General features: G+C 58.2%; 42 protein-coding genes and 1 tRNA gene. 32 read left to right on the plus strand and 11 right to left on the minus strand.

What is annotated here, in order from left to right; translation table 11 throughout:
• Positions 1-343: 343 nt before the first annotated feature.
• A complete protein-coding gene (locus VEH04_14675; protein HYG24022.1) occupies positions 344-643 on the plus strand; it encodes a hypothetical protein in 300 nt (99 codons plus the stop codon).
• A 324-nt stretch (positions 644-967) separates the two neighbouring features.
• Here VEH04_14675 and VEH04_14680 read toward each other — a convergent pair whose 3' ends face one another.
• From VEH04_14680 to VEH04_14690, 3 genes are all read right to left on the minus strand, one after another.
• Positions 968-1,258, minus strand: coding sequence for a hypothetical protein (locus VEH04_14680; GenBank protein ID HYG24023.1), 291 nt, complete (start codon positions 1,256-1,258; stop codon positions 968-970).
• Positions 1,259-1,267: 9 nt separating this feature from the next.
• A complete protein-coding gene (locus tag VEH04_14685; GenBank protein HYG24024.1) occupies positions 1,268-2,323 on the minus strand; it encodes a tyrosine-type recombinase/integrase in 1,056 nt (351 codons plus the stop codon).
• Between the two features lie 153 nt (positions 2,324-2,476).
• Positions 2,477-2,551 (minus strand) — tRNA-Cys (locus VEH04_14690).
• A 455-nt stretch (positions 2,552-3,006) separates the two neighbouring features.
• Here VEH04_14690 and VEH04_14695 point away from each other — a divergent pair.
• On the plus strand, positions 3,007-3,645 hold the full coding sequence (locus tag VEH04_14695; protein HYG24025.1) for a hypothetical protein: 639 nt from the start codon (positions 3,007-3,009) through the stop codon (positions 3,643-3,645).
• Between the two features lie 139 nt (positions 3,646-3,784).
• Here VEH04_14695 and VEH04_14700 read toward each other — a convergent pair whose 3' ends face one another.
• Entirely contained in the window at positions 3,785-4,696 is a 912-nt protein-coding gene (locus VEH04_14700; protein HYG24026.1) for an endonuclease/exonuclease/phosphatase family protein, read from the minus strand.
• A 250-nt stretch (positions 4,697-4,946) separates the two neighbouring features.
• On the opposite strand from VEH04_14700, the gene VEH04_14705 reads away from it, so the two are divergent.
• The 11 genes from VEH04_14705 (at position 4,947) to VEH04_14755 (ending at position 22,664) form a co-directional block, all read left to right on the plus strand.
• A complete protein-coding gene (locus tag VEH04_14705; GenBank protein ID HYG24027.1) occupies positions 4,947-6,719 on the plus strand; it encodes a hypothetical protein in 1,773 nt (590 codons plus the stop codon).
• A gap of 23 nt (positions 6,720-6,742) precedes the next feature.
• A complete protein-coding gene (locus VEH04_14710) occupies positions 6,743-7,345 on the plus strand; it encodes a hypothetical protein (protein ID HYG24028.1) in 603 nt (200 codons plus the stop codon).
• A gap of 67 nt (positions 7,346-7,412) precedes the next feature.
• Positions 7,413-8,438 carry a tail fiber domain-containing protein gene (locus tag VEH04_14715; protein HYG24029.1) on the plus strand — a complete coding sequence of 342 codons (1,026 nt, stop codon included), beginning with the start codon at positions 7,413-7,415 and terminating at the stop codon, positions 8,436-8,438.
• A gap of 133 nt (positions 8,439-8,571) precedes the next feature.
• Entirely contained in the window at positions 8,572-16,473 is a 7,902-nt protein-coding gene (locus tag VEH04_14720) for a hypothetical protein (GenBank protein ID HYG24030.1), read from the plus strand.
• A gap of 15 nt (positions 16,474-16,488) precedes the next feature.
• A complete protein-coding gene (locus tag VEH04_14725; protein HYG24031.1) occupies positions 16,489-17,346 on the plus strand; it encodes a hypothetical protein in 858 nt (285 codons plus the stop codon).
• Complete coding sequence (locus tag VEH04_14730) at positions 17,336-17,938, plus strand: toxin-antitoxin system YwqK family antitoxin (protein ID HYG24032.1); 603 nt, start codon at positions 17,336-17,338, stop codon at positions 17,936-17,938. Before VEH04_14725 ends, VEH04_14730 begins: the two co-directional genes overlap by 11 nt.
• Before the next feature lie 96 nt (positions 17,939-18,034).
• The gene (locus VEH04_14735) at positions 18,035-18,340 is read left to right on the plus strand and encodes a hypothetical protein (protein ID HYG24033.1); all 306 of its coding nucleotides are present in this window, start codon (positions 18,035-18,037) and stop codon (positions 18,338-18,340) included.
• 119 nt (positions 18,341-18,459) lie between these two features.
• Positions 18,460-19,491, plus strand: coding sequence for a thiamine pyrophosphate-dependent dehydrogenase E1 component subunit alpha (locus VEH04_14740; GenBank protein ID HYG24034.1), 1,032 nt, complete (start codon positions 18,460-18,462; stop codon positions 19,489-19,491).
• Positions 19,492-19,539: 48 nt separating this feature from the next.
• Complete coding sequence (locus VEH04_14745) at positions 19,540-20,505, plus strand: alpha-ketoacid dehydrogenase subunit beta (protein ID HYG24035.1); 966 nt, start codon at positions 19,540-19,542, stop codon at positions 20,503-20,505.
• Positions 20,506-20,527: 22 nt separating this feature from the next.
• Entirely contained in the window at positions 20,528-21,730 is a 1,203-nt protein-coding gene (locus tag VEH04_14750) for a 2-oxo acid dehydrogenase subunit E2 (protein ID HYG24036.1), read from the plus strand.
• A gap of 76 nt (positions 21,731-21,806) precedes the next feature.
• Positions 21,807-22,664 (plus strand): deoxyribonuclease IV, encoded by an 858-nt coding sequence (locus VEH04_14755; GenBank protein HYG24037.1) that lies wholly within the window; start codon positions 21,807-21,809, stop codon positions 22,662-22,664.
• A 235-nt stretch (positions 22,665-22,899) separates the two neighbouring features.
• Here VEH04_14755 and VEH04_14760 read toward each other — a convergent pair whose 3' ends face one another.
• Entirely contained in the window at positions 22,900-23,403 is a 504-nt protein-coding gene (locus VEH04_14760) for a hypothetical protein (protein ID HYG24038.1), read from the minus strand.
• A gap of 35 nt (positions 23,404-23,438) precedes the next feature.
• A complete protein-coding gene (lpxI, locus tag VEH04_14765; GenBank protein ID HYG24039.1) occupies positions 23,439-24,260 on the minus strand; it encodes a UDP-2,3-diacylglucosamine diphosphatase LpxI in 822 nt (273 codons plus the stop codon).
• Between the two features lie 116 nt (positions 24,261-24,376).
• Between lpxI and VEH04_14770 the strand changes: the two genes are divergently transcribed.
• From VEH04_14770 to VEH04_14790, 5 genes are all read left to right on the plus strand, one after another.
• Positions 24,377-24,763 (plus strand): SPW repeat protein, encoded by a 387-nt coding sequence (locus VEH04_14770; protein HYG24040.1) that lies wholly within the window; start codon positions 24,377-24,379, stop codon positions 24,761-24,763.
• Between the two features lie 259 nt (positions 24,764-25,022).
• Positions 25,023-26,333 (plus strand): ABC transporter permease, encoded by a 1,311-nt coding sequence (locus tag VEH04_14775; protein ID HYG24041.1) that lies wholly within the window; start codon positions 25,023-25,025, stop codon positions 26,331-26,333.
• A 16-nt stretch (positions 26,334-26,349) separates the two neighbouring features.
• Positions 26,350-27,126: an ABC transporter ATP-binding protein gene (locus VEH04_14780; GenBank protein ID HYG24042.1), complete on the plus strand. Its 777-nt coding sequence runs from the start codon at positions 26,350-26,352 to the stop codon at positions 27,124-27,126.
• The gene (locus VEH04_14785; protein ID HYG24043.1) at positions 27,123-29,153 is read left to right on the plus strand and encodes an ABC transporter permease subunit; all 2,031 of its coding nucleotides are present in this window, start codon (positions 27,123-27,125) and stop codon (positions 29,151-29,153) included. Before VEH04_14780 ends, VEH04_14785 begins: the two co-directional genes overlap by 4 nt.
• Positions 29,154-29,418: 265 nt before the next feature.
• Complete coding sequence (locus tag VEH04_14790; protein HYG24044.1) at positions 29,419-30,246, plus strand: tRNA threonylcarbamoyladenosine dehydratase; 828 nt, start codon at positions 29,419-29,421, stop codon at positions 30,244-30,246.
• Here VEH04_14790 and VEH04_14795 read toward each other — a convergent pair.
• Complete coding sequence (locus tag VEH04_14795) at positions 30,236-31,060, minus strand: TatD family hydrolase (GenBank protein HYG24045.1); 825 nt, start codon at positions 31,058-31,060, stop codon at positions 30,236-30,238. The genes VEH04_14790 and VEH04_14795 overlap by 11 nt on opposite strands.
• Entirely contained in the window at positions 31,057-31,275 is a 219-nt protein-coding gene (locus VEH04_14800) for a hypothetical protein (GenBank protein HYG24046.1), read from the minus strand. Before VEH04_14800 ends, VEH04_14795 begins: the two co-directional genes overlap by 4 nt.
• 152 nt (positions 31,276-31,427) lie before the next feature.
• On the opposite strand from VEH04_14800, the gene VEH04_14805 reads away from it, so the two are divergent.
• The 7 genes from VEH04_14805 (at position 31,428) to VEH04_14835 (ending at position 42,269) form a co-directional block, all read left to right on the plus strand.
• Positions 31,428-33,824 carry a prolyl oligopeptidase family serine peptidase gene (locus VEH04_14805; GenBank protein HYG24047.1) on the plus strand — a complete coding sequence of 799 codons (2,397 nt, stop codon included), beginning with the start codon at positions 31,428-31,430 and terminating at the stop codon, positions 33,822-33,824.
• A gap of 109 nt (positions 33,825-33,933) precedes the next feature.
• Positions 33,934-34,662: a hypothetical protein gene (locus tag VEH04_14810; protein ID HYG24048.1), complete on the plus strand. Its 729-nt coding sequence runs from the start codon at positions 33,934-33,936 to the stop codon at positions 34,660-34,662.
• Between the two features lie 170 nt (positions 34,663-34,832).
• Positions 34,833-37,427 (plus strand): DPP IV N-terminal domain-containing protein, encoded by a 2,595-nt coding sequence (locus VEH04_14815; GenBank protein HYG24049.1) that lies wholly within the window; start codon positions 34,833-34,835, stop codon positions 37,425-37,427.
• Positions 37,428-37,431: 4 nt separating this feature from the next.
• On the plus strand, positions 37,432-39,246 hold the full coding sequence (locus VEH04_14820) for a DUF885 domain-containing protein (GenBank protein ID HYG24050.1): 1,815 nt from the start codon (positions 37,432-37,434) through the stop codon (positions 39,244-39,246).
• A 91-nt stretch (positions 39,247-39,337) separates the two neighbouring features.
• Positions 39,338-40,837, plus strand: coding sequence for a peptide MFS transporter (locus VEH04_14825; protein ID HYG24051.1), 1,500 nt, complete (start codon positions 39,338-39,340; stop codon positions 40,835-40,837).
• Positions 40,834-41,103 (plus strand): hypothetical protein, encoded by a 270-nt coding sequence (locus VEH04_14830; GenBank protein HYG24052.1) that lies wholly within the window; start codon positions 40,834-40,836, stop codon positions 41,101-41,103. The genes VEH04_14825 and VEH04_14830 overlap by 4 nt, the downstream gene beginning before the upstream one ends.
• A gap of 692 nt (positions 41,104-41,795) precedes the next feature.
• Positions 41,796-42,269: a hypothetical protein gene (locus tag VEH04_14835; protein ID HYG24053.1), complete on the plus strand. Its 474-nt coding sequence runs from the start codon at positions 41,796-41,798 to the stop codon at positions 42,267-42,269.
• Between the two features lie 210 nt (positions 42,270-42,479).
• Here the strand turns inward: VEH04_14835 and VEH04_14840 are convergent, their stop codons facing one another.
• Positions 42,480-42,884, minus strand: a complete 405-nt coding sequence (locus tag VEH04_14840) for a TM2 domain-containing protein (GenBank protein ID HYG24054.1) — start codon at positions 42,882-42,884, stop codon at positions 42,480-42,482.
• Between the two features lie 423 nt (positions 42,885-43,307).
• On the opposite strand from VEH04_14840, the gene VEH04_14845 reads away from it, so the two are divergent.
• The 7 genes from VEH04_14845 to VEH04_14875 all read left to right on the plus strand — a co-directional run bounded on the left by VEH04_14845 (position 43,308) and on the right by VEH04_14875 (position 54,850).
• Positions 43,308-44,024, plus strand: a complete 717-nt coding sequence (locus tag VEH04_14845; GenBank protein ID HYG24055.1) for a nuclease-related domain-containing protein — start codon at positions 43,308-43,310, stop codon at positions 44,022-44,024.
• Positions 44,025-44,718: 694 nt separating this feature from the next.
• Complete coding sequence (locus tag VEH04_14850; GenBank protein HYG24056.1) at positions 44,719-45,327, plus strand: glycoside hydrolase family 11 protein; 609 nt, start codon at positions 44,719-44,721, stop codon at positions 45,325-45,327.
• A 146-nt stretch (positions 45,328-45,473) separates the two neighbouring features.
• Positions 45,474-46,751: a hypothetical protein gene (locus VEH04_14855; protein ID HYG24057.1), complete on the plus strand. Its 1,278-nt coding sequence runs from the start codon at positions 45,474-45,476 to the stop codon at positions 46,749-46,751.
• Between the two features lie 44 nt (positions 46,752-46,795).
• Positions 46,796-48,037 carry a hypothetical protein gene (locus VEH04_14860; protein HYG24058.1) on the plus strand — a complete coding sequence of 414 codons (1,242 nt, stop codon included), beginning with the start codon at positions 46,796-46,798 and terminating at the stop codon, positions 48,035-48,037.
• Positions 48,038-48,251: 214 nt separating this feature from the next.
• Positions 48,252-48,794 carry an AraC family transcriptional regulator gene (locus VEH04_14865; protein ID HYG24059.1) on the plus strand — a complete coding sequence of 181 codons (543 nt, stop codon included), beginning with the start codon at positions 48,252-48,254 and terminating at the stop codon, positions 48,792-48,794.
• A complete protein-coding gene (locus VEH04_14870; protein ID HYG24060.1) occupies positions 48,791-49,732 on the plus strand; it encodes an alpha/beta hydrolase in 942 nt (313 codons plus the stop codon). The genes VEH04_14865 and VEH04_14870 overlap by 4 nt, the downstream gene beginning before the upstream one ends.
• 474 nt (positions 49,733-50,206) lie before the next feature.
• Positions 50,207-54,850 (plus strand): LamG-like jellyroll fold domain-containing protein, encoded by a 4,644-nt coding sequence (locus VEH04_14875; protein HYG24061.1) that lies wholly within the window; start codon positions 50,207-50,209, stop codon positions 54,848-54,850.
• 56 nt (positions 54,851-54,906) lie between these two features.
• Here VEH04_14875 and VEH04_14880 read toward each other — a convergent pair whose 3' ends face one another.
• Together VEH04_14880 and VEH04_14885 are read right to left on the minus strand one after the other, a co-directional pair.
• Positions 54,907-55,794 carry an alpha/beta hydrolase gene (locus VEH04_14880; GenBank protein HYG24062.1) on the minus strand — a complete coding sequence of 296 codons (888 nt, stop codon included), beginning with the start codon at positions 55,792-55,794 and terminating at the stop codon, positions 54,907-54,909.
• A gap of 150 nt (positions 55,795-55,944) precedes the next feature.
• Complete coding sequence (locus VEH04_14885) at positions 55,945-56,682, minus strand: ComF family protein (GenBank protein HYG24063.1); 738 nt, start codon at positions 56,680-56,682, stop codon at positions 55,945-55,947.
• Positions 56,683-57,420 lie beyond the last annotated feature (738 nt).

Raw genomic sequence — 57,420 nt, forward strand, 5'->3', positions numbered from 1 at the left:
CAAGGGTGGTTTTGCTTTAACCGAGGTCAGCATTCATAGGGATGGCCGGGACTTTTCGCAACAGAGATCACACCACATATCTTGCTTTGTTCTCGGCGAAAGTTGTCCCTATAGTGCAACGCCCACGCCTTACCGCTTACGGTCCATCACTCCGCTGTGCTTCGTTTCTTGACCGCAAAAGCCCTGCCACTCAGTTCGCCTCTAGGCTTTTGCAAAGCGAAGCTGTGCTTTGCAAAAACCATTTCAATTCCGATTTTGTTCAGCGCTTGAACAGGGAAATGGAAACCGTCGACTACGATCCCAACATTGGATGATGAAACCGGAGATGAAAGAGTTTCTGAATATGGCACTGAAGCCTGCTCGGCTGACAATGGAACAGGCCGCATGGTTCCTGGGTTTCGGCGAGCATGAGATTTCAATTCTGATTGCGAAGGGATTGCTCAAGCCGCTCGGACATCCGGCGCACAATGGCCAAAAATTCTTTCTCGCATCGACGTTGGAAGATTTGCGGCGAGATGAAAAATGGTTCAGCAAGGCGACCGATGCGGTTGTCGAATACTGGCGGGATAAAAATAGCCGCAAAGGGCATCTTGAATCACAGAAAACCGGGCGAATGCCCGAACTCGCGAATGCGAGCGTTTGATCACCTGGACGGCGCGAGCGGACGGACTGTCCGCGAGCGCCAAAAATTTTTTGGATTCCCCGGCTCGGGGTTGAGCGTGCTAGCCGTTCATCGAGTCCCGCCATGCGCCCGGCGCGAATAATCAAGGCGTGCGGATCGACAAACGCGGAATATTTTCCGATGTCGTGACTGCCGGAAAGACGGCCTACGGCAATTTGATCGCTGAATGTTCACGAGACGGCTGCTTTGACTCGTGACAGGGCGGCTGTGCATTCAGCAGCCAAGTTTGCCGTGAATCACTCACCAAGCGAGCGGGCAGGTCTTTGCCCGCTCGCCCGTTCGTGTTCAATCAAAGTCGTCGTAATCCCGGCAATCCTGCGGCGGGTTGAAGTATGGTCCCCATTCCTCGGGCGGATCGGGCGGCGGCTTGGGTGGATAGATAATGATTCCAACCGAAACGTCGCAATCATCAGAACCGTCGCTGTCCTTCGGACGCAATCCGCCACTGAGCACCCATGCAATCGTGACGAGACACAGGACGGTGAAACCCAAAAACAGGTACAAGCCGTACTCGCTAATAAGCCAGTCAAGAAAGTGAAACACTGGCTCCAGAATTTCATGTGCATAAATTCGCATGGTGCCTCCTTATGTGTTCACAGCTTCGGCAACGGGTTCGAGTTCCGTCACTTTGCCCTGCGCAAACATCGCCCGCCGTTTCTCGTATTCGCTCAAGGTCGGCACCTTGACTTCCGGCAGGTCGGCGTAGCCGAAATGAACGGCTTTGCTGTTCTGCCCGAGTGCATCCTGCGCGAAGCGCACCGGCATTCCGGCTTTACGCGCCCGTTGCGCCCAAGCGTAGCGATAGCAATGCAGTGTTACACCTTTGATGCCCAAGCCCCCGCAACGCTGCTTGAACTCCGTCGCCCGGTCGCCGGCGCGAACGGTTCGCAGATACGAAAAGAGCGGGCCTTCACTCGGAAGGTCTTTCAGGAGTGCCGCCGTTTCGTCATCGAACGATTGGAGCACCAGTGTCCCGGTTTTCTTGCGGTGAAAGGCAACGACACGCTGCTCCCAGTTGATGTCTTTCGCTTCCAGAAAAGCGATGTCCGATTGCGACGCGCCCAACTGCCAAGCGAGTTGGTAAAACGCCTTGCGTTCGGCGTTCGGTTCGCGAGCAATGATCTTCTGATGTTCGTCCAAAGTGATGGCTCGTTTTGCTTTGAACTTGATGGCGGGCCAGCGTTTCTTGGGCAGCACCGCCACGGGAAGCCAGCTCATATCGAGCGCGAAGTTGTGAATTCGCCGCAGGTAAATGTTGGTGGAGATGGAACCCTTCTCCAACACTTTCAGGAAGTGGTCGGCCTTGGTTTCCAGAATGACCAGATTGCGGATGGAATCAAACGCCTTGTCCTTGATGGCGACGAGCCAGCGGCGATGCGTGTCCCCGGTCTTGAACTTGGGGATTTCATTCATCACGTTCTGCCAGGTTCGCTTGGCGGCATCTGGGTCGCCTGCCTGCCAATAGACGCGGGCCAGGTGAAGGCTGAACGCGGGAGCTTCTTCAGTTTCGTTGCGGGCGGCGACAATGCGGTAGGCTTCGTCCTTGTCGCGGGTCTTGAGGGTTTCCTGTTTGCCGGTCTGGAGGTCTTCGCAGTAATAGACTCCCCAGGGGCGGAGGAATACGCGGTAGCGTTGTTTCATGTTCTTTCTCACGTTGTGAACATGAACCACCCCGAACCGACTCCCGTAGCGAGCAGTGACCGAGTTTGGCTCGGGTTGTAGCCGAGTACTTCGGCTACTGAAACTTTCACTGAAACTCCGCTGTTTTTCCTCCGATTTCCCAATGAAATTGGGTGGAGGCGAGGGTCGGAATCGAACCGACGCATAAGGCTTTTGCAGAGCCCTGCCTTACCACTTGGCTACCCCGCCGCTCAGGAATGCCCAAAGATGAGTGAGCTTCATTGCCCGCGCAAGTTCTATCGCATGCTCGCGGAAATTCAAAATCCAACACCGACGGCGCCCACGAAACCGCAAAGGCGATCGCCATAGTCGTGGAACAAACCCGACGCGGTTGCCTCTCATTGGTGAGTTTCCGCGCGTTGTACTGATTTCCGAATCCCCACAAATCCATGCCACCACAGCGCATTGGGGAATGGGATCGATTCTGCCTGAAACCGCTGCGACCGCCACACTGGGTTTCGATGAATTGCTGCGGGCATCGAATGGAAGTGGACGGCGCGATGGACAAGCAGCGTGCGCTACATGCATTTTGACTTTCGGGAAACAGGATCGAGGGGACTGAACGGATTTACTGCGCAGGGGTTTTCGCGACGGTGATTCAGCGGCGGGAACAAATTGGTGCGCGGATTCTCCTATCAGCAATCATGAGCCTGAACAGAGCGATGAAAATTTTCCTGTTTGTGTGCCTGTGCGGCGGAGTTTCGGATGCAGCCGCCCAGGTGACCAATGGAGTGGGCGTGAATGGTTTCAACTACGTGTTTGCGGGCAACCCAACGTTAAACCCGGCTTTGACGCTCGTTCGCGGCGTTACGTACGTTTTCAACCTCAACGCATTCGGCCATCCTTTTTTCATCAAGACAACGATGAGTGACGGAACAGCGAATGCGTACAACCAGGGTGTTGTGAATAACGGGGCGCAGGCGGGAACGTTGACGTTCGCCGTGCCGACGAATGCGCCGAACCAGTTGTATTACAATTGTTCGACGCACAGTGCGTTCGGCATGCGCGGAGCCCTGAACATTATCGATCCGCCTGAATCGACGCCGCCGCCGACAGGCCAAGTGGTATTGATCACGATCACGGCCGCGGGGATCACGATGAAGTCGCTGGGCGCGCAGAATTGGAATGCCGTGCCGGAATATTCCTCGAATCTGACGGCCTGGGCATCTGTGCCGGAATTTACAAACGTATTGGAGAGTGGAACGAACACGACGAGCTTCGGCCGGCTGGATCCAATCTGCGGACCGAACGTGTTCCTGCGCGTTCGCAACGAGCGGCAGTGAGGACGACGCGCCGCAGGAGCGCAGGCTTCAGCCCGGCTTCGGCCTGCTTCAGTGTGGGATGTGCGGTGACCGTGGAACTTGCTGACGCGTGTTGCAGCGCGAGTATTGAAGCGGCCGTGAACGCCGCGCGCCTGCTGGATCAGCGGGCGTCTGCTGCTTCGAATGTCGCCAGGACGGGGCGGTGATCAGATGCGGTTCCCCAATCATTGATTCGCGGAATGTATGACTTCGCCTTCACCCATTCCTTTGCCATCGCAGGATTGAGCAGCAGATAATCGATCCGGCTGTAGGTGTCTTCGATCCCGTAATGATGTGTCCACGTGACGGCTCGCTGCTCCTGTGATGGTTCATTGCCTTCAATCCATTCTGATGGACGCGTATCAACGAGACGCGAGCGGCCGCGGCCGAGAATGGTGCGCAGGGGAGGGGAGTTGCGCGTGTCATTCATGTCACCCAGCACCACGAGGTTCGCGTTCGGATTGGCCGTCATTTTCTTTTCAATGATGCGGCGAAGAATCCTGGCTTCTTCCAATCGCTGCTCGGCTTCGTCGGCAAACCCCACATTGCGTTTTGACTTCAGGTGGGCGGTGATCAGAGTGAACGTGTAACTGGCATTTACGCGGATGTCCACTTCGGCAAACCCGCGGCTCACGTGGAATCGCCGGCCGCTGAGCAGAAAGGTTTCGTTTGTGTGCGGCCGCCGCGCGACGATTGGAAAACGGCTCAACACTGCCACGAAGATGTTTGTGTCGAAACCGCTGACGTGTTCCCAGTGTGGAAATTCAATGCCGTCGCGCTTCAGCGAATCGCGAAGTTCCATCAAGGCGCTGATCCTGCCGATCTCCTGAAGGGCTACGACATCGGGTTTCATCTGCAGAATTGTTTCGCGGATCCTGGCGCGGGACGCGGACGTTTTGGGGTTTGGCCTGGATTCGGTGGCGGTGTCGAGGTAGTTCTCGAGATTGTAGGTGGCGACGCGAAACGTCTCGGCGCCGCTTGTTGTGAACGCGAAAAGAAACCATCCCAAGATCCACCCTGTCATCCATCGCATGCGTAATGTTTGTTGAGCGAGGGAAGAAACGAAAGCGCGAATTGCAAACACCGCCGCCGTTAAACACTTAAGAAGTTTTTTTTCAATTTCGAAACTTTTTCCTCTTGCACCACACACGGTTACGCAGGTTTAATCAACGCATCCAATGCCAGCCCGCACACGAATCGCAGTGCCGCGTTTTGCCCTCATGCGGTAGGTATTCACCCCAATTGATATTATCCAACGGCGCTTTACTTGCCTGCTGATTTTCATGGGGCTCTTGTCCACAGTGTGCCCTGGACGCGCGCAGTGGCAGTCTCAATCGATTGAACTGAAGAGCGGGTGGAACGCGGTGTTCCTGCATGTGAATGCGGATTACACGACGCTCAATGCGCTTGTGGGTGGCGATCCTTCCAATCCGATTGTGGAAATCTGGCGATGGAATCCTCCCTTCACGACGCAGTTCACGGACAGCCCGCAAAATCCGAATCCCGGGAGTGAGTGGTCGAGCTGGGTGCGGACGCGCGACGCGAATTCGCTGCAGCGCCTCGACGGTGACGCGGCTTACCTCGTGCGCGTGGGTGTCAACGTGCCCACCTACACATGGACGCTGAAGGGACGTCCCGTGCCGCCGCGGCATGACTGGACGATCACGGGCTTGAACTTCATTGGATTTCCCACCGTGCCCGTCAACCCGCCGCGATTCGACGCGTTTCTATCGCATTCGCCAGCGCTTCAAGGCGTGGTCCCTGAAATCTTTCATTATCCCGGCGGAGAACTTGGAACGGGAAACCCGGTGCGTCTCATCCCGAATGTATTTCGCGCGGTGAGTGTCAAACGCGGCCAGGCATTCTGGATTCGGGCAGGCGAGGTGTTCAACAACTACTTTGGGCCCTTCGAAGTGAAGTTGAATGGAACGGCGATTGATTTTGGCGACACGGGGAGCGCTGCTTCAGTGCGCCTGCGGAATCTTTCCACGAACACCATCACCGTCACTGTGACCCTTGCCAATTCCGAAGCCGCGCCTGCGGGCCAGGCGGCGATTGGCGGCCTTCCGCCGTTGATCGTGCGAACAGATTTCAATGTGACGAACCTGGTTTACGGCTACGCGAATCTGCCCCTGGGAGGCACGCGTTCCTGGACGCTGGCGCCCGCGAACAAGCCGGGCTCAGAAGTGGAAGCTGTTATCGGGTTGAATCGCCATGCCATGAGCAGTCCCGCGGGCACGACGCTTGCGGGAGTGTTGCGGTTCACCGACAACTTTGGTTTCACGCAAGTGGATGTGGGCGTGGCTGCAACGGCGGCTTCCAGCGCGGGGCTGTGGGTGGGAAGCGCGGTGGTGGATGAGGTTGGGCAATACCTCAAGTCATTTCAACGCGGCGCGGGCGATGCGCCGATCCAGGCGGCGGAGGGCAATTACATTGTCACGAACGTTGACACCTCGATCAAAAAAGTGCTGCGGCCGTATCCATTGCGGCTGCTGGTGCACAATCCCGCGGCTGGAAATGCGGCGCTGCTGCAACGCGTGTTTGTCGGGTTTGATGCCGCGACGAACACCATTGTGACCCTCGGCGAGTCGGCGCTGAACACGGCGTTCCTGAAGGACGCCCGGCGGTTGAGCGCTGTGCATCTTCCGTGGAATTCTCCAAACACCGCGTGGTCGTTCAATGGCCGGTTTCCTGCGCAGACGAACCTGTCGACAACCGTGATGCTGGGCCACAATGCGCGCCCTTCGAGCCCTTTTCTCCACACGTATCATCCCGACCACGACAACCTGAATGTGAACTTCAACAGCGTGCTGGCGCAAGGATCGGAATCCTACAGCGTGCAGCGCGATATCACGTTGAGCGTTACCCCACCGGGAAATGATTTCAGCAGCCTGGTTTCTGCGAATCGATCCGTCAGCGGGATCTATCGCGAAGTCATCATCATGCGCGGACTCGCGCGGGCGGGAGGGACCAACGACACGCGCCGTTTTGAAGTGCGCGGGGATTTCACCTTGAACCGAGTTACCGACATTCCGCAACTGACACCTGCGCCCTGACAACCTTTCAGCAACATTTCACCATGAAGATCCAACATCCCCATCGCCGGAGAATTGAATTGTTTGTGTCGCTGCTCGCGGCCGGGTTTCTCCTCGGTTTGAACCACAGCGTCCAGGCGCAGGCCACGGTTAATCCTCCGAACCTGATGACCTATCAAGGCTACCTCGTGGACGGAAACGGGGCGGCGCTGGCGACGAACTCGCCGCGCAACTACGATGTCGTCTTCCGCATTTGGGATGGCGCGACGGGCGGGGCAAAGCTTTGGGCAGAGCAGCAGACTGTGACGGTGGACAAGGGATATTTCAGTGTGTTGCTGGGAGAAGGCAGCAGCATTGGCGAGCCGCGGCCTGCGCTGAACACGCTCTTCACCAACAACACCGCGTCGGATCGCTGGGTGAGCATCACGGTCAAAGGCATTGGCGGCGGTGGAAGCGATGTCGACATTCTGCCGCGGCTGCGTTTGCTGACGTCGCCCTATTCGTTTCTTTCGCAAAAGGCGATCTCGGCTGCGAACGTCGATGGCGGCGCGGTGAATTCGGGCACGATCGGCGACACGCGGCTGAGCGGGAACGTGGCGTTGCGATCCGGGGGAAAACACGTTCAGTGGAACACAAATCTTCAATAATGCTGTGGGGCTTGGAATTGCCGGGCCGCTGGCTCGCTTCCACATTTCTGACACTTCCTGGCCAACCATGCGCGTGGATTCGTCCAGCGTGACGGGAACGTGGTTCATCCTCGGCAACACGAGCACGGGCGGCTCCTACTGGAAGTTGGTTTCCACGGGATCAGGCAACGGCGAAGGCGCGGGCAAGCTGTTGTTCGCGAGCAGCACACTTCCGGGGCAGGTCGCCAATTACCCGCTGACGCTTCAATCGAACACGCGGGTGGGCATTGGAACCTGGGATCCCCAGGAGCGTCTGCATGTGTCGGGCGGCCGCCTTCTCGTGAGCGGCGGTGAAATTCGCATGGACAACGGCTACACCGTTGCGGCGAAAAATTCATCGGGCGTGTTCGAGAATTTTCTGTGGCCGCGGTGGGTGGACAACATCACCTATCTCAACTACGGCGCCGGCGGCTTCAACATTCGAAACAACACTTCCGCTTCCGTGATGTTCATGCAGAACAATGGAAACGTCGGCATCGGCACCACGACTCCCAGCATGCCGCTGACCGTTAGGCACAGCTCCATCCCGGGTTTGCGGCTGGATCGACCGGATGGGCGGTATGCCGAGTTCTATCGCGACAGTGTGCAGGTTGTGGTGCAGCTGAACTCGAGCCTTCACAGCGCGGGAAATCGATATGCGCTGTTTGACGGCGATTCCAACTGGGATTTCGGTTCGGACCGCAGCCTGAAGAAGGACATCGTGGACGCCGAGCCGATGCTGGATCGCGCGATGAAGGTGCAAGTACGGCGGTTTCGCTGGAAGGAAAGCGAGCCGGATTCGAAGCACATGCTGGGCGTGATTGCGCAGGAGTTGCAGCCGTTGTTTCCGGAGATGGTCGGTTCGTACGAGAATCCTGAAACCAAGCAGAAGACGCTGACGGTGGGTTACAGCGATCTGGGAGTGGTGGCGATCAAGGCCATTCAGGAGCTCAAGCAGCAGCACGATTCGGAATTGTCGGAAATCAAGGCGCAGCTCGCTGAGCTGGCGCGTGAGAACAAGGAGTTGCGTTCGCGCCTCGACACCCCGGCAACGACCACCGCGGCGGCACGCTAAGGGTCATGATCGAGCTCGCGCCAACCCTGGATGTCTTCCGCAACGGCTTCGTGCTCGCGGGACCCGGGCCCGGCGTTGGTGTTGAAGGAAGCGGTTCGGAAAAGATTTGTTTCGTAGTTTCGTGAAAGCGCTCATGAAGAACTCACGCTTGATCGCCCTGTGGCTGGTGCTCCTGTCGGGCCTGTGGAATGCGGCTGGCCAGACCGTTTTGCCGATTGAGTATCTGCAATTGGAAACCACGTTCAACCTGCAGTCACGCCGCGGCGTTCCCATCTCGACAGTTTCCAACACGCCACCCGGTTCCGACGGCCGCATGACCCTTGCGGATGAGTCGGGTTCTGCGTTGCTTCCCACTACAAACCAGTTTCGCGGGTTTGTATCATTCGGCGCCGTTCCGGGCCGCACGCTGGCCGAATCGATCATCGCCAGCAATTCCGCTGCGTTGAACGGTGGCACAACGCCTTTGACTGGCGCGCTCGCGGTTGAAATGGGCTTGCCCGTGGGCCTGTCGAACGGCGTTGCGGTCATGGTGCTGCGTCGCGCCACGGTCGGCGCCCCGTATCTCAGCAGGCAGGTTTCATTTGCGTTCGGGGCTGAAATTCCTGTGCCCATCACGGACGAAAACGGCATCACCCTAACCAACATTGCTCCCGAGCAGTATTGGCTGGCGGAACCGTATTCGACGACAGGCCACACCAATGGCGGATATTACTGGAGCATCAATTCAGGAAAGGTGTATGCGATCCAGCCGGGGCCGATCTCGATCACTTGGATGAAGGCCGCCTACACCACGACGTGGCCTGGGACGAACGGCAGCTATTTCACCAATGCGGGGAATTACTTCCGCCTGCACAGGGTTGATTACATCGTGTCGGGCGCACCTGTGAAACCGTCCCGCAAGATTTATTGGACCGAACGCGGCTTTCGCAGTTTGAGCAAGCCCGTGGCCGTGCCGAGCACGCGGATTGGAGACCTCAAGATCGTTTACAACAGCAACTTCCCGCGCACTGTTCCGCAGGAGTACGTGGGGCCGGGCGATACCAGCCCAACCGACGGAACCACCAACGCGCCGCTGCCGGAATTGCGGACCTTGTGGTACGATCGAGCGCAAGGAAACCTCTTTGCCTACAACCTTCAAGGCCGGGTTTTTGTGGAGTTGCTCGGCGATGCACGATCGGATGGACAATCGCGCGAACAGCTTGGCTACGAGATCGTTGATGTGCTCAAGCAGCCCACGCCTCTGGATGTGCAAATTGATTTAGGCGAGCGCGTCACGCCGCCATCGCCTGGTTCGTTGACTCTGCTCACGCCAGAACCTGTGATTCAGGGTTCCACGACACCGTTCGCGTATCAGCAGAATGTTTCGGGATCTGAACTCATCCGTTTGTTCGCCATTCGCGAGACGCAGAATGTGAACGATTATCTTGTGCATTGGATGGAGGAGGGTGAAGTCGGGCTGAAATGGCCGTCGTTGCTTGGAAGATATCGCCTTGTCTGGCCGAACGATCCCGCGCGTTACAGCCATTACCTGCGTCCCGCTGTCACAAACGAAAATGAAGCGAAGCTCACGGCGGTGCCGATGCCAACCGACAACGTGCCGATCATTCAGTATCAGGATCCGTTCGACCGGCCGCGGGCGAAGATGACCGAAACGTTCGCGTTCTACACGCACCTTGAGCCGCCGTATTCCGCGCATCGGACACTGCTTCTGTTCAACTCAGGGGACAACATTGCATTTGAACGGGTATTCTCGTGGCTGGACGTTACTCTCAAAGGGACGAACTTCGCGGGAACGATTGCCACAAACCTGATCGGCTGGAATCCCACGAACCAGACCGTCACGTGGGCTGATCCCCTGAAAGCGCCCCGCGTGGTGCATCAAACTGTTTTCGTCGGCAAACGCATTATTGCCCCCGCGGGGGAACTGGGGTCAGCGCCGGGCGATGCCTTCTACACGGGCCACATCCGGCCTGAGAATGGAACGCATTACAACGTCGATGCCTATATCAATCCCTTCGCTGCAGGATTTGAAACGGCGAATCTCGGCTCGATCATTCCAATCAATGCGGTTCCGGGTGCGAACCGGCTTGAGGTCTGGTGGTTTCGCCCTAACGGCGCGAACACGGCGCAAGGTTTCCAGACGATCCACTGGCCTTCTGTCATCGGCCGTTACACGATTGAATGGCCCGTTGATGCGGGCGAGATCGTGCTGGCGAGCAGCAAGGGAAATGCGGGCGTCGCGCCTTTGAATTCGTTTGAGGAGGCAGGTTCGATTTACTTCCAGAACAACCGAAACCTGCCGGGTTACAACCCGAACGAGGAACACGCGATTGTGTCGGGAGGCACGGTGTTCGCCACGCGCGATGATTTGAACATCACGAGCGGCACAAACTATTCGTCGGAGCGTTTCGTCCTGCTGCAATATGCCGACCAGGACGGGCGGCCTTCGATGTCGGCGTTCAAGGTCCAGCGCGAGAAGCCGGAAGCGGGCTGGGTATTTGATTACATCACGGAAGCGGGACGCCAGTTGCAGGCGCCCATGCCATTGCCACTGCTCGCCAAGCCGGTGGAAGGCAGCGGCGATGCCGCGGTGAACTACAACACGGAACCCGATTCGCAGGCCGGTGATCTTCCCGGCGCATGGGATGACACCCGCGACGCTGAGGGTCCGTTCGGGCATTACCAGCGATTCACGTATCGTGATCGCAAACATAACTTCTGGGTGTATCGCGGCGCCCACGACGGATTGCCCGCACTGCAGGCGGGAAGTTACAACACTGCCACACGGGGCTTCGTCGCCGCGTCGAACGCCACGGCGATTGCCGGGCAGCCGTTTCAATATTTCCTGCACGCGTCGCGCCAGGACGAGTTCCTGGACGTTTCGCCCGTTGGCAACATCCCGTCGTGGCTGACGGTTTCCGGATTGCGGCTGCACGGAACGCCGGGGACGAACCAAACCGGCGTCGTGAACCTGCAGCTCGTGGTGCAGGACCTATATCTTCACGACAAGGTCACCAACTCATTTTCAATCAATGTCATCGCGGCTGGAACGCCAGTCACCCAACAGCGGCTGACCATCGCAAGCACGAATGTTTACACAGGAAGTGTCATCGTGTTTTCGAATCGGCCGCCGTTCCTCGCGCACTCGCCTGCGCCATCGAACAGTTTTACGATGCGGTACTATTACAAGACGGAACCGAGCTTTGCATGGCCGGGGATGTCTTCACCGCCGGCCGCCGGCAGCATCGTTCCCTACCTGCGTCCGCATGACGGCACGAATTACCTGGGCGATCCCTCCTCGAAGCAGACGGCGGCCCTCGACATCGTTTATCGTCCTGTCTGGCCGGAGCGTGATGTGAGCGACGGCAGCAAACCGGTGGCGATGATGCCGTACGGGCAGACGCTCACGGCGCCGATCAACGGGCTGCCCGGCGTTCGTTTCTTCAAGACAGCGCGGGTCCTGTACCAGCAATCCATTGCTGCCAACATTACGAACGCGATTCCCAGCGTGATTCTTCACGATCCGACTCGGGAGAAGTACGCAAGCCTGGACGAGCATGAGCTGGATGTTGTTCCTCCGAGCGTCCGCATGGAGATTTACCTCGGCAAATATTATTTCCCGAATCTTCCGCCGCATCTGGCGAAACGCGTGTATTTCGATCCAAACCGCGGTGCGAAGGGCAGTCTCGTGCTGAAGGGCGAGTTCGTGGATGAAATCCTCGGGCTGGATTATTTGCTGTTGAATGTGTTGCGCGGGTCGGACCTGGCCGCTGTCAAGGCGCTGTGCCCTGCGAGTGATGAGGACAACGCGCCCAAATGGACTGCGCTCGTGGATGCTCTCGCGACGCCGATGGAAACGTTCTACGAGAACCCCGCGGTGCCGGGAACGTATATTCCCGATCCCGGATTAACGGAGCCTGTGGGCGTTTCGGACCTGGCGGAAGTTGGAAACGACAACCTGGCAGTTGATTCCTATGCGCTGTCATCGAGCGGTCCCGGAAACGGGTATGTGACAATCATTGAATCGGGCGGCACCGCATTCACGCAGCCGGGCGATCCTGTTGCGTTGCATGTCTTCCGGATTGTTCCTGAACTTTATGTTGGCGAGTTGAAGGTGATAGCGGCGGCGAATCCCCTGAGCGAACAGGTGACGTTCCAGCACTCGGTGGATTTTGCGGGGCGTTTTGGCGAGTACTTCTACGAATGGAAAATTGCCGCGCCGATAGGTGGCCAGCCGCCATTCCGTGACGAAGTCATGTCGCAGTATCTTTCGCTCACAAGCGGAACCAACCTGCCGCGTTATCTGTTGGGCGGCTCCGGGATCCAGGTGTTGGGCGACAATTACCTGGTGCTTCGATACAAGCCCGCAAACCCGGACCATCCACTGTTCGATCAATGGTCCGATTGGACACCGTCGCAACTTGCTGAGGGCTGGATCAAGCGGGTGCTGGCCGGGATCAATCCTTTCAACCAGCGGATCACGGACCTGTTCAACAATCGCGTGAACACGGATGCCAGCATTCTTACGCAGGCGGGCCGCCGCTGGGAAGGCGACGTGGCGTTAAATCTCGAGAACATCAACAACTTCGGATTGATTGAAATCTACGAGACCGTGCTTCGGCGCGGACGTTCCATCAGCATTGAGTCGGGATACAACTATGGACCGGCGAACGACGCGCTCCTGCTTGCAGCGGGTTATCTCAGCGATCTTTACATGATGCTGGGGAATGAGGCCTGGGCCGACGCGGCAAATCCGACGATTGGCATTGGAACGGCGAATCACACCTACAGTGATATTGCGACTGCATTGTTTGCCTTCAAGGGGCAGACAGCTTCACTGCTGGAGGAGGAACTCGCGCTCATTCGCGGACGGGACGATTTTCTGGTTCCTGGAGTCCAGGTGACGCCGATCTACAACCGCCTCATTTGGAACTACACGCGAGGCATTGATTCGGGCGAAGTGATCTATGCCAACAACTACAATGTGCAGGAGAATCCAAACTCCGATCCTGACGGCGTGATCAATGCGGAGGACGCCGCGCATATGTTCCCGCAGGGACACGGCGATGCGTACGGCCATTACCTGACTGCATTGAAGGGATATTACTCGCTGCTGATGAATCAGAATTTCGACTGGGTGCCGCGTTCGGAAGCGGTGCTCGTGCTCGGCCAGCCGGTCTCTGTTGACTACCAGGACGAACGCAAATTTGCCGCGGCGGCAGCGGCTTTGGCGCGGGCGGGGAGGCAGGCTTTCGACCTGACGTGGCGGCAGGATTACAGGGCGACGCGCAGCGCAGGGTGGAATCATTTCGGCGCGACACGGGTCAACACGCAGCGCACCTACATGGATGGAACCACAAACCGCAACTCCATTCGTTACTGGGGAATGGATCATTGGGCGAGTCGCAGTGGACAGGGTGGGTTCCTGAACTGGGTTGTCGGCAATGCCGTAATTCCGGGCGAGGACCCCAATCCGTTGCATGAAGGGATTCAAAAGATCGATCGCACGACCGTGACCGAGCTCCAGGAACTCGCGACGCTCGGCGGAAATCTGCAGCAAGCGATGGAAAACGCGGAAGGCGGAATGACGCCCATCGGGCTGCCCGAGAATAGTATTGCATTCGATTTGAACCCCACCGCAATCGGGGCGGAAAATGGAACGCACTTTGACCAGGTTTACAACCGCGCAAAGGCGGCGCTGAATAATGCGGTGGCGTCATTTGATGATGCCAAGGATGTGACGCGCCTGATGCGATCCGAGCAGGATTCGCTCGCCGACTTCCAGAACATCGTGGCCAAGCAGGAACTCGCGTTTGAGAACCGGTTGATTGAACTTTACGGCACGCCCTACACCGATGACATCGGTCCCGGCAAAACCTGGCGGCAGGGCTATACTGGTCCGGACCTCGTCCATTACAACTACGTCGATCGGCCCGAACAGCCGTTCCCTGGTGTTTGGAATTATCCCGGAACCAACAATGCGTACCTGATCGACATCCAGGATTTCGCATCCGATTGGCTGCAGAATTACAACCTGACCAATCTCGGCATCCTGGATTCCACTGACCCCAATTATTCCAACGGAGTTCATTACGTTGAAATTGATATTGGGCCGGACGGATTCGCGCAAAAACCCGAACACTGGACGGGGCAGCGTGCGGCGCCTGGGCAGGTTCAACAGGCAATTTCCAAAGTCATTGCATCGCATACAGCGCTGCGGCAGGCGCTGTTCGACCAGGCGGGTGGCAAGACGGATCTTGACCGGGTGATTGGCCTCTTCAACACGCGGCTCGCGGATCATGAAACCATTCGCAATTTCCAGAAGGATCTTCTCATCGCGGAGCAAACGCTGCAGAGCGTGAAGTTCGCGAACGATATCATCGACAAGGTTTTCGATTCGATCGAGGAGGACATCATCTTCACGTCGGATGCGACTTCGGAAGCTCTTCCTGGAAGCTTGATCGTGGGCGTGGCATCGGGCGGCGATCTCACCTCGGCGGGCCGGACGGCGATCAAGCTCGCGGGCTATGGAATCAAGAAGGGTTTCGACATTCGGCAGTTCGTGCAGTTTGCAATTGTGCAGGCCCTGGAACTCTCGACCGAAACCGCCAAGCGCTGGACCGAGTTCGAACAGATTGCGCCGATGGAATGGGATCAGGAGGTCCGCAGCGCCGTGCAGGCACTGGGCGATTCCTTTGAGAAGGTCCAGGCGGGGCTCGGGTTGATCAATCTCAGGTATCGCGAGTACGACGACGCCCGCCGCGCTTATCGCGCGCTCATTGCTGAAGGCGATCGCATCCAGCAGGAGCGGCTTGTCTTCCGCCAGCGCGCATCCGCCGTGGTCCAGGGATTCCGTTCGCGTGACGCAGCGTTCCGGATCTTCAGAAATGAGAAGCTCGAACGGTACAAGACGCTTTTTGATCTTGCCGCGCGTTACGCATTCCTGGCCGCAAACGCATACGACTACGAAACCGGCTTGCTGAATACCGAGGCGGGCAGGGCGTTCGTGAGCCGCGTTGTCAGTTCGCGTGCCTTGGGCGTGGTGCGGAATGGCGAACCCCAATACGCAGGCAGCGCGAGCGGGGATCCCGGAATCTCGAGTGCACTGGCGGAAATGAAGGCGGATTGGGATGTCCTCCGCGGCCGGCTTGGTTTCAACAATCCCGACGCGTATGGAACCACGGTTTCGTTGCGCATGGAGAATTTCCGTGTGCTCCCCGGAACAAACCACGACGCGACGTGGAAGGATCTATTGTTGCAACGAAGGGTCCCTGACCTGATGGCGGATGCCGACGTTCGGCGCAACTGCCTGCAGATCAGCCGCGGAAGCGGGCTGCCGACGCCCGGCATTGTGATTGAGTTTGGAACCGTGATTGCGGACGGGCACAACGTCTTCGGCCAGCAACTGGCGGGTGGCGACCACGCCTTCAGCCCGAGTTCCTTTGCCACCAAGATCTTCGGGGTTGGAGTGGCGTTGGAAGGGTATCGCGGAATGGATGTTCCTGCGGCGAATGCAGGCGCGGGTGGATCATCGCCTCCCGATCCCGACACCTGGTTCCTGGATCCCACCGCATTGTCGGCGACGCCTTACGTGTATTTGATCCCGGTCGGCGAAGACACGATGCGAACACCGCCGCTGGGCGACACGGGCGCGATCCGTTCGTGGAGTGTGGCTGACGTGGCGATTCCGCTGCCGTTCAACCTGGGCGCATCGGATTTCTCAACGCTGCCGTTCTATACATCTGCAGATTCGCTGACCGAGCCCATCTTCGGAATCCGCAAGCACCAGGCGTTCCGGCCGGTCCCGAGCGCGGGTTATTTCAGCACGAGCCTGTATGGCGCAAGCGGGACGCTGTTGCGTTCGCAATACACAAACAATCGGCTCGTAGGCCGCTCGGTGTGGAACACGCGCTGGAAGCTGGTGATTCCCGGGCACGTTCTGTTGAACGATCCTGAACAGGGATTGAATCGTTTCATCAACTCCGTGCGCGATGTGAAAATTCATTTCGTCACCTACAGCTACTCCGGGAACTAAGCGGCTGGCGCACCTATGAATTCCTTACTGCACCCAATCTCGAAGTGGACTGTTGCGCTTGTCATCACTGTGGCTTGCCTCCACACAGCCCATGCCTTTCCGCCAGCGCCGCATCATGTGATCCATGGTTCCGTGCGCGATGAATTTGGCGATCCTTTATCCCTGGGCTCCGCACAGGTGTTTCTTGAAACCACGAACAACGTGTTCATCGCGTGCCAGGTCTCGCCGGAGATCGCGCCTGGCGAAAACTATCGATTGATCGTGCCGATGGATTCGCTGTCGACTCCCGATGTTTACAAGACGGCAGCCTTGAGGCCGACGGTTCCGTTCCGGCTGAAAGTGCAGATTGGCAACACTGTTTACCTGCCGCTCGAGATGGCAGGCAATTTTGCCACGCTGGGCCAGCCTGCAGGGGAAACATTGATCAACCTGACGCTTGGCGTTGATTCAGATGGCGATGGCCTGCCGGACGCGTGGGAGCAGTTGCTCATCCAGATGCTCGGAGGCGGATTGACGCTCGGGCAGATCACAGGGAACGGCGACAATGATGGCGACGGCATCAGCAATCTCGCGGAGTACATTGCCGGCACTTACGCCTTTGATCCGCAGGACGGCCTCAAGTTGCGGATGGTTCGGCGGAACACGCAGGGCCCCGTGATTCAATTCTTCGGAATCGCAGGGCGAACGTATTCGATCCTGGGAACGACGAACATGTCGCATTGGGCGGACGTATCGATGCGCGTTCCTGCAGGAAATACCAATGCTGTTCCGAAGGTGGAGCACTACGCGCCAGCCTCGGGCATCGTGGAGCCCGAGATCGTGCTTCCTCCGGGCCAGGCGGGACCCATGTATTTCCGGCTCCGTGTCCACTGAGTCTCCTGGCTTCGGTTTGCGATCCCGATGGTGGATCGCGTGGCTTTCTGTTGCGGTCCTCGCGGTTGCAGCCGTTTGGCTTTTTTCTTCAAAGCCGTCTCGCACGACCGGCTCAATTCTCGCCGAGCGATCCCGCAACGTGCTGGAACTTCGGGACGGCGTGCTGCTCGATCAGGGCAAACCCTTCACGGGATTCGTTTTGGAGCATCACGATGACGGCAGCTTGAAGTCGCGTTCCTCTGTTTCGAACGGCCTGCTCGAGGGGCTTTCACAGGGCTGGCATGCCAACGGAAAACTCCAGGTCAGCGAGACGTATGTCCGCGGAATTTCCCACGGCATCCGGACAAAGTATCACGAAAGCGGCGCGAAGCTTTCGACAGTCGAGGTGGTGCATGGACAAACGCAGGGAATTTTCGAGCGGTGGTTTGAGAATGGCCGTTTGAGCGAGCGGGTTGAATTGACGAATGGAGTTCCGCATGGTGAGTCGCTCGCGTTTCATCCCGACGGTTCGCTCAAGGCGCGCGTTCGCATGAATCAGGGCGAGGTGGTTGAGAACAGGTTTTGGGCGCCAGGCGAACACTGGCCGGAGTAGCCGGCGGATCTCGGAAACACCCCATTGGCGCTGCGGGTTATTCGCCCCCGGGGAACGGATGCATTCGTCACGCTCAGCGATTACGTTGTGACAATCATGAAACCAATGAAATACCTCATCGTGACGTCACTCGCTTCATTTGTTCTCGTCGGCTGTGATAGCGAAAAGGCAGCCATCGATGATCGCAAAGAAGTGACGAAAGAGATCCTCGACGATCGCAAGGAAACCGTTGACGCACTTGCTGTGGAAGCGAAGAAGCAGACGGACATCAACGCCGAGATCGAGAAGGCAAAGATTGATGCGGACAAAAAGGCGGCGCAGGCGCAGCTCGAAGCGGACAAGCAGAAGGCTGACGCCCAGGCAGCTTTCGAAAAAGCACGGGTCGACGCGCAGCGCCAGTAGTCTATTGATCCTTCTGGAAAACCTGGAGCGCCGAGCCGGTGCAAGCTGGCGCTCCGGTGCGGCGTGCGCGGCGGAAAGAAACGTTGCGCGGGCAATGCCAAGACGTTTAATTTCCACCCATGTTTGAAACTGTGCTCAAGCCTGGGGCAGTTGGCGCGGAGTCGGGTGATGGCAGGGACACTTTTTTGAAAGCCTTTCGGTGGATGGTCCTGGCTCGGGTTCTGGATGACAAATTCGCCAGCCTTTACCGGGCAGGAAAAATTCACGGCGGCGTCTTCCTGGGCCGCGGCCAGGAAGCATTTAGCGCCGCCGCTACAATGGCCCTTCGGCCTGGAGATGTCTTCGCCCCGTGCATTCGCGACGGCGCAGGGCGTCTCGCATTCGGTGAATCCATTCTCGACGCGGTTCGAACCTACATGGGTTCCGTTCTCGGGCCCATGCGTGCGCGGGATGGAAACGTGCATCGAGGAAACCCCCAAAAAGGGTTGTTGCCGATGATCAGCCATTTGGGATCGATGATATCGGTCGTGAACGGCACGCTTTGGGCAAAGCGGCAAAAAGGAATGAAGGATGTCGTGGGGGTGGCTTCGCTCGGTGAAGGCGGGACTTCAACGGGCGCATTCCATGAGGCGTTAAACCAGGCTTCCGTTGAAAAACTTCCGCTTGTCGTCGTTGTCGCCAACAACCAATACGCCTATTCAACGCCAAATTCCCGGCAGTTCGCCTGTGAATCCCTTGCTGATCGGGCGGCGGGTTATGGGGTGGCGGGTCACGAAGTGAACGGAACCCGCCTTGCCGAATGTCTTGCCTGCCTGCGCGATGCCGTCGGCTCGGCCCGCAGTGGTGGCGGCCCGCAATTGATTGTTGCGAAGTTGTTGCGGCTTTGCGGCCACGGAGAGCATGACGATGCGGCCTATGTGGATCCGAAATTCAAGGCGGACCCGGAATTTCGCGATTGCCTCAAGTCCGCCGAGGACGATGTGCTTCGTCGCGGCTGGCTGGATGCCGCGGGCGTGGCGCAGGTTCGCGCGGACGCCGTGCAACAGGTGGAGGAAGCGGTGGCAATGGTCCAGCGTGAGGCCGCACCCGATCCTTTTCGGGAAGACTGGTGTGCGCTGGCGACCCGCAGATTGAATGAAGGCCATGATTGATTTCAAATTGATCGCAATCCTCATAATGCGTTCATCGATCGTGCAGCCATGAGCATCACGTATCTCGAAGCCATTCGCGAAGCGCAGGCGCGCGCCCTGGCGGAGGATCCCAAGGTCTTCATCTACGGCCAGGACGTGGGCAGTTTTGGCGGCGCATTCAAGGCCACGAAGAATCTCGCGGCCCAATTCCCAGGGCGTGTGCTGGACGCGCCGATCAGCGAGGACGCGATCATCGGAATGACGGTGGGTGCGGCCATCGAGGGGATGCGCCCAATCGTTGAAATGCAGTTCGCGGATTTCTCGACAGTGGCATTCAACCAGATCGTCAACCAGGCGGCGACGCTGTATTGGCGGACCACTGTGAAGTGTCCGATCACGGTGCGGCTCCCATGCGGGGGCACCTCTGGCAGCGGCCCGTTCCATAGCCAGACCATGGAGGCCATTTACGCGCATTACCCGGGTCTCGTTGTGATGACGCCCGCCACTGTGGAGGACGCGTATAGCATGCTGCTGGAAGCCGTGGCAATCGATGACCCTGTCATTTTCTGCGAGCACAAGCTTCTGTATTTCCATTTGAAGGCGGAGAAGCTTCCGACCGAGGCGCTGCCAACAGGCAAGGCGCGGATCACGCGCGAGGGGCGCGACATGACGATTGTTTCCTACAGCGCCATGGTGCACGAAGCCTTGGAGGCAGCGAAGGAATTGGAGTTGGACGGTTACCAGATTGAGGTCGTGGATTTGCGCTCCGTGAAGCCGCTCGATACGGATACCGTGATGGCGTCCGTTGCGCGAACTGGCCGATTGCTTTGCGTTGGAGAATCCTGGCCCTGGGGCGGGGTCACTGCGGAAGTGGTCGCGCGTGTGGCGCAGGAGGGTTTCGGACTGCTTGATGCACCTCCGCAACGCCTGAACGCGAAAGACACTCCAGTTCCGTATCATCCGAATCTCTGGGCGGCGCATCGCCCGACCGCTCGCCGCATCGCCGCCGCCGCGCGAAATTTGTTGCGACAATAACCCTGATGCATTGACGCCTGCCATGCCCCTGATCCCAATCATCATGCCCCAGCTTGGGGAATCGATCGCTGAAGCCGCCATCATCAGTTTCCTTGTCAAACCGGGACAGACCGTGGAAGCCGATCAGGACATCATGGAGGTGGAGACGAGCAAGGCCACGCTGAACGTGGCGTCACCGTGCAGCGGCACGCTTCAGCAATTTCTGGCGCAGCTGAATGAAAGCTATCCCGTTGGCGCGGTCCTGGGATATCTCGATGCGAGCGCGGAGGAAATCAAACGCGTCGGGCTCGACACCCAGCCTGTGACGGACAACGGCGCAGACGATGCGCCTGAGCCTGCGGAAAAAGCGTATGTGGAAGGCACGACCAAACGCGTGCTGCCCACGGTGCGCGGCCTGCCCGTGCCGGCGAACGCTGCGGGAGCGAGCTACATGTCGCCGCGCATGAAGGCGCGGATGAACGAATTGGGGCTGCACGCGGCAGACCTCGCGGGAATTGCCGGCAGCGGCGCGGCGGGACGCGTGACCATCCAGGATTTTGAAAAGTTCATCGCGCACCTTGAGAAGCATCAGCTAAGCGAGGCGTCGACCATGCGGGTCGCAGTGGCCGACGCGATGCGACGCAGCTGGACGCGGCCGATTGCACATGTCGGTTTGCCTGTCTGCCTGGATCCGCTGTTTGCGCATCGCAAAACGGCGCGCCCAAAACCGGGCCCAGCGTTGTGTGCGATCCGGGCGCTGGCGGTGGCGCTTGCAGAAAACAGCGCGCCCGCGGGGCGTTTGATCGGCAGCAAGATTGTTCATCCGCCGTCGATCGATATCGGTTTCGCAGTGGAAGTTGAGGACGGGGTGCTTGTTCCGGTGATTCGCAATGCGGCGAACCGGCCCCTGCCGTCGCTCGTGGAACCATACAACGACCTTGTGGAGCTCGCACGGCAGCGCCGCCTGCCAGTGGACGCGACGGGGGGGTCCATCGCAACCGTCACGAATTTCGGCACGTTTGGCCTGGAATGGGCGACGCCGATTCCGTTACCGGAGCAGACCCTGGTGCTCGGCATGGGCGCGGCGAAACGAAAGCCGCATTGGGATGTTGCGAAGGAGCAATTCATTCCTGTGATGGAGGCGAACCTGACGCTGAGTTTTGATCATCGCGTGCTGGACGGCGGCGCTGCAGGCAGGTTGCTGTCGAGAGTCGCTGAACTCCTGATGCATCCGGAGAATCTTTAACGGATCAAACGCTGCCCGGCCCGATCTCACGGAGCATGCGCGTTCCGCATTTCCCGATAATCCGTCCAGTTGCGACATGAAGTTTGGTGCGCACATGTCGACAAGCGGGGGCATCTGGAAAGCGCTGCAACGCGGCAAATCCATCGGCTGCGAATGCGTGCAGGTGTTCGTGAAGAACAACATGCAATGGGCTGGGAGGCCGCACGGTGCGGACGAGCTGGCGCTGTATTCCACCGAACTCGCGGCGGGCTGCTTCAATTGCGTGTTCGGACATACGGGGTACCTCATCAACCTCGGCGCGGCACCGTCGGAGAATCGCGATCGTTCTCTTAAATCCTTGATGCAGGAGATTGAGCTGGCATCGGCCCTCAAGTTGCCGTTCCTCGTGATGCATCCCGGATCTCATCTCGGTGCAGGCGAGGAGAGCGGGTTGCGGCAGATCATCGCGGGCCTTGATGAAGTATTTGCGGTTACGCGGAAGCTGCCTGTCAGGATAGCGCTTGAGAATACTGCAGGGCAGGGGAGCTGCCTTGGGAATGACATCGCCCATCTCGGCCGGATATTCGACGGCGTCAAGAAGCCCGAGCGACTCGGTGTCTGTCTCGATACGGCCCATTTTTTTGCGGCCGGTTACGATATCCGAACGCAGAAAGGATGGGATAAAGCCATTGCGCAGGTGCGGTCAACGGTGGGGTTGGAAAACATCCTGGCGTTTCATCTGAACGACTCGAAAACGGCATTGAATTCCAGGGTGGATCGTCACGCCCACATCGGGCAGGGGCAAATCGGAAAGGAGGCATTTCGCCATATCGTGCGGGACCCGCGTTTCGCCAGCCATCCCGCCTGTCTCGAAACGCCAAAGTCGCAGGATTTGCATGAAGACATTGGAAATCTTGAGATTCTTCGCAAGTTGGCGGGAGTGGAAACGCTCTGAAATAACGCTGGGGTAAATACCCTATTTGTGGATTTTTTTTCGGGAAATATGTTGCCGCGGTTCCTTGTAATGGTGGTTAGTTAGGTTCAGGCGGCTCTGAGTGGAGCCGCCTTTTTCTTCGTACCCGGGAGCGCGTCCTTTCACGCTGGTGCAATGCATCACCGCAAGTTCGACGGCTCGCGCACCTTTCGCACTGAAACGTGAAAGGCTACGTTTCAATCGGCCCTTCGCGGGGTTATTTTGCGCCGAGTTGAAGGCGCGGATCGTTTTCCAGCATCGACTTGAGGTTTGGCCAATTCGCCTCGTTCATCTCATTGAATGCGTTCAGATAAACGGCAGTGACCTCGTGCGGATATTTTTGGAGAAGCGCTTCCACTGCGTCCTTCAGCTTCGCATCTTCAACGGTTGGAGGAAGGTCCTCAACAACACCTTCCTCATGCTGGATCCCGAGCGGCGTCAGGAAGTCCACAAGCATGGAACGATATTTTTTCATGAGCCACATGCGGATGAGGTTGCCCGCGGCGAGTTCGAGCCCGGGTTTTCCGAGCGATGCCAGCATTGCCGTGTGTCGCTGAGACTTGGCCTGGCGTTCCATGAATACCGGGCGGACCTTCCGGGCTTCAGCAACGGCGCTGAGTGTCGCGCGATAGGTAGGTTTCTCGGTGTCGGCGATGAACGTCAGGATTTCGTTTCCCAACGCTGGCGACATAAAGCCGAATAATTCGTGTGCAGTGAGCATCGTTGTAAAATCTTTGGGCCGCGGCCGTCTCTGGCTTACCCGATTGTTGTGATGGTGATTCTATTTTTGTCCGCCAGCTGTTCGCAAGCTTCCTGTTCCAATAAGAGTGTGCGCCCTGCCTCGAGTGCCAGCACGGAAACACCCGATGCCCCGCAGGTTTCGAGCGTGCGAACCCCGATGCATGGAATGTCGAAGCGCATGTCGTGATTCAGCTTGGCGACCTTCACCGCCACAGCGCCGCCGTTCTTGCCGGCAAGTTCCCCGCCGCGCGCCAGGCATTTGTCCGTGCCCTCAAATCCCTCGACCGCGAGGACCGTGCCTTCCTTGACCACGACGAGCTGGCCGATGTCCAGGCGGGAGATTTCCTTTGCAATGCGCCATCCGTAATCGATGTCCTCTTGTTGCGCCGTCGAGATTTTCGGGCCTGCGTGAAATCCTTTGGCCGGCATCAAGGGCTGAAGCCACGGCGTCGCGGCGATCAGCTCGATGCCATCCTTCTGCAACTCGGCTGCGATGCCGCCAAAGATGCTGTGCGCATTCCGCTCCTTTAGTTTCAGCAACAATCCCATAGCGCGCAGATCCGGGCGAACATCGAATAGGTTCCGAGGCGCAATCTGTCCAGCCATCACGCACTGCCGAACGTCGCGTTCCCGGAAGGCGTTGATGAGTTTCGACAGTTGCCCGACCCGCGTCCACACGATGTCGTCGACCAATTCCGCGAGCGCAGGCTCGGTCTCTCCCTCGAATGCGACGGCGACGATGCGCCGAACGCCCATCGCGCGCGCCTGGCGGGCGAGAAGGAGAGGCAGCAGCCGATTGCCGGCGATGATACCCAGGGCGTCGGGGTTTTCGTGCACGGCAAGACGTTAACGTGTTTCAAAAAGCGTCCGCAAATCCAATATGTTTTCTCCCCATATGGCCGACGGTATTACTCCCCATAGGTGCCATCGGAGAGAAGGCTGACCGGTAGGTTATGAAAACGATACCTACATATATTCATGGGGTCCTGGATTACGTGGTGGGGCTTGCACTGTTACTGGCGCCAAACCTGTTCGGGTTTGCGGATGAAGGCGGGGCGGCGGTGATGGTGCCGCGCGTCATTGGCGTGATGATCCTGGGCATGGCCGTGCTCACTCGATATGAACTTGGGTTGTTCAAGTTGATCCCGATGCCTGTTCATCTAGCGATCGACTATGTCGTGCCGCTGATCCTGGCAGCTTCGCCGTGGTTGTTTGGGTTCAATGATCGGCCAGCGAACGTTTGGGCACCGCATCTGGTGGTTGGACTGGGGAGCTTCCTGGTTGCGCTCATGACCGAGCGGGAGCCGCGTCATCAGACCATCCCGCAGCACGCACCGTAAGACGGAGAAGGACAGGTTCCGAACCCCTCCGCAGTGGGGATTGGCCACTGACGTGCAGCCTGATTACGCCGATCAAACAACCGCTCGTGCATAAACCAAGAGCTATTTCCGATTTTACGGCAAAACACCCAGCGGTGAAGACGCCTGGCACCTGGACAAGTGTGACTGTTACGGCTGCAAGTCCGCGATCTGGCGGCGGTGTTCGCGCTGCTGGTTCCTTTGGTTGATCCTTCTGGCGCGCGCCGGTAGAGTGGCGCGCGTGCAGAATCCCAATGCAACGGTTCAACCTTCCAGCGCGTGGAGCCAGATTCGCACGATTTACCGGTATGAACTTCGGGGGGCGTTGCGTGAGCGCACGATCGTAATCAACAGTATTCTCATCCCCATCTTTCTGTATCCGCTCATCATGTGGGCGGGGTTCACAGGGGTGATGTTCATCCAGGGCCATTCGGACAGCACGAAGTCGCGCATCGCTGTCCTCAATGTCCCGCGCGAACATCCCGGCCTCCGTGCCCGTTTCGAGCGCGACCGCCGGATTAATATCGTCCGCGATGCTTCTGCGACTCCTGACCAAATCCAGCGAGGGAACCTGGATGCGATCGTTGAGTTCGTTTCTCCCGAAGCCGAGCGGGCTGCGCTGCCCGGGAACTTCACGGCGAAAATCACCTTCAACGGATCCAAGGATCGAAGCAACAGCGCCCGACAACGCGTGGAAGGCGCGATCGAGAGGTATCGACGCGACTGGGTTGCCCGCGAGGGCCGCAAGCTCGGGATCTCGGATGCCGAATGGGCCGGATTCAAGATGACGTCCCGGAACCTGGCTTCGGAAAAGCAGATGGGAGGTTTTGTTCTTGGCATGCTCATACCCGTGTTGTTCGTGGTCATGGTCGCCGCGGGTTGCTTTTATCCCGCCATCGATTGCACCGCAGGAGAACGGGAGCGGAATACTTGGGAAACACTCATGTCCTCAGCGGCGAAGCGGGTTCACATCGTTGTGGCGAAATACCTGTATGTCACAACACTCGGCGGTTTGGCAGGTGCTTTGAATCTGGTGGCATTTGCGCTGACGTTGAAGCCGATGTTTGCGCCATTGCTGGCGCAGGCGGGTGTGACATTCAATTTTGCAGTTCCGCCTGCGGCGATTCCACTGCTCATTCTCGCGGCGGTGTTGCTGGCGGGGTTCGTCGCGGCGGGCATGATGATCTTCGCCTCCTTCGCACGGACGTTCAAGGAGGGCCAGGCGATGATCATGCCGTTCTATCTCCTCGTCATGCTTCCTCCGATTGTTTTGCAATCGCCCGGCATCCAGTTCACCACCACGCTTGCGTTGATACCCGTCGTCAATGTGGCGATGATGGTTCGGTCCGTGGTGACAGGAATCTACCCGTGGGTGCAAATTGGAATCACGATTGCAGTGTCACTGGCGATGATCGCGCTCTGCGTACGTCTCGCGGCGTTCATCCTGCGTTTTGAAGACGTCATGGCCGGAGCGTACAACGGAAGCATAAAACAGTTCTTCCGCGAGCGCTTGTTCGGCAAGGCAAAGAGCAGCGGCGGAATACAAACCTGATAGCCATCGAAGATTTATGGAGACGACAGTTCGCGTCGAGAACCTGAAAAAGATCTACTTCGAGGAAGGCCGTGGCGAGGTGCGGGCCGTCGATGGAATCAGCTTCAGCTGCCAGCCGGGTGAAATATTCGGCCTTCTGGGCGCGAACGGCGCTGGCAAGACGACGACACTTCGAGTGCTTGCCACCATTCTCCAGCCGACTTCCGGAACCGCGGCGCTGATGGGCCATGACACCGTGCGCGAACCCGAATGGGTGCGGCGGAGCCTCGGATTTTATTCGGCGAGCACAGCGTTGTATCCACGGCTCACAGCGCGCGAGACGCTGGAATTTTTCGCCAGGATCAACGGTTATCCGACCCAGCGTGTTAAGGCGCGCGTGGATCACTTGATCGCACGCTTTGGAATTTCCGAGTACGCGGACGCGAGGGTGGATCGGCTTTCCCAGGGCATGAAGCAGAAGGTGTCGATTGCACGGACGGTGGTGCACGACCCGCCGGTTGTGATTTTCGACGAGCCGACCGTTGGGTTGGACGTGCTGAATGCGATCGAAATGCAGAAGGTCATTGCGGAGTTTCGCACGGAAGGTAAGACCATTCTCTTTTCCACCCACATCATGAGCGAAGCCGAGCGTTTATGTGATCGGATCGCGATTGTGCATCGGGGAAAAATTCACGCGTCCGACACGCTGCCGGCGCTTCGCAGCGCCAGCGGCAAGCATTATCTCGAGGACATCTTTGTTCATTTCGTCGAGCGCGCCAACGCAGGGTCCCTGCCTCTTCTTGAGGTTCCATGAATGTGCGGGTTTCCACGGTCTGGATCCTGTTCCGCCATGAACTGCGCATGATCCTGCGGGACAGGCGCACGCTCATCACGGCGGTCATCGTGCCGATGCTGGTCACGCCGCTCGTGCTGGCATCCTCGTCATGGACACGCAAGCAACGCGAGGCGGTCCTGCAGAGCACCACATATAAGTATGCTGTCGCGGGTGAAGCGCGCGACCAGATCCGCGAGTGGATCACGACTGCGATCGAACAGCGTGACCTAAAGGCTGGAACGAACGGCGCCGGGTTGTTGCGCCTGGAGGAAGAGACTGCGATCACCAATGCCGTCGAGGCGCTGCACGCCGCCACGATTCATTTTTTTGTGGAGGGTGTCCGCGAGGTGAAGACCAATTCGACCGGAGAAGTAACGCCGGAACCGTTGCCGACACTGCGGTTTGTCTATCGTGGTGACCGCGACGATTCGCTCAAGGGACAGCAGGAACTCGAGGAACAACTGGAGCGAATGCGCAAGCGCGGCCGCGAGGACCTGCTTCGCGAAAGGGGATTTCCAGTCCGTGTGGAACAGGTGGCGGTTGTAGAACCCGTGGATCTCGCATCGAAGGCCCAAGTGGCCGGGCGCACGCTGGGCAAGATGATCTCGCTCTTTTTGCTGGTCCTGGTTTTCAGTGGCGGGGCTGTGGTGGCGAATGACCTCCTCGCGGGAGAAAAGGAGCGTGGCACGCTGGAAACCCTGCTGACGAGCAGCGCTTCCCGGACCGACATTATAGCTTCGAAACAGTTGGTGATCTTCGCCATCGCGACCTTCATCACCATCATGCAGGTGATGAACCTGCTCGTGTACGTGGGTTTCAAGGTCATCCCCGTTTCAGCGAATCTGTCTGCCGCGGTGACGCCAGCTGTTGCCTTGCTGTTACTGGCGTTGTTCCTGCCCATGACCGGGCTCGTTGCGGGGCTTTTGTTGCTGGGATCGGGCTACGCCAAGACGTACAAGGAGGCGCAGTTGTACTTTCTTCCGATGCTGGTGATCTGCGTTCTCCCGGCGCTCGCCCCGATTTTTCCAGACCTTCCGTTGCGGTCGCTCGTTGTCTTGATTCCGATTGCGAACGTTGGTGTCGCGGCGAAGGAGATCCTTGTCGGCGTGTTCGACTGGCCGATGATTGCGCTGGCGTGGATCGTGACGGCCGGGACAGGACTGTGGGTTACGCGGATCACGATCTCGTTGTTGTCCGCAGAGCGATTGATGAATGCGGGGGGCGGTCAACTCTCGCCGACCGACGGCGCGGGGCGGTTCAGCCGGCATGTGGTTGCGTGGTTCGCGACGTTGTGGGCGGTGCTCTGGGTCGTGAACAGTTACACGGCGCGCGCGGACATTCGGGTGCAATTGCTGGTCAACCTGGTGGGACTTTTCCTGGGCGCTTCACTGCTGATCCTTTGGCGCTATCCACTCAATTGGGGCGAGATGCTGGCGTGGCGCGGTCCGAAACCGCTTGTCTGGCTGGGCGTGGTGTGTGCGATTCCGGGTGGCGTGCTGACTGCGAGTGGGCTGGCGCGACTGGCGAGCCAGTTTGTGCCAGTGTCGGAGGAGATGCTTGAGGAGTTCTCCCGCACATTGATTCCAGAAGGCATCACGACAGCGGAACTGTTGTTCTTCCTGGCAGTGCTGCCCGGGTTTTGCGAGGAGTTCGCATTTCGTGGATTGCTGCTCCACGGTTTGCGTCGCCGGTTTCATCCCGTGGCTCTCGTGGTTGTTGTCGGGTTGGTGTTCGGGATCTTTCACTTCGCGCTGTTCCGTTTCGCGGGCACCGCATTTCTGGGAATGCTGCTCGCGGCCGTGACCTTGATCACGGGTTCGATTTTCCCAGCAATGGTGTGGCATGCGGGAAATAATGCGCTGGGCGTGATCGCGTCGCAGGCGGAAGTGCCGGTCGCCGAGCTGGACGGATGGATGTATGGGGCGGGGGTTGTGCTGCTTGCGGTGGCGTTCTGGATTTTCTGGCGCGAGCGCCAGCCGGCCGCGGGATTGCGGTGGAGGCGATGAGCTTGTTGCCTTTGACGTAAACATGTTGCGCCGCTGTCGCAATATCTGGCGAACGTCAGCTCCGGACGAGCGTCCTGCTTACACAAACGAAGACACAATCGCCGACCTCGATAGGAGCGGCGTGAAATTGTTTCGAACCTAATTCCGGGCTGGGACCGGAGCTCACGAATTGTTTTGAGACGCGGCTCAAACGATCCGCTGGATTCCTCGAAGATTCATGCTACAGTCTCAGCCGCTTTGCGCTCGGTGGCGCGCGCGATACAACATGACTCAATTTGAAGCCAGGTTCAGCGGCATCGGCCGCTTGTTCGGAAGCGACGGCGCACAGCGCCTTCGCGATGCCCACGTGTGTGTCATCGGAATCGGCGGCGTGGGTTCATGGGCCGTTGAAGCGCTCGCACGGTCAGGCGTCGGACAGCTCACTCTCGTGGACCTTGACGACGTCTGCATCAGCAACGTCAACCGCCAACTGCACGCACTCACGGGGACCTTTGGCAAACCCAAGGTCGAGGTGATGGCCGAGCGAGCGCGGCTGATCCAACCGGACTGCCAGGTCAACGCGCGACAGGAATTTTTTCTGCAATCCAACGCCGATTCCATTCTCAACACGCGATTCGATTATGTCTTCGATGCGATCGACCGCGTCTCGATGAAGGCGCTGCTGATCGCATCGTGTGTTCAGCGGGGAATTCCGATCATCACCGCAGGTGGCGCGGGCGGGCGTCGCAATCCCGCAGCCATCGAAGTTTCCGACCTCGCGTTCTCTTGCAATGACCGTTTGCTGAAACACGTGAGAAAGGAACTGCGTTCCAAGCACAGCTTTACTCAGGCCGACAAGCCGTTCGGCGTGAAGTGTGTTTTCTCCCGGGAACCTGTCGTCTTTGCACAGGCGGACGGTTCGGTCTCCTGCGAGCGCGGCGATACCACGGATTTCCGAATCGATTGCAGCACTGGATTTGGAACCGCCAGTTTCGTGACGGGAACATTCGGACTCATTGCGGCCGGCCAAATCGTCGAGCACCTGGCGTCAACAGAGGCTGCAGTTATGCAGCGTGTCGAAACAGGATGCGATGCTTCCCGGCCTAGCGCTTGATCAACGTCGCGAAGGCGCGCTGAAAGTTTTCGTGAACCTGCTGCGCGAGTTGCTCGAGCGGTTCTTCCAGCAACTCGGCTGCGAACGCATAAACAGCGCGCAGGTTGGCGGGATGGTTCAGGGGTTTACCGTTCGAACCCGGGGGAAGAGGAAATTCAATGCGCGCTTCGGGGAGGCATTGGTCGGGGGCATCGGTTTCAACCAGCAATCGATCCGGCGGAATGTGGCGGAAAGTCTCGCGCTGCCGTTCTTTTCGTTCGTGCGCAAAATATCCTGGCAGCGAAAAATACCCGCCAAGATCCGCGAGCTGCCCAATCATCTCCCTTGGTCCGCCAAAGGAATGGAGAACGAACCCGCAGGCCGGCCGCGGCTCGCGCTTTAGAATTTCCAGCAGCCTGCCCCAGGCCTGCAGGCAATGAATGCTCACGGGCAGGTTGCGCTCCGATGCCATGCGCAGCTGCCAGACAAATACCTCCTCCTGCAGTGGCAGATCGTGATCCCGAATCCATTTGTCCAAACCAATTTCCCCAATCGCTGCAGGGACCGAATCCACCAAGCCTGTCAGCGTCTGCTTCCAGTGCTCGCTGCGTTCGCGCACATACCACGGGTGATATCCAAACGACGGGATGACCTGCGGAACACGGCGGGCGAGTTCCCGGACCTGCGGCCAGTCCTCCTCGCAGGAGCCATTCACGACCATCCACTCCACGTTGGCGCGCGGAAGTTCCTGAAGGATCGATTCAAGGTGCGGCCCGAGGCGCTCGTCCTGCAGGTGGTTGTGGGCGTCGCAAAGACGCAACGTCGAAACGCTCACGGCCGGGAGGAAATCCAGAGGGAATGGAGAGGCGCAAGTTTCCTGAGCTCCGCGCGAATTTCGGTCCAGATGCGATACTCGAGAATGCACCGCCGGAAAATTCCCGCTGCCGCGACCTGTGCCGCGAATTTTTCACGAACCTGGTGTTCGATGCGATCGTATTCTGCCCGCTTCCTGCGTTCAGCGCCATCGGCAACGATTCGGTTCTGTGGCATGAGGTCACTCTATCGCGCGGCCAAGCCTTGTCCAGCCGGCTCCTATCCTCATCAAGGATGATGCGGGATAGTCGCGGGTGCATTTAAGATATTGGCGGATCGATCCTCGCCGTCTTGAATAGCTCGCATCAACCGTGAACATCTGCCCGCACATGGTTTCATTTTTTTCTATCGTCGCTTCGCGCCAAACCGTCGTTCGCCTCGCAGCGTTGCTTTCCGCTGGACTGGCAATTGTTCAATCGCCGCTGCAAGGCGCGGAATCACCACAATCCCGCAATCGCGGCGGCGGGCCCGACCGCGGAGTCTACAAGGCCCGCATCGAGCCACATTGGTTCGGCGACAATTCAAAATTCTGGTATCGAAACGATCTGAGTGGCGGTGCCCGCGAATTCATCCTTGTAGCTGCCGCCACTGGCACGCGTCAGGCGGCATTTGATCATGCGCGGCTTGCCGAATCCCTGTCTCGGGCTGCGGGCGAATCATTTTCCGGGGACCGTCTGCCGTTCTCGGAAATCGAATTCGCCAATTCCGGCGCGAGTGTTCGATTCAATGCCGCGGGGAAGCAGTGGAAATGCGATTTGAGCTCTTACCGCTGTGAAGTTGTGACCAACGACGCGCAAGCTGCGTTGCACCACAATGTGACGGCCACCCCGATGCTTGCTGCGGCGGAAGCCCATCCTGAAATGAATCCGCAGGAGGACGACGATGAACGACCGAGGCGGGGCGCGGAAAGCGGCCGCCGCGCGGGGCGTGCGGTCACGTCTCCCGATGGCAAGTGGTCGGCAAGCGTGCGCGAATTCAATGTTGTCCTCCGTGAGCAGGCCAATGGAATGGAGACGGTCCTCACGAGCGATGGAGTCGAGACCAATTATTACATGCAGCTCGAATGGTCGCCTGATTCCAAATCGCTCGTGGCATGGCAATTGGAACCTGGCGACCAGAAGGAGGTGTACCTGGTGCAATCCTCTCCACCGAGCGGCGGTCGCGCTGTGTTGCGGAAGCGGCCGTATGCGCTGCCGGGTGACCGCTTCAGCCGATATGCAGTCAACTTTTTCGACGTGGCTGCGCGAAAACGGACTGCCCCCGCAGTGGACCGTTTCGAGCACCAGTGGGAACGTCCCCGCGTGCGCTGGCATCCCGATCAACGGCGGTTCGCGTATCAACAAGTTGATCGTGGACATCGGCGCCTTCGCGTGATCGAGGTTCATTGCGATACCGGATCCGCGCGCAACATCATTGATGAAAAGTCGGAGACGTTTATCTGGACCGCCCACACGGAGAGTCTGAATCTCCGTTACGTCAACTGGCTCGAAAAGTCCGACGAGATCGTTTACGTGTCGGAAAAGGACGGGTGGCGCCATATGTATCTTGTGGACGCCGCCACTGGGCAGATTCGAAACCCAATCACACAAGGGGAATGGGTGGTTCGCGGCATCGACCGTATTGATGAAGAGAAGCGACAGATCTGGTTTCGTGGGGCGGGCAGGAATCGAGGCGAGGATCCTTACTTCATCCATCATTATCGTGTGGACTTCGATGGCTCCGGCCTTGTCGCGCTCACGGAAGGCAACGGCACGCACGCGGTTCAATTCTCGCCAGATCGCCAGTTCGTCATCGACACCTACAGCCGTGTGGACATGCCGCCTGTGCATGAACTCCGCCGCTCTGCCGACGGCGTGAAGGTAGTGGAACTTGAACGCGCTGACATCAGGGAGCTGAAAGAATCGGGATGGGAGGCTCCCGAGGTTTTTGTGGCGAAGGGCCGCGACGGGACGACCGACATCTGGGGCATCATTTGCCGCCCGCGCGCGTTCGACGCACAGAAGAAGCATCCCGTCCTGGAGCAAATATACGCGGGCCCGCAGAGCGCGTATGTGCCGAAGTCCTTCAGCGCGCAGCGCCGATTCTCCGCAATGACTGACATGGGATTCATCGTGGTGCAGATGGATGGCATGGGAACGGCGTTTCGTTCCAAGGCGTTTCACGATGTCTGCTACAAGAATCTTAAGGACGCAGGTTTTGCGGATCGCATCCTCTGGCATAAAGCGGCGGCGGCCAAGTATCCGTATTATGACATTGATCGCGTTGGCGTGTATGGAACGTCGGCGGGGGGCCAGAATGCAGGCGGCGCAGTGTTGTTCCATCCTGAATTCTACAAGGCAGCGGTTGCGAACTGCGGCTGCCACGACAACCGCATGGACAAGGCATCATGGAACGAGCAGTGGATGGGTTACCCGGTCGGGCCGCAATACTCCGAGTCGTCAAACATCGACAACGCGGGCAAGCTCGGCGGTGCGCTGTTCCTCGTGGTGGGCGAGATGGACAGCAATGTTCCGCCGGAATCGACGCTTCGATTTGCCGACGCCCTGATTGCGGCGGGAAAAGATTTCGATATGCTGGTCGTGCCGGGCGCGGAGCATGGGACTGGCGGCCGTTACGGCTCCTACGTTCAGCGGCGCACGCGCGAATTTTTCGCGCGCCACCTGTTGAATACGAGCGGCGGCGTGGCGGGCTCGACCACTCGGGCGCAGGCCAGCCAGCGTAACTAATGCCATGTTTAAAGCGTCTCCGGCTTTGTGCCTCGTTTGCGGTCCACCCCGCGGATGAGGCGTTTCACATGTGGTTAAACAGACGCAGCACGACGTAAACATCCAACCTATGAAAACACGCATTCTATTCGGAGCAATGGCGCTGATTGCCAGTTCGGTTCTGGCAGCTGATTCCGGCGCGAAGGACGAGATAAAAGCCGCCGCCAAAAAGCTTGGCGACAATTATTCCTGGAAGACGACGATTGAAAACGCCGGCGGCGGCGGCGGTGGCGGACGGGGCCTGGGCGGACCTGCGGAAGGCAAGACGGCCGGTGGAACCACGTGGCTGTCACTTGCCCGTCGCGATACCACCACGGACGCCTATATGACGGGAATGGACAAGGGTGCAATCAAGACGGATGAAGGCTGGCGATCCTTATCCGAATTGACGCAGGATGCAGGCGGCGGCGGCGGTGGATTCAATCCAACGGCATGGCTCGCGCGCACCGTTCGGAATTACAAGGCTCCCGCCACGCAAGCTGCGGAACTTGCCGAACAGACCAAAGCGTTGACCAAGGAAGGTGATGCGTATTCTGGCGAGCTGACAGAGGAAGGCGCAAAGGCTTTGCTGTCGTTTCGCGGTGGTGGCGGCCAGGGGCCCACGGTTCAGAACGCCAAGGGAACGGTGAAGTATTGGGTCGCTGACGGAAAAATTACCAAGTACCAGTACAACGTGAAGGGGACCATTTCCTTCAATGACAACGACCGTGAAGTCGATCGCACAATCACGACAGAGATCAAAGAAGTAGGCACCACGAAGGTCGAAGTGCCGGCAGACGCGAAAGCGAAGATGTCCTAGAGTCCCGTCTTGATTTGGAAACCAAATCTAAAAATACCGGCAGCCTGTCTTGGACGGGCTGCCGGTTTCTTTTTCGGTGTGCTGCGGGGGCAACCCGCTGTCGTGGGCAAGTGGCAACGACGGTCGCGCGTTTAACGCTGAAGCAAGCTGAAGCCTGAGCCCTTACAACTATGAATCATTGGCGTCACACTTTCATTCTCATCGCGATCTGTTTTGCGTTCCATTCGCCCGGTCAATCATCATCAACAAACTCATCCCCGCGCGTGTATCGCGATCGTGTCGAAGCGAATTGGTTCGCCGATGCTGCGGGCAAAACCAATCGATTCTGGTATCGCGTGGCGATCGCCCGTGGTGAGCACGCGTTCGTGGTAGTCGATGCCCAGGAAGGAACCCGCGCTCCCGCCTTTGATCATGCGCGCGTCGCGCAGGAACTGGCGCGTCAAGCCGGCGCCGGGATTTCCTCGAATCAGTTGCCGATCGATGCGTTGGATTTTTTGCGCGACGGCAAAACAATGAAGTTTCGGTCGGCGGGAACGGATTGGATCCTCAATCTTGAAACGCATGCGCTGGAACGATCTGTGGCGGCAACGTCCGAATCGAGTCTGCCCGCGTCCCGCACTCCACGGCCTTCCGTCACCACGGGAGCCGAGACATCCATTCGCTTCGAGAACCGTCTGCCGCGCGAATTGAACTTTTTCTGGATTGATCCCGATGGCAATCGCCAGCGCTACGGCACGCTGCGTCCAGGCGAAACGCGGGAGCAGCATACGTATGCTGGCCATGTCTGGATGGCCACGGAGCAGAACGGCGACATTCTTGCAGTATTCCAGGCCGAAGCCCGACATGGGGCAGCGGTGATCGACGGGTTGGTTCCGGCCGAACCGCAGCGCAGCCGGCGGAGTGAGCGCGCGGGGCGTTTGAGTTCGTCCGGCGGACGCTCGCCTGATCAGAACTGGGAAGTGATTGTTCGCGGCCATAATCTCTTTCTTCGCGATGCGCGCAACGGCAAGGAGCGGCAACTGACACATGATGCCAATCCCGACAGTTCCTACGCGCGAAACGCCGATGCGGAACGCTCAGTGGAATTGAATTACGAATCGCGCGACCCCGAGGCGCCTATCCCGGAAATCTACTGGGCACCCGACTCGAAACACTTTGTTGCGATGCGGTTAAAATCCGGCACGCAGCGCCGCGTTTACATTGTGGAGTCATCGCCCGAAGACCAGTTGCAGCCGAAGCTGATTTCTTATCCATACCTGAAGCCGGGCGATGAGGTTCCGATCCGCAAGCCGCATCTGTTCGATGTGGAGCAGGGACGTCGAATCGAAACCAGCGACGCCTTGTTTTCCAACCCGTGGTCGATCAGTGACGTGCGGTGGGATCGGGATTCACGGCGTTTCACGTTTGTTTACAACCAGCGCGGACACCAGGTGTTGCGGGTCGTAGCAATCAATGCGGATGACGGGAGCTCGACGAGCATTGTCGACGAGCAGAGCAAAACCTTCATCAACTATTCCGGGAAGTTCTTTTGCGAATTCATGGAGGAGTCCAGCGAGCTTATCTGGATGTCGGAACGCGACGGTTGGAATCACCTGTATCTTTACGACGCGCGAACAGGGCGGGTGAAGAACCAGATCACGCGCGGTGAGTGGGTGGTGCGAAGTGTGGATCGGGTTGATCGCGAGCAGCGTTGCATCTGGCTGCAGGTAAGCGGCATTCGCGCAGACGAGGATCCGTATCACGTGCATCAGGCGCGCGTGAACTTCGATGGAACCGGGTTTGCCGTCTTGACCGAATCCGATGGAACACATTCCGTGCAGTATTCTCCGGACCGCACGTTTGCGGTCGTGACGTGGTCTCGCGTAGATCAGCCGCCGGTGACGGAGTTGCGGAGAACGCGCAATGGAAAGATCATCCTGAAGCTGGAAGAAACGGACGCATCGGAGCTGTATGCGTCAGGCTGGAAACCTCCGGAACGCTTTGTCGCCAAGGGCCGGGATGGGGTCACGGATATATTTGGCGTCATTTTCCGGCCGAAGGATTTCACTCCGTCGCGGCGATATCCGGTCGTAGAGAATATTTATGCGGGACCGCAGGACTCATTTGCGCCGAAAGCGTTTCGGACGAACTACCCGCACCAGAAGCTCGCCGATTGCGGTTTCATTGTGGTCCAGTTGGACGGCATGGGAACGGCGAATCGTTCCAAGAAATTTCACGACATTTGTTTCAAAAATCTGGCCGACGCCGGATTTCCCGATCGGATCCTGTGGATCAAGGCGGCCGCAGCGAAATACTCCTACATGGATCTGAATCGGGTCGGGATCTATGGCACCTCGGCTGGCGGCCAGAATGCGCTGCGCGGGATGCTGGATCATGGCGACTTTTACAAGGCGTGCGTTTCGGATTCGGCGTGCCACGACAACCGGATGGACAAGATCTGGTGGAACGAGCAGTGGATGGGCTGGCCTGTCGACGAGAGTTACGTGAAGTCTTCGAATGTAGCGGACGCGCACAAGCTGCGCGGCAAACTGTTGTTGATGACGGGTGAGCTGGATCGCAATGTCGATCCCGCCAGCACCATGCAGGTGGTGAATGCACTGGTGAAGGCGGATCGGGATTTCGAGATGCTGATCGTTCCCAACGTGGGCCATGGCGCCGCGCGATCGCCCTATGGAGGGCGCAAGCTGCAGGAGTTCTTCGTCCGCGCGTTTCATGACAAGGAGTGGAACAACGTCAGTGCCCACGTGGAAAACGGAACGAATTGATTTTATGGATGATACCTACCGCCCGCCGGGATGCATTGGTTCTGCTGCGCGCCGACGCGCGACTTATTTCGGGCGTCTCTTCTTCGCTTTTCTGCTGCAAATCGCTGCGGTTGCCGGAGCGGCTACAACCGCGGATGACAACCTGAACGCGTTTTTCAAAGACTACCTGGAAGAACGATTTCGGCAGCAGCCGCTGGATGCCACGCGTTTGGGTGATCATCGATTCGATCACTTGCTCGACGACATCTCCGCCGAGGCGCGCGCGCGCTGGCTTGCCTCTGCCCGCAGCGCGCTGAAGAATCTTTCGCGCAAGGTAATGTTCAAGGAACTGTCGCGCGACGGGCAGATCGACTTCGAGATTTTTCAGACGGATCTCAAGGCGCAGATATGGAATCTCGAGAATCGGAAACCGTTCGCCGAGGATCCGCGGGTTTACGGCAGTTACATCAACGAGAGCATTTACCTGTTGCTCGTGCAATCCACGCTTCCAACGGAGACGAACATTGCCAACTCCATCGCACGCATCCGCGAGATCCCCCGCATTATAAGTGAAGCGAAGAAGAGCCTGGCGCGGCCGCCGAAAACCGTGCTGGAAACGGCCGTTCGCCAGAATCGCGGTGCAATCGGCTTTTTCGAAACTGAAATATTCACCCTCGCTGGAGATACTCCGCAGCGCGAGGAGTTGAAGTCGGCGATTCAGCCGGCGCTTGTCGCGATCCGCGATTTTCAGAATTTTCTCGAAGGCGAATTGATGGATCGCGCGACAGGTGAGTGGCGGCTGGGACGCCGCAAGTTCAACCAGAAGTTCGCGCTCGAGACCGATGCGGGAGTCTCCGCTGAACAGACTCTCGCGGATGCGGAGGCAGAGTTTGAGCGGGTTCGCCGCGACATGTACGTGGTGTGCCGCCAGTTGTGGAGCAGGTATTTCTCGAAGTCGCCGCTGCCTCCGGATGACGCGGAGGGACGCCGCACGACGATTATGCGCGTCGTCCACGCAGTGAGCCAGGAGCATGGCAAGCCGGAGAACCTGCTTAAGGACGCGCAGGCGACTGTCGCGAGCATTCGCAATTTCATCCGCGACCACAACATACTGCGCCTGCCGGAACCCGATCGATGTCAGGTGATCGAGATGCCTGAGTTCCGTCGGGGAAATTCGCTGGCCTACCTGGAGAATGCGCCACCGCTGGATCCGGGAGCCGATAGTTTTTACGCCATCAGCCCGCCGCCCGCGGATTGGGGACCCGAGCGCGTGAAGAGTTTTCTTGAGGAATACAACGAGCACATGCTGCAGATCCTTACGATTCATGAGGCGTATCCCGGGCACTACGTGCAGCTGGAATATGCCAATCGTGCCGCATCGCTGATTCGACGCGTCCTGATGTCGGGCGTGATGGTCGAGGGATGGGCGGTATACACGGAGCAGATGATGCTAGATCAGGGGTATGGCGGGGGAGACCTGCGGCTGCGCTTGATGCAGTTGAAGTTCTATTTGCGCGCCGTGGTCAACGCGATTCTGGATCAACGAATGCATTGCGAAGGCATGACCGACGAAGAAGCAATGGACCTGATGGTAAAAGGCGCATTCCAGTCGGAGGGCGAGGCTCGGTTGAAGGTCATTCGCGCCAAGCAAAGTTCCGTTCAGCTCAGCACCTATTTCGTTGGGCGCATGGCGCATTACCGATTGCGGCAGAATTTGCAACGGCAGCTTGGCGAGCAATTCGACCTGGGGCGTTTCCATGAAGCGGTGATGGCGCACGGTTCGGTTCCTGTGAAGTATCTGCCCGAACTTGTTGGGAGGCAACTGTCGCTCACGCAATGAGAACTTCAATGCGCGAGCACCTCGCGGCGATTGCAATGACGTTTCCGTCGCGACAAGCTGCTGATAGCTCTTCGCATTCAATTCGCCTGTCATGAGTCCCACCTCGGTTCCTGCTACTCCGCTCGCTGAAGTTCCGTTCCAATCGCATCCGCGAGGGCTGCGCACGCTGTTCTTCACAGAGATGTGGGAACGCTTCAGCTACTATGGGATGAGGGCGCTGCTGGTTTTGTTCATGATGGATGCCGTTCGCGGTGGCATGGGCATGGATGAAAAAACTGCGAATGCAATCTATGGAATCTACACCGGTGCGGTCTACCTGCTTGCGCTGCCGGGCGGCTGGCTGGCTGATCGGCTGTGGGGCGCGCAGCGGGCCGTCTGGTACGGTGGAATCGTCATAGCCATAGGGCATTTCACGCTCGCCATTCCGCGGGCTGAAGCGTTTTTCCTCGGGCTGATGTTCGTGGCGCTGGGCAGCGGGATTCTGAAACCAAACATGAGCACCCTGGTGGGAGACTTGTATCCCGAAGGCGGCACGCGGCGGGATTCGGGATTCACGATTTTTTACATGGGCGTCAACCTGGGTGCCTTCATAGGACCTCTCGTCTGCAGCGCGCTTGGCGAGAAAGTGAACTGGCACTATGGCTTTGCGGCCGCTGGAGTTGGAATGGTGCTCGGCTTGATTCAGTTCCGACTAACGCGCCATCACCTGGGTTCAGCCGGAATCGAGCGCGGCTCCAACGCCCCTCTTCACCTGCTGGAAAAGGTGGGACTGTTCGGCGGCGTTGGTGGCGCGGTTGTGGTGATCGCCCTCACGATGACTCGGGTCATCAGTTTCGATGCTGTGGCGATTGCCCGCGGATTGACCGCAGTAATTCTGGGGATCGCCGCCGTGTACTTCGCCAGCCTGTTTCTATTCAGCGGCCTGACGCGCGTGGAACGCCAGCGTGTAGGATTGATACTGGTGTTGTTCCTGGCGTCCGCGCTGTTCTGGGCTGGCTTTGAGCAAGGCGGATCATCGCTGAACATCTTCGCGGAACGCTTCACGGAACGGCAATGGACCTGGCTCTTCCGATTCGAAATTCCCGCAGGCTGGTTCCAGTCATTGGGCGCGGTTTTCATCATCATGTTTGCGCCGGTATTTGCGTCGTTTTGGATCCACCTCGGCCGGCGCAATCTGGATCCGTCCATACCGGCCAAGTTTGGCCTGGGATTGCTGCTGCTCGCGGTGGGATTTCTTGTGATGGTTGGAGCTTCCGCAGTCATCGTTTCGGGGAATCGCGCGTCGCCGAACTGGCTGATTTTAACCTATTTGTTCCACACCTTCGGCGAGCTGTGCCTCAGCCCGGTCGGACTCAGCTCCGTGACCAAACTCGCGCCGCGCCGGCTCGTTGGGCAGATGATGGGCACGTGGTTTTTGGCGACCGCCCTGGGCAATGTGCTGGCGGGGTTGCTGGCGGGAGAATTCAAGGTCGACGCGCCCGGAGAATGGTCGGGTCTTTACCTGAACATCGTGATTGCGCCTGCCGCCGGGGGATTGTTGCTGATCCTGTTCGCCAAACCGATCAAGAGATTGATGGCCGGGGCGAAGTGATCGGATTGGCCCGGAGCGCAGTCTTTCCAGGCACGAATCTTTTGACGATCAGTGGTATCGCCACGAATGGAGTCACTGGAGGTCTTTTCGCCGTGGCGGCTGGAACGACGAACTTGATCCGCGGTATCAGGCTCGACAACGCCGCGCTTGCCGGCGATGGCGCGGTGCTCGTGAATGCGGGTTCGACAATGCTCCAGGATTGTCTGGTTGAATCTCACCATCGACGGCTCCGCACTGGCGAATGGCATCACTATCGATGGCAATGACGCAGGTCGTGTCATCGAAGTAGCGGAAGGCGTTACGAATGTTTTGATTCGTGAAACAATCACGGGTGGCACTGCCCCAGGCATCCTCAACTTTGGCAATTTAAGGCTCTTCGACTGCACGATTGCCGCGAATCAAAGCGCTGGCGACGGCATGGCATTTACAGTTCCGATGCCATTCTTGAGATGACTCGCTGTGCTGTGTCTGGCAACACGGGAAATTACGGGGGAGGCATTTTGGCTGGACTGGGCGGAAGCGCAGGTTTCACCAACTGCACGTTCTCAGGAAATCATTCGCGCTTCAGCGGCCATCGCGACTTATTTCACATCTCTCTCTGTGATCGACGGCCAAAACTCCACGGAATTTCTCGCCCCGGCGTTTCCTCCAAACATTGAGGCCGGTGCCAGCTTCACCGTGAAACCTCGTGTTGCCGTTGGACCAATGGTCGAATCTTGGGCCTGCGTCAGAAACGCCACCCGGTTCGGGACAATTCATTTTCGGCGATGTGCAGGCGACAAACCGGCCAGCCGGTTCTATCGCGTTCGCTCGCCGTAGCTGGAGCGCGCTGGCACGTCTGCGGTATTGCCGCCTCAACGGTGTTCAAGAAAGTGCTAACCCCCGGGGGAAAATTCGCGTAGAAAGGTGGCAGCCATTCCGCCATGAACACCGAAATCCGTTCAATGGACTCCAAATCATGAATCCAAGCTATTCAGTCAAACGTGTTCTTTCACCATGCAGCCTGGTGCTTCTGTTGTTGTTGCTCAATGCGAGCGGCCAAACGTACTCGATCAATTGGCACACCATCGACGGAGGCGGAGGCACCAGCACTGGTGGCGTATACTCGGTGACGGGAACCATCGGGCAGCCCGACGCGAGCCCCACCCCTATGTCGGGTGGAAGTTATACGATCAATGGCGGCTTCTGGGGGAACATCTCCGTCATTCAAACGCCAGGAGCGCCTTTCCTTTCCGTTCTGCGTACCACCACGAATACGGTGGTCATTTCGTGGCCGTCGCCGTCGGCGGGTTTTGTTCTTCAGACCAACTCAAATCTGGGATCAACCAATTGGGGAAACATCCCGGCTGTTTCAGACAACGGCGCGATCAAGTTCATCATCGTCAATCCTCCTCTCGGCAATCGCTTCTTCCGGCTGTTCCGTCCGCTCTGAGGCACTGGCGCTCCGATGTCGGCCGGTGCGTGGGTGCATCCTGACACGGCCCGAAGCCGTTACGCGGGAGGAGCGCGGCTTTTACGCCCCCTTGAGCGAGCGCGAACGCCAGGATTATCATTTCCACGGCTTGCTGAAAATCGCGCAGATGTCGTGCGGCTCTCAAGCTCGGCTGCTCCATCGAAAATGTGAACCGCTCAACCTCAACTCTCAACTTTTCCTTCCCACATTGACTTCACTGATCTGGGAATTGAGAGTCCAGAAGTCGTAGATCACGCCGATGCCGAGTAATCCGAGCGTGAGGAGATAGAGGATGCCGGTTCCCCATTTGTGCATGTAAAAGCGGTGAATGCCGAACACGCCCAGGAACGTGAGGAGAATCCAGGCGACGGAATAATCGACATCGCCGGCGACATATCGCCGTTCGGCCTGTCGGTCCATGGATGGAATTAAGAACAGGTCTATGAACCATCCGATCAGGAACAAGCCTGCGGTGAAAAACCAGATCGTACCTGTGACTGGTTTTCCGAAATAGAATCGGTGGGCACCGGTGAATCCGAAGATCCAGAGAACGTATCCAATCACCGTGCTATGCGTTTGTCGTTGTTGATTCACGCGGCGAACCTACGCCCCAGCCCCAGAACAGCAACTACACGGCGCCGGTGGATTTGTAAAACCCGGCAGGATGATTCGGAGTTTTGACGCCCTGATCCGGTCTGATGCCGCCACGACGACAGCCGTTTGAAATAAAAGCTGGAGACGCTGAATACGCCGATTGCCTGGCTTCCACGGGGGACAACAAGACGAGGTCAACCTCCCCGTCGGTTTTCTTCGAACATTTCGGCCGGCATAGGATGTTGGAGTTCCCAGACCATTTTAATCGGGCATTCATCTTCGTGACTCACACGTCTTCCGGGACCCAAATAAACGAACGGAACCGGACTGCCCTGTCGGTCTCGTTTCGGTATATGCCGAAGAACAGGTGAGATGTTCTGATCTGAGCGTTTCAGGCGCGGCTCGTTGGCCTTCGGTTGTGACATGGAAGCATGGCACAGGGTGTGCGGTACCGATGGTGTGAGTATCGCAGGGCAAAGCACGCGGAGGTTGGTGGAGCGGCGGCGCGGGATCCGCCGCAAGATTTGCATCCTCGGATTCGTGATGCTTGGGCTCGTGGTTCCAACCTACTTTGTGATGCCGGTCACGATCTGGTTCCTCTTCTCCCTCGCCTTATTTTGGGTCATTGACCATTTCTTTATTGGCTGGGCGGATTTCATCATCCGACGCGAAGGGCATGCGCAGCGCGGCGCCGAAGCGGAGGAGAGCGTGGGCGATGTATTGAATCGGCTCCCACCAGCCGGGTACCTGGTGATCCACGATGTGATTGCCTATTTTGGGAACATCGATCACGTCGTTGTCCGAAAAGATGGCGCGGTCTTCCTGATTGAGACGAAGGCCCACGCGGGCACGATCAATCATCGTCGCGCGCATCAGTTCGTGAACCAAACGCTTAGAAACATTTATTGGCTTCGAGACTTCCTCAAATCCCAGACTGGCATTGAACCGTGGATCAACGCTGCCATCGTGTTCCCGAATGCATACGTTAGCGTTCGTGGCGAGTTGCGGGGAATCAGCATCATCCATCTCAACTTTTTGGAACGTTGGATGAGTCGCCAAACTAAAGTTGAAACGACCGCCAGGAATTTGTGGTCCCAGCGCGAGACGGTCCGGACAATTCTGACGGTATCCCGCAGTTGATTTCCTGCAATCTTCAGTCGTTGGGCCAGCCCGCGTCATCGCGGGAGAAACTGGTGAACGCTTCCGAATGAGGAGAACGCGCGGCTTCGGCTCTCTGCTATCTCCGCGTCCTCCTGTTTAATGCCCTCGTCCTTGGTGGCCTTAGTTTGTCGGGTTCGGAAGAGCGCCTTTTTGCGTCGCAGGTTTTTGAGGGCGCACCTGCACCGCGGCACGCGTGGGGTATAGAGATAAGCCCGTCCGTTCTTCTGGAACCGGAGCGCCCGTTTCTTGACCAGCCGGTTCAAAAGAGTTTTGAAGGTTTTGGGATGCCCTTCGTCCTTCGGCAATGCCTCAATGATCTCCTTGGCTGAGATGGGATGCCGCGACCAGACCACTTTCATTAGGTCCCATTCGGTTTCGGTGAAGGGACAGCCAAGCCGAATTAGAAGCACGGCGATACAGCAGGTTTTGGAAACCTGCTACGAGCTTCCTCACCTCCTTCTTTGCGGCCTTCGCGAACGCCGTGTGAGGTTATCTTTGTCTGCACACGCCGCCCCGGAGTAAATGCACTCATTGTAATCCGAGCGTCTCGTAGTCTATCAATTGCCCGTCCAATCCATTCAACACGGAGCCGTGAGGACCGGCGCATATGTCGTGCGTCACTTCGCAATTCCGTGAAACCAACCAACAACCGAAACTCCGGAAGGAGATCCCAATGAACAAAACACAACTGTTCGGTAAAGTGCTGCTGGTGGCATCCGCGCTCCTTATGAGCACCCATCAATCCAACGCAGCGGGCTCAAGCGGGTATCATGGAAGCATCTATTGGTTTACTTATTACACCGGCAGCGGATCGGCTTCGCTCACCGGCTCGGGCGGCAACTGGCGCGGCACATGGACTGCAGGCATTACCGACGCGCTTACAGGCAAGGGCTGGTGGCCAGGTTCCGTGCGAAATGTCGGATACAACTGCGGCCAGTTGAGCGGCAACTGGCATCTCCTGGCCCTCTATGGATGGGCTCCCTACAACACGCGGGAGTGGTACATCACTGACTTCGGAAACAATTCCGGAACATCCTTCGGCACCATCAACAGCGACGGCGGCACTTATACGGTGTATCGTCAGATCGTCAGCAGCACGTTTCAGCAGTACAAGAACGATCGGACTGCAAACCGTTCCATTGGAGTGAACTACACGATCACGATGGCCAACCACAAGAACAAGTGGACATCGCTTGGCTGGAGCTGGGGAACCGTGCGGGAAACGGTCATGGCCAGCGAGGCGTTCGGCGGCCCTGGCGTGGTTAACTGCACGGTCTGGTAACTGCCTCGCCACACCTGATCCAACCACAACAACAACCACAAAGGCCGGCAGGCCGGAACCTGCCGGCCTCCTCCCTCACCAGCATCCTAACTGCCCGGAGGAGCGTTGATCACCCAGCACGGGCTTAACCCAGTATCCAGTCCGGTATGAACAACGAGTTTCGTCGCAATACATCCTTGCTGTTGAACATCTTTCTTGGCATTACCGTCGTTTCACTCGTAATGCAGCGGAGGGTTTCGGAGCCTGCAATTTACTCCGACGATGGAGGTTTTGCGGAATTTCACACCGTTATGGCACACACGGAGGTGGAGGACGAGGGGACGTTTGAACCGGTTGCCGAGCGGAGTTTGCCCGACTACGCAGCCATTGCATCCCCAAGCGAACGGCGCCGCCTGATCATTGACCAGCTGCGAGCGATGGGTGCGCCCAACGAGCTTCTGGGACGGGTCGCCCGCGTGGATTTCGAAATGGAATGGGAACGCCAATTCGCGGCGTGCAGCGGCGACATGGAAAAACTGGCTGCAGTCCAGTTGGACATGAATTTGAGCAAGGATGCCGAAATGCGCGCAGCCCTCGGCGAGGAGGGCTTCAGGCAATGGGACCGGAACTACATGCTCTGGGAAGCAATGAGCACCAAGGTCGATGTAAATCAAGCTGAGGCTGGCGCGCTTTACAGTTCCAAGAAGAAGCTTCAACAACGCCTGCTTGAACTCGACAAGGCAAGGTTGAACGGCTCCATGGACGACGCGCAGATCACGGAGGCAATCGACACCGCTTATGCGGAATTTCATGGCACGATGAAGGACGTCCTCGGCACTGAACGGTACGCAAAATCGCAGCAGATGGACGAGACCTTCGTCAAAGACAGTTTCCGTCATCAACTCGCGAAGGCGAACCCGACCGATGCCCAATTTGACGCGTTGTTCAAAGTGGAAACTGAATGGAACAAGGCGCGAATGGAGATTGAGGAACAGTTCCAGGGCAACACGTTTTCACCTGAGTACGGGGAGAAACTGCGGGCGCTGGACGCGCTTCGCGATGCAGAATTCCAGACAGTTCTGGGGGAGGCCGCGTTCGACGCCCTTCGCAAATCCGAGGACCCGGCGTACGTGCGCATGAAAAAGTTTCAAGGCGCATGGGGGCTCGACGAGCGCGATCTTGATTTCATCTACGATACAATGGGCGACTATCACAAGGGCGTTGAAAGCTACCAGGCGGAGGTCCTCGCCCGGCAGGCAAAGGGGGAGAATGTGGACTGGGATTCCGTAACCAGGAATCTGCAAGCATCCGCTGAGGCAGCCCAGCGCGCGTTACAGGAACGGTTGGGCCAGGAAAGTTTCAGCAAGTTGCAGCGCAACCGCGTGCTGCGCTGGGCTTCCCTGGCTTCGAGCCCGCTGCAGCATGGTTCTCCCCAGGCACCCTGAGACAGTCCCATCCCAATGTTGAAAGATAACCTGTGATTTCATTTATGAGCCGAACAACATTTTATCGGACCTCTATTGTTTTGAACGTCCTGCTCTTTATGGCCGCAGCCCTTCTCTTTCTGCGCAGGCCTGAAGTTATGCCCGTGGCAGAAACTGCGCCCGTTGAAGAGATGATCCCCGCACCACGGCCGCGCGCCACCAAGCCAGCAGCGGCACGCTTTCCTGACGCAGCGTCAGCATCAGACCAGCGCCGATGGGTCGTGGATCAATTGCGGTTGATGGGTGTTCCGAACAGGGTTCTTGGACGGATCGTTCTGGACGACTTGGATTGGGCCTGGAACAAGCGCGGCGGCGAGGTGTCGCTGCAAACTCACGGAGATCCCGATACAATGGCGGCGTTGAAACTGGAGAACGCGTCGAGCCTCGATTCTGAAATGCGTGCTGCACTGGGCGAGGAGGGATTCCTGCAATGGGACCATGAAAATATGCAGCGTGAAGCGAACAGGGGTCGCATTCCTTTATCGACTGCGGAGGCGGAAAGAACCTACGGCTTGTGGAAGCAACTGCAGAAACGGGAGCTGGAACTCAAGAAAGCCGTTGTGAAGGGCGACATCGACGATGCCGATGCCGCGGATGCCTTCGCGCGGGCGGCGTCCGAGTACGAACTGCAACTCAAGGGGCTTCTCGGCGAAGCGCGCTATGCGAAATCACAGGGACTGGACGAATTGGAAGCGGCCACATTGTGGCAGAATCTGGCGCAGGTGAACTCCAGTGATTCCCAGTTTCAGGCGCTCCTGAATTCGCAGAAGTCCTGGAACGAGCAGAGAGCTGCGCTCGACAAGCAATTTCAAGGCGGCGAATCGCAGACGGCTTACGCAGCTCAAATCAAGGCGCTGGACGCTGCGCGCGAAGAGGAGTATAGGCGCGTTCTCGGTGATACAGTCTTCGAGACGCTAAACAAGCAGCAGGACGCCAGCTACAACCAGATGAAGAAACATCAAGCACTCTGGGAGCTCGACGACAGCAGCATCAATTCGGTTTACGGCACGATGAAGTATTACGAGCGGACGGCTGAGGATTATCAGGCGCAGGCTCGCGCCCTTGAAGCTGATGGGAGACCGGTGGACTGGAATGCAGTGAGCAAAAACCTTGAGCAATTCGCGAGGGAGACTGAGCAGGCTCTGCAGGATCATCTCGGGAAGGACAGGTTCGACCGCATGGCGCGCAACGGCGTGTTTCAGTTAGGATCGCGCGATTTAAGCGCGCATGTGAAGCCATCGCAGTAACTCAATCACGTGACCAGGCAAGCCTCTTTCACGCCCGCCTCGGCCCGTGCACTGAACGATCTGTTCGCGGGTGCAACGATGCTCGCAGGTTTAACGGCGAGGACCGCTCAAGTCCGAACGCCGCCAATCCGTCATACGTCGTATTGGCGAGGCGGGCAAAATACACCAGAAGTGTTGCCAATCATTGAAGCCAAAACGAAACATCGCCTTTCACATGCAAGCGCTGCCTGTCCCACCTTCGATTGAAACCCCACACTTGCCGTCGTTCGCCTTAGACACCGCCCGCCATCGCAGCCGGAAGGCGTTCATTGCCGAAGCCTCGGGTGGAACGCCGCGCATAGCGAAGGTCATCGAATACATGCTCGCCCACCTGCACATGCCGTTGTGTGCCTCGGAATTGAGCGCCATCGCGGGCGTGTCCACGTCGCACTTTTTCTCCGTGTTCAAATCGGCTACGGGCGAGAGTCCGATGGACTTCCTGATCCGGCTTCGGATGAGCCGCGCATGCGAACTGTTGCGCGACCGGTCCGTGAAGGTGAAGGACGTTGCAAGGCTGATCGGCTACGACGACGAGTTCTATTTCTCCCGGGCGTTCAAAGGGATGACGGGGCTCGCCCCCAGCGCGTATCGGGATCAATTCGGTTCGGAGCCATCGTCGCGTGCGCCCTCAGCTTCGATGATGGAGCTGGCGGCAAGTGACAGCAGCTGCCGGCGAACTCTTGCGCGGGGCACTGCACGCGTGCCACGATGCGCATGATGAAGAATCCGAAGTTCTGTTTCAGGAGCATCGCCGCAGCTGTGATATTGCTGGCGCTGCCCGGTTGCCACACACCAGGCGAGGGATCACGGATTGAATCTCTTTCAACCGAGGTTGCGAGCCGCATAGTGGAGGATGGCGGCACCGGAGCTTATCCGGCATTGATGGCATCCGACAGCACGCTGCCCACGCACACGGTATTCCGCCCCAAGGACCTCAGCGGGTTCGGCAGGAAGACGAGGCTTCCGATCATCGCCTGGGGCAACGGCGCCTGCGCGAATTCTCCGTGGGAACATGTGAACTTTCTGTCCGAAGTGGCGTCGCATGGATTCCTTGTGATTGCGATCGGGCCGATGCCGGCTGAGGGGCAGCGCGGTGGTTCCGGCGGTCCAACGAAGTCGCCGCTACTGACCGACGCCATCGATTGGGCGATCGCGCAGAACACCAACAGGTCGAGCCAGTATTTCAACAAGCTCGACGTGGGCGGGATTGCAGTTGCGGGCATGTCGTGCGGAGGATTGCAGGCATTGGAGACGGCGCCGGATCCGCGCGTGAAGTCGGTGATGGTTTGCAACAGCGGGATTCTTGGCAATCCTGGCGCGGGCAGGGGAGGCATGCCGCGCCTTGCGAAGGAGCATCTCTCCAAACTCCATACGCCGGTGATTTACATTTTGGGTGGCGAGCGGGATATCGCCTACAGCAATGGCATGGATGACGTTCGCCGGATCGATCACGTTCCTGTGTTTGCGGCTAACCTGAACGTCGGTCATGGCGGCACGTACGCGCAGCCGCACGGCGGAGATTTCGCGAAGGTGGCGACGGCCTGGTTTCAGTGGCAACTCAAGGGCGACCGAAAATCAGCAAAGATGTTTGAAGGTGAACCGTCCGGCGTGGCGAGGATGGAAGGCTGGAAGGTTGAGAAGAAAAACCTGCCGTAAAGCCGCGGCACAGACGCACGTTCCAGTCCGAGCTGGAACATCTGGTTCGTGCCCGATGTTGACCAGGAGGACGAAGACGCAGGCCTGGGTCGCCGACTTCCCTTTCGGCTGGGCGCTGGAAATGCGATGCGGCTGAGGTGTTTTGCGTGCACGATTTCCGGAGCGCCGACTTGCAGTCGGCTTAAAGCTCAATGCCGGCTGACGCAGATATTCGTGCGGGATTGGTCGTTCTGTCCGGTATGGGTTTCAGTTGTCAGCATTTCAGCATTTGGTTTGAGAATCTCGGTGGTTGAACTTCCTCTCTTCAATTCGTGCGTGCCTCGTGGGGATTCAGTTTGACACGTTCCGGTTGCGCGCGTTGCTGTTCGCGAAACACACTCCTTTGATCATTTCGTGCCAACTGCGTGATTCCTTTGCGTTTGCAATTGTGGTCTCATGGACACGATAGCAAATAGTTCAAAACGAAAATAACGGATGAAGAGACGATTGGTTCTTGTTCTTGTGGCGGTTCTGCTGGCTGTAGTTGCGGTAAATCAATTCAGCGCCAAACGGCAACCGAAAACGGTATCCTCAAATTCGCCCGCCGACGTGCCGGTCCTGGCAACTGGAACAACCAACGCCACCGAAGGCATCTCGCTCGTTCAATCCGCCGCGACGGGTTCGAAGTTTGGGACGCTCAATCCATATGCGGCCGCACTCCAGGAGCCGGGCCGCTCCAAACGCGCTTGGGATATCGATTTCCTTAAACACCATCAGGATGCGGCGTCAGGCGATCCCATTGAATTTGAACTCACCGACGGGCGCAGTGCAAAAGGCACGGTGACGATTACGCAGCATCGCGACGGAGAGTTGTCGTATTTGTCGGGTGAATTGACACAGCCAGAAAAGGGCCAGTTCTTTTTCCTGACGCCGCCAGAACTTGGCGTGGCAGGCAAGGCCGTCGGCGTGGTCCAATTCGATGGCAGTGACAAAGCGTACCGCATCGAGCCGACGGGCTTGAATGGCGACCCCGAATTGTGGGAACGGCGGCTCGACGAAGTGATTTGCGTTGGGATGCCCCAACCAACAGCTCGCGCGATGAACAGCCTGCCGGGCGACCCCGCGGAAGCGGCGCCGTTGCGGCCCGACGAAGCGTTCGCCTACACACCCAGCTACAACAGCAACATTGTTTCGTTGCAGAGCCTGCCCGGGGCGACGTGCGTTCTGTTGCTGGATTTCGCCGGCGGTTACACACCAACCTGGGGTGGCGTTTACTACTCGAAACCGGCCGGAATCACTGACCACAAGATCCGCGATATTTGGAAACGGATCGCTGAGGATTACATGCCGTTCAACATCAACGTGACCACCGATTTCCAGGTTTATAACCAGGCGCCTGCAATCAGCCGCCAGCGCGTGGCGTTCACGGACACGCCTGTAACCGCCGCGGGGGTGGCGTTCTACGGATCATGGAACTGGGGCGGCGACACGCCATGCTGGTCGGTTTACACATCCGGAAAATCCGCCGCCGAAGTCGCCGCGCACGAAGCCGGTCACACGCTTGGACTTTCGCATCAAGGCCAGTGGAATGGCACGACGACGACGAACGAATACTACGGCGGCCACGGAAGCGGGGCCGTCGGTTGGGCTCCCATCATGGGTGTGGGATACTATCAGACCGTGACCACGTGGGCGAAGGGCGAATACTCCGCGGCCGACCAAAAGGAGAATGCGCTCCATATCATCGTCAGCAATAACAACGGTGTCGATTACCGGGTCGACGACACCGGCCAGACGCTGGCAACCGCCCGGTATCTCGAAGTAAATCCCGATGATTCAGTTTCCGGCGAAGGCGTGATCGAGGCAACTGGCGACACGGATTCCTTTCAATTCACCACGAGCGGCGGGAAGGTCTCGCTGACAGCGCGTCCGGTTGGCGAGTGGGCGAATGCCGCCTTGTCTGTCACCATTGCGAACAGCGCCGGAGTCGTGGTTGCCAGCAATAATCCGCAGGGCACACTTTGGGCCAGGATTGATACGACACTCGCCGCCGGATCGTATACGTTCAACGTCAGCGGGTCTGGACGCAACAATCCGGTTACGGATGGTTTTTCGGCCTACAGCAGCCTCGGGTACTATTCAATCGTGGGGTTTGTGACCGGCGCGCGGCAGCCAACCCGATTTACCGTTGCGGAGAGTGTTCCGAATGCGGCGATTGTGGGTGTAGTGCCGCCCACGGCGGCGGGGAATTTGAGTTACACCATTGTCCATGGAAATGAGGGAGGAACGTTCGCCATAAACGACGACGGCGTATTAACGGTGACGAACAACTCGCTGCTGAAATACCGGGAACTGGCAACGACGTCGCGTTACTTCGCCGGTTTCGAATTGCTCGTGGATATCGTGAACAATGACAACTCCACATTGACCGAAACCAATCGCCGCGTTGTTGTCAGGGTCATTGATTCAACCGCCGGAAATCCTATCGCGGCAAGCGGGTGCAATGCGCGCATAATCGTCCCCTACCATGCGACCACTGCGTCGCCGCAAGCCACCGGGCTGGACATTCCGAATAACTGGGCCTTGTATCAGGAGGGGCTGAATGCGAATGCGCAAATCAGCAGTTCGGGCAGCGGTCTGGACGGATTACCGTCTGATGGGTTGATATACAGCCAGGCCGATAATTCGCTGTTCCAGCTCGGCCAGTATGGCGGGACCAACGCGTTGATGATGGGCAACAGCTATCCATCGAGCGGCACCCTGGTGCTTGAAACACCTCAGGCGTTGAACCGTCTTTCGATTCTCGCCGTTTCTGCAAACGGTGGAGGTGCGGGAACCTTTGTCCTGAACTTCTCCAACGGGAAGCAAAGCCAGGTATTTCGTTTCAATGCACAGGACTGGTACAACGTGACAACCAATGTCGCAGTGGAAGGCTTTGGCCGCGTGCGGCTCGGTCGTGCCAGCTTTGAAACCGAATCCGCCGGCTGGGATAACCCTAATCTCTACAGCACCACCATCGATCTCGCTGCACTTGGGATCAACGAGACCGTCGCTTCCATTGCGTTCACGGGGCCCCCAGTAGGTGGGAGTCGCTCCACTGCCGTGCTTGCGATCAGTGGAATAGCGATGCCGTCTGCGGCGGCCATCACCAGCCATCCCATTTCTGTCACCAACAGCATTCCGTCCGCGGCGGCGACGTTCAGTGTCGCTGCCATGGGCGCGCCGCCGCTGGATTACCAGTGGTATTTCGGAGATCCTGGAAGCGGGGTTGCGCTTGCCGGCGCGACCAACAGCAGCCTTACGCTCACTTCGATCCAGAGCAGCAATGCAGGGAATTATTTCGTCATCGTCACGAACGTCAGCGGTTCCGCCACCAGTTCCGTGTCGACACTGACTGTGTATCGTGCTCCACAAATCGTCCGGCAGCCAGCGCCCGCAAACTCGACCCGGGCAGCCGGCGAGAGCATCAGTTATTCCGTCGCAGCCAATGCAGCAGCGCCTGTTTTTTATACCTGGCGGTCCAACGGAGTCGCCGTTCTCACGGGGTCTTCAAGTAGCCTTTCGTTGTTGAACCTGAAGACGAACCACTCGGCAACCTATACGGTGGTCGTGTTCAATTCGTTCGGCAGTGTCACGAGCAGTCCCGTTGCGCTGACGATAGCGCGAACGAATTACCCTTACAGCCAGCTCGTGCTTTCGGATAATCCAATCGGTTACTGGAGATTGAGCGAGCTGAGCGGGACAGTTGCGATGGATTGTGTGGGAACCAACAACGGCACCTACAACAACACGCTGCTCGGCCAGCCTGGATTCAATTGGGTGGATACACATACCTCGGCGCGTTTCGGTTTGCTGGCTTCGCAGAACAGTTATGCGGGTGGCATTCCCATCGATTTCGGAAGCGCCCCAAACCAGAGCCTGACGGTTGAAGCGTGGGTCAAGGGAAATGTTCCGTCGACGGACGCGGGCCTCGTCACCAAGGGTACGGGCGGAGGAGGGGAACAGTTCAATCTCGATTGCGGGGGCGCGGGCCGCGCATTCAGGTTCTTCGTGCGCCGGGACGATGGCAACGTTGTGGGTGCCAGCAGCAGCGTGGTTCCCAACGGCGCGCAATGGCAGCACGTGGTGGGCGTTCTGAATCGTTCGGCGGGTTACGTGGCGATCTATGTTAACGGGGTCTCGAATGCCAGCAGCACTTTCCCGACGGAGAACTATCGCGGCCTTCTGCGCAGCACCAGCGGGATGAGCATTGGCGCCCGGCAGGCTGGAAGCGGCGCGTTTAACAACCAGTTTGCCGGCTACATGCAGGACGTTGCTGTTTACAATTATGCGCTCTCGCCGGCACAGGTGCTCAATCACTTCAATGCTGCGGCCAATCGCCCGCCCGTGTTCGCAAACGATTTAATCCTCAGGCCTGCTGCCAGCGCGGGCCGGACTTATGTGTCGACCATCAACACCGAGGCAGCCGATCCCAACGGCGACCCCCTCACGTTTGCAAAAGTCAGCGGCCCAGCGTGGCTGGCTGTCGGAACGACTGGCACGCTTTCCGGCACGCCTGCGAACGAGAATGCAAACACGAACGTGTTCGTCGTGAGCGCGCGGGATTCAGCCGGGCTTTCCAATACGGCGACATTGACCATTCATGTGAACGCCAGCCCGACGTTCACGCGGAATCCATTCCGTCTGCCGGATCTCCTCGCCGGCCAATCGCTTGCGGCTGATATCAGCACCAATGTCACGGATCTGAATGGCGATCTTGATTTCGCTTTTGAGAAGCTCAGTGGTTCGGCGTGGGTGGAAGTTGCCGCGAATGGCACGGTGTCCGGGACTCCCTTGCCTGGCGACATGGGAACGAACTCGGTTGTGGTTAGTGTTACGGATCCGAGCGGATTGTCCGATAGCGCTCTGATGACTGTTTACGTGTCGGGGCCGATGTCGACCCCTGTGCAAGTTTTCCTCTCGAAGGAAGAAAACGATCTATTGCTGACCTGGACTGGCGGGACGCCGCCGTATCACGTCGAGGCAAACACAGATTTATACGGCACGAACTGGACTTCGATCGGGGTGTTTCCCGCAGAGACGTCCCTGATGATAACTCCGACGAACGCCGCGACTTTTTATCGGGTCATCGGCAACTAACGCATTCACTTGCGAAGGTCACGCGGACCGTTGCATTTCGTCAGTTCGAGCCGGAATCATTTTCCCGATTCGAGAAAGCTGCAAACCTGGAGCCATTCGCGGAATCGATCGACCCATTGGTTCACAGGCCGTGTGTTGTTCGTCCGAAACCCGAAGCCGTGCCCCACGCCACTATAGATATGCAATTCAGCCGGTCGTTTCGCCTGTTTGAACTTCAGGTAGATAGTGGCAAGGCCCTCCGAAATGTCGGGACGATCATCGTATCCGCATACGAGGAACGCGGCGGGAGAGTTTGTCGATGGTTCCATCCGTTGCAAGCGGCCGGGATAGATGAGCGCCTGAAAATCGGGACGGCACGTCTCGCGGTCGATCAGGTCGTCAGCGTCCAGGTTCCCGGCATCGAAGGATTGTGCCGAGAGGAACGCTACTTCGCCTCCGGCGGAAAAGCCCATCACCCCGACAGACCGCGTGTTGATTCGCCAGTCGGACGCGCGGCTGCGGACGTAACGAACGGCACGCTGCATGTCGCGAAGGGCGTGTTGATCGACTGAGTACGTCGAATTGGTTTCGCGAGCGAGGCGGTATTTGAGCACGAACGCGGCGATGCCGGCTTCGCTGAGTCGTCGCGCGACAAAGTGGCCTTCATGGTCGGCCCACAATTCGCGATGGCCACCGCCCGGTGCAACGATCACTGCGCATCCAGTCGCTTTGCCAGACTCAGGCAGATATGGTGTGATGCTGGGCTTGTGGATGGTTGAGAGAACGCGTTCGCCATTGTCAACGACTCGAACCGTCACTTCCTCGAGTTTGCCTTCTGAACCTGGCGCGCCATTGGGCCATAGAAAAATCTCTGCTGATGGTTCGGACGCAAACGCAGGGACCGCAATGGTCCAGCAGACAGTGGCAAGTGCGATCCAGTGGAAGAGGGGAGGTTTTATGCGCATACGATAATTGGGAGCAGGGGACTGCGGCGTTCTAGCGAACAGGCATCCGTTTGGCAAGGAAAGGCCGAAGGTCTGTGCGCTCGACGCAATGTAGTCTCTGAAGGATGCTTAACGGCGAGGTGCGACATGCCTGCATTTTTCGCCCTGTCGTCACAGTCCGCGCGCGACGGTCCAGACACACACATCCGCCGCCCCGGCTTTGCGCAGGATCCCGGCGCACGCGCTCGTGGTCGCCCCTGTGGTAAAGACATCGTCGATGAGAACAATGCGTTCACGATTCAGCCGCACGCCCTTGCGAATGATGAAAGCGCCCTTAACATTCTCCGCCCGCTGCTCCCGCGTAAGTTTCGTTTGGGTGAAGGTGGGGAGGACGCGTTCGAGGAGTCCTGTGCGGACGGGCAGTTTCGTAGCCGCGCCCAAACGGCGTGCGAGCCTTTCAGCCTGATTGAATTCACGTTCGCGCTGGCGCGTTGCGTGCAGTGGCACTGGCACGAGACAATCCCAACTCCCGCCTGCCAGTTCTGGGTCTGCCTGCCTTACGAGCAGTTCTCCCAGGAACGGTTCGAACCAAAGCGCCCGCTGATACTTATAACGCCGGATGCATTCGAGAACGGGACCGCCGGTCGTGACAGCGGAACGCGCAAAGCGAAAATGCAGTTTCAAGTCGCGACAATTTGCGCATTCGAAGTCCGTTGTGATGTCGCCGGGATATGGGAGGCCGCAGCGATCACAAAACGGTGGTCCGATGAAGCGCACCCCGGCGCGGCATCGATTGCATACGAACCCCGCGGCAGCACCTGCGCGTTCCTGTTCGCAAACCTGGCAAAGTTCGGGAAAAACCAGCGCCACCGCCGCATTGCAGATCCCTCGAAGCAATTCGCATTTCATCCCGTGCGAAGATTAGGAAGCGGAATGGGTGGTTGTGAATAAAATTGTTCCGGGCGACGAGACGGGCTGCTTTCGCTGCTTAGCAGCGGGCAGGTTTGAGGAGAAGGCCGGGGAGGGTGGGTGCACCCTCTCCCCCGCCCCTTTCCGCTCCTGCGTCGCAGGCGAGGGGAGAAAATCAGTCTGAAGACGAGCGCTCTGATAATTACCCTCGCAGCCGCATCGAACTCCCTCTCTTCCGCTCCGAGCGGAGGAGAGGGCCGGGGAGAGGAGGAGCGCTGGAACCTAGACAACGCCGCGATCGAGAATGAATCAGAGCACCCTCTCCCCCGGCCCCGCTCCCGCTTCTGCGTCGCGCAGGCGAGGGGAGAAAATCAGTCTGAAAACGAGCGCTCTGATACTTACCTTGCAGCCGCATTGAACTCCCTCTCTTCCGCTCCGAGCGGAGGAGAGGGCCGGGGAGAGGAGGTGCGCGGGAACCTAGACAACGCCATGATCGAGAATGAATCAGAGCACCCTCTCCCCCAACCCCTTATAGCTGTTCCGAAAGTTATTCAATATCGGCGAGGAAGCCTTATCAGCTTGCCGCAGCCGATGTGAACAACTTTCGCGCCGGAAATTTCCGAGTTGTGAACAAGATGGATTTTTTCTTCAACAGAAGCGCCACGCGCGGGCCGGGAAGACGAATCACCCCACCCATGTCGCTCGACGAATCGGGAGAGACTTTCGCTCCCAGCCCTG

It is taken from the genome of Verrucomicrobiia bacterium, from assembly GCA_035629175.1.
Taxonomy (GTDB): Bacteria; Verrucomicrobiota; Verrucomicrobiia; order Limisphaerales; family DASXHY01; genus DASXHY01.

Excerpts from the sequence above, each read along its gene's own strand:
- VEH04_14675 (HYG24022.1), top strand. The coding sequence starts at position 344 with ATGGCACTGAAGCCTGCTCGGCTGACAATGGAACAGGCCGCATGGTTC.
- VEH04_14680 (HYG24023.1), bottom strand. The coding sequence starts at position 1,258 with ATGCGAATTTATGCACATGAAATTCTGGAGCCAGTGTTTCACTTTCTT.
- VEH04_14685 (HYG24024.1), bottom strand. The coding sequence starts at position 2,323 with ATGAAACAACGCTACCGCGTATTCCTCCGCCCCTGGGGAGTCTATTAC.
- VEH04_14695 (HYG24025.1), top strand. The coding sequence starts at position 3,007 with ATGAGCCTGAACAGAGCGATGAAAATTTTCCTGTTTGTGTGCCTGTGC.
- VEH04_14700 (HYG24026.1), bottom strand. The coding sequence starts at position 4,696 with ATGCGATGGATGACAGGGTGGATCTTGGGATGGTTTCTTTTCGCGTTC.
- VEH04_14705 (HYG24027.1), top strand. The coding sequence starts at position 4,947 with ATGGGGCTCTTGTCCACAGTGTGCCCTGGACGCGCGCAGTGGCAGTCT.
- VEH04_14710 (HYG24028.1), top strand. The coding sequence starts at position 6,743 with ATGAAGATCCAACATCCCCATCGCCGGAGAATTGAATTGTTTGTGTCG.
- VEH04_14715 (HYG24029.1), top strand. The coding sequence starts at position 7,413 with ATGCGCGTGGATTCGTCCAGCGTGACGGGAACGTGGTTCATCCTCGGC.
- VEH04_14720 (HYG24030.1), top strand. The coding sequence starts at position 8,572 with ATGAAGAACTCACGCTTGATCGCCCTGTGGCTGGTGCTCCTGTCGGGC.
- VEH04_14725 (HYG24031.1), top strand. The coding sequence starts at position 16,489 with ATGAATTCCTTACTGCACCCAATCTCGAAGTGGACTGTTGCGCTTGTC.
- VEH04_14735 (HYG24033.1), top strand. The coding sequence starts at position 18,035 with ATGAAACCAATGAAATACCTCATCGTGACGTCACTCGCTTCATTTGTT.
- VEH04_14740 (HYG24034.1), top strand. The coding sequence starts at position 18,460 with ATGTTTGAAACTGTGCTCAAGCCTGGGGCAGTTGGCGCGGAGTCGGGT.
- VEH04_14745 (HYG24035.1), top strand. The coding sequence starts at position 19,540 with ATGAGCATCACGTATCTCGAAGCCATTCGCGAAGCGCAGGCGCGCGCC.
- VEH04_14750 (HYG24036.1), top strand. The coding sequence starts at position 20,528 with ATGCCCCTGATCCCAATCATCATGCCCCAGCTTGGGGAATCGATCGCT.
- VEH04_14755 (HYG24037.1), top strand. The coding sequence starts at position 21,807 with ATGAAGTTTGGTGCGCACATGTCGACAAGCGGGGGCATCTGGAAAGCG.
- VEH04_14760 (HYG24038.1), bottom strand. The coding sequence starts at position 23,403 with ATGCTCACTGCACACGAATTATTCGGCTTTATGTCGCCAGCGTTGGGA.
- VEH04_14770 (HYG24040.1), top strand. The coding sequence starts at position 24,377 with ATGAAAACGATACCTACATATATTCATGGGGTCCTGGATTACGTGGTG.
- VEH04_14780 (HYG24042.1), top strand. The coding sequence starts at position 26,350 with ATGGAGACGACAGTTCGCGTCGAGAACCTGAAAAAGATCTACTTCGAG.
- VEH04_14785 (HYG24043.1), top strand. The coding sequence starts at position 27,123 with ATGAATGTGCGGGTTTCCACGGTCTGGATCCTGTTCCGCCATGAACTG.
- VEH04_14790 (HYG24044.1), top strand. The coding sequence starts at position 29,419 with ATGACTCAATTTGAAGCCAGGTTCAGCGGCATCGGCCGCTTGTTCGGA.
- VEH04_14800 (HYG24046.1), bottom strand. The coding sequence starts at position 31,275 with ATGCCACAGAACCGAATCGTTGCCGATGGCGCTGAACGCAGGAAGCGG.
- VEH04_14805 (HYG24047.1), top strand. The coding sequence starts at position 31,428 with ATGGTTTCATTTTTTTCTATCGTCGCTTCGCGCCAAACCGTCGTTCGC.
- VEH04_14810 (HYG24048.1), top strand. The coding sequence starts at position 33,934 with ATGAAAACACGCATTCTATTCGGAGCAATGGCGCTGATTGCCAGTTCG.
- VEH04_14815 (HYG24049.1), top strand. The coding sequence starts at position 34,833 with ATGAATCATTGGCGTCACACTTTCATTCTCATCGCGATCTGTTTTGCG.
- VEH04_14820 (HYG24050.1), top strand. The coding sequence starts at position 37,432 with ATGGATGATACCTACCGCCCGCCGGGATGCATTGGTTCTGCTGCGCGC.
- VEH04_14825 (HYG24051.1), top strand. The coding sequence starts at position 39,338 with ATGAGTCCCACCTCGGTTCCTGCTACTCCGCTCGCTGAAGTTCCGTTC.
- VEH04_14835 (HYG24053.1), top strand. The coding sequence starts at position 41,796 with ATGAATCCAAGCTATTCAGTCAAACGTGTTCTTTCACCATGCAGCCTG.
- VEH04_14845 (HYG24055.1), top strand. The coding sequence starts at position 43,308 with ATGGAAGCATGGCACAGGGTGTGCGGTACCGATGGTGTGAGTATCGCA.
- VEH04_14850 (HYG24056.1), top strand. The coding sequence starts at position 44,719 with ATGAACAAAACACAACTGTTCGGTAAAGTGCTGCTGGTGGCATCCGCG.
- VEH04_14855 (HYG24057.1), top strand. The coding sequence starts at position 45,474 with ATGAACAACGAGTTTCGTCGCAATACATCCTTGCTGTTGAACATCTTT.
- VEH04_14860 (HYG24058.1), top strand. The coding sequence starts at position 46,796 with ATGAGCCGAACAACATTTTATCGGACCTCTATTGTTTTGAACGTCCTG.
- VEH04_14865 (HYG24059.1), top strand. The coding sequence starts at position 48,252 with ATGCAAGCGCTGCCTGTCCCACCTTCGATTGAAACCCCACACTTGCCG.
- VEH04_14870 (HYG24060.1), top strand. The coding sequence starts at position 48,791 with ATGATGAAGAATCCGAAGTTCTGTTTCAGGAGCATCGCCGCAGCTGTG.
- VEH04_14875 (HYG24061.1), top strand. The coding sequence starts at position 50,207 with ATGAAGAGACGATTGGTTCTTGTTCTTGTGGCGGTTCTGCTGGCTGTA.
- VEH04_14880 (HYG24062.1), bottom strand. The coding sequence starts at position 55,794 with ATGCGCATAAAACCTCCCCTCTTCCACTGGATCGCACTTGCCACTGTC.
- VEH04_14885 (HYG24063.1), bottom strand. The coding sequence starts at position 56,682 with ATGAAATGCGAATTGCTTCGAGGGATCTGCAATGCGGCGGTGGCGCTG.